Source organism: Chryseobacterium sp. sg2396 (assembly GCF_042610505.1).
GTDB lineage: Bacteria > Bacteroidota > Bacteroidia > Flavobacteriales > Weeksellaceae > Chryseobacterium.
The window spans coordinates 57,672-115,342 of the sequence record NZ_JBHGAQ010000012.1 but is presented as its reverse complement, the minus strand read 5'-3'; the positions used below and the strand labels follow the sequence as shown (position 1 = coordinate 115,342).

At 40.9% G+C, this 57,671-nt stretch carries 48 protein-coding genes (2 of these 48 cut by a window edge); 16 read left to right on the top strand and 32 right to left on the bottom strand.

Features of this window, described 5'->3' with window-relative positions; all coding sequences use genetic code 11:
- A protein-coding gene (gene clpP / locus ACED20_RS13590) for an ATP-dependent Clp endopeptidase proteolytic subunit ClpP (protein ID WP_146941303.1) crosses the window boundary here: on the top strand, window positions 1-67 show its end. The gene continues 617 nt to the left of window position 1, outside the view; only the last 67 of its 684 coding nucleotides appear in the window; its start codon lies beyond the left edge, outside the window; the stop codon is at window positions 65-67.
- Window positions 68-160: 93 nt separating this feature from the next.
- Here the strand turns inward: clpP and ACED20_RS13585 are convergent, their stop codons facing one another.
- From ACED20_RS13585 to ACED20_RS13545, 9 genes are all read right to left on the bottom strand, one after another.
- Window positions 161-1,570, bottom strand: a complete 1,410-nt coding sequence (locus ACED20_RS13585; RefSeq protein ID WP_378105170.1) for a hypothetical protein — start codon at window positions 1,568-1,570, stop codon at window positions 161-163.
- Window positions 1,571-1,579: 9 nt separating this feature from the next.
- Window positions 1,580-2,191, bottom strand: coding sequence for a hypothetical protein (locus ACED20_RS13580; RefSeq protein WP_294233751.1), 612 nt, complete (start codon window positions 2,189-2,191; stop codon window positions 1,580-1,582).
- Between the two features lie 125 nt (window positions 2,192-2,316).
- Window positions 2,317-2,676: a helix-turn-helix domain-containing protein gene (locus tag ACED20_RS13575; RefSeq protein WP_294198480.1), complete on the bottom strand. Its 360-nt coding sequence runs from the start codon at window positions 2,674-2,676 to the stop codon at window positions 2,317-2,319.
- Window positions 2,660-3,013, bottom strand: coding sequence for a hypothetical protein (locus ACED20_RS13570; protein ID WP_363315490.1), 354 nt, complete (start codon window positions 3,011-3,013; stop codon window positions 2,660-2,662). Before ACED20_RS13570 ends, ACED20_RS13575 begins: the two co-directional genes overlap by 17 nt.
- Before the next feature lie 142 nt (window positions 3,014-3,155).
- Window positions 3,156-3,332, bottom strand: a complete 177-nt coding sequence (locus ACED20_RS13565; RefSeq protein WP_294198476.1) for a hypothetical protein — start codon at window positions 3,330-3,332, stop codon at window positions 3,156-3,158.
- A gap of 700 nt (window positions 3,333-4,032) precedes the next feature.
- The gene (locus ACED20_RS13560) at window positions 4,033-4,566 is read right to left on the bottom strand and encodes a TlpA family protein disulfide reductase (RefSeq protein ID WP_378105166.1); all 534 of its coding nucleotides are present in this window, start codon (window positions 4,564-4,566) and stop codon (window positions 4,033-4,035) included.
- On the bottom strand, window positions 4,566-6,257 hold the full coding sequence (locus ACED20_RS13555) for a fibrinogen-like YCDxxxxGGGW domain-containing protein (protein ID WP_378105163.1): 1,692 nt from the start codon (window positions 6,255-6,257) through the stop codon (window positions 4,566-4,568). Before ACED20_RS13555 ends, ACED20_RS13560 begins: the two co-directional genes overlap by 1 nt.
- 32 nt (window positions 6,258-6,289) lie before the next feature.
- On the bottom strand, window positions 6,290-7,981 hold the full coding sequence (locus ACED20_RS13550) for a fibrinogen-like YCDxxxxGGGW domain-containing protein (protein WP_294319157.1): 1,692 nt from the start codon (window positions 7,979-7,981) through the stop codon (window positions 6,290-6,292).
- Between the two features lie 37 nt (window positions 7,982-8,018).
- Window positions 8,019-9,689 (bottom strand): fibrinogen-like YCDxxxxGGGW domain-containing protein, encoded by a 1,671-nt coding sequence (locus ACED20_RS13545; protein WP_378105161.1) that lies wholly within the window; start codon window positions 9,687-9,689, stop codon window positions 8,019-8,021.
- A 611-nt stretch (window positions 9,690-10,300) separates the two neighbouring features.
- Between ACED20_RS13545 and ACED20_RS13540 the strand changes: the two genes are divergently transcribed.
- Window positions 10,301-11,566: an esterase-like activity of phytase family protein gene (locus tag ACED20_RS13540; protein WP_294264861.1), complete on the top strand. Its 1,266-nt coding sequence runs from the start codon at window positions 10,301-10,303 to the stop codon at window positions 11,564-11,566.
- A gap of 262 nt (window positions 11,567-11,828) precedes the next feature.
- Here ACED20_RS13540 and tpiA read toward each other — a convergent pair whose 3' ends face one another.
- From tpiA to ACED20_RS13520, 4 genes are all read right to left on the bottom strand, one after another.
- A complete protein-coding gene (tpiA, locus tag ACED20_RS13535) occupies window positions 11,829-12,590 on the bottom strand; it encodes a triose-phosphate isomerase (protein ID WP_294226622.1) in 762 nt (253 codons plus the stop codon).
- Window positions 12,591-12,625: 35 nt separating this feature from the next.
- Entirely contained in the window at window positions 12,626-12,988 is a 363-nt protein-coding gene (locus ACED20_RS13530; protein WP_294198461.1) for a TerB family tellurite resistance protein, read from the bottom strand.
- Between the two features lie 244 nt (window positions 12,989-13,232).
- Window positions 13,233-14,345 carry a BT_3928 family protein gene (locus ACED20_RS13525; protein WP_378105157.1) on the bottom strand — a complete coding sequence of 371 codons (1,113 nt, stop codon included), beginning with the start codon at window positions 14,343-14,345 and terminating at the stop codon, window positions 13,233-13,235.
- Between the two features lie 14 nt (window positions 14,346-14,359).
- A complete protein-coding gene (locus ACED20_RS13520) occupies window positions 14,360-14,914 on the bottom strand; it encodes a DUF1599 domain-containing protein (RefSeq protein WP_378105154.1) in 555 nt (184 codons plus the stop codon).
- Between the two features lie 111 nt (window positions 14,915-15,025).
- Here ACED20_RS13520 and folP point away from each other — a divergent pair, with 111 nt between their 5' ends.
- The gene (gene folP, locus ACED20_RS13515; RefSeq protein ID WP_378105151.1) at window positions 15,026-15,880 is read left to right on the top strand and encodes a dihydropteroate synthase; all 855 of its coding nucleotides are present in this window, start codon (window positions 15,026-15,028) and stop codon (window positions 15,878-15,880) included.
- A 243-nt stretch (window positions 15,881-16,123) separates the two neighbouring features.
- On the opposite strand, the gene ACED20_RS13510 is transcribed toward folP, so the two are convergent.
- The 8 genes from ACED20_RS13510 to alaS form a co-directional block, all read right to left on the bottom strand.
- A complete protein-coding gene (locus ACED20_RS13510; RefSeq protein ID WP_294198454.1) occupies window positions 16,124-16,360 on the bottom strand; it encodes a hypothetical protein in 237 nt (78 codons plus the stop codon).
- 76 nt (window positions 16,361-16,436) lie between these two features.
- Window positions 16,437-18,641 carry a hypothetical protein gene (locus ACED20_RS13505; protein ID WP_294319165.1) on the bottom strand — a complete coding sequence of 735 codons (2,205 nt, stop codon included), beginning with the start codon at window positions 18,639-18,641 and terminating at the stop codon, window positions 16,437-16,439.
- A 309-nt stretch (window positions 18,642-18,950) separates the two neighbouring features.
- Window positions 18,951-20,762 (bottom strand): cytochrome-c peroxidase, encoded by a 1,812-nt coding sequence (locus ACED20_RS13500; RefSeq protein ID WP_378105148.1) that lies wholly within the window; start codon window positions 20,760-20,762, stop codon window positions 18,951-18,953.
- Window positions 20,763-20,824: 62 nt separating this feature from the next.
- A complete protein-coding gene (locus tag ACED20_RS13495) occupies window positions 20,825-22,303 on the bottom strand; it encodes a hypothetical protein (protein ID WP_378105145.1) in 1,479 nt (492 codons plus the stop codon).
- 562 nt (window positions 22,304-22,865) lie between these two features.
- Window positions 22,866-25,322: a DUF5686 family protein gene (locus ACED20_RS13490; RefSeq protein WP_295222342.1), complete on the bottom strand. Its 2,457-nt coding sequence runs from the start codon at window positions 25,320-25,322 to the stop codon at window positions 22,866-22,868.
- A gap of 225 nt (window positions 25,323-25,547) precedes the next feature.
- Entirely contained in the window at window positions 25,548-25,793 is a 246-nt protein-coding gene (locus tag ACED20_RS13485; protein ID WP_294222413.1) for a hypothetical protein, read from the bottom strand.
- A gap of 358 nt (window positions 25,794-26,151) precedes the next feature.
- On the bottom strand, window positions 26,152-27,189 hold the full coding sequence (locus ACED20_RS13480; protein WP_378105142.1) for a PQQ-binding-like beta-propeller repeat protein: 1,038 nt from the start codon (window positions 27,187-27,189) through the stop codon (window positions 26,152-26,154).
- Between the two features lie 107 nt (window positions 27,190-27,296).
- Window positions 27,297-29,900: an alanine--tRNA ligase gene (gene alaS / locus ACED20_RS13475; RefSeq protein ID WP_378105139.1), complete on the bottom strand. Its 2,604-nt coding sequence runs from the start codon at window positions 29,898-29,900 to the stop codon at window positions 27,297-27,299.
- Window positions 29,901-30,341: 441 nt separating this feature from the next.
- Here alaS and msrB point away from each other — a divergent pair, with 441 nt between their 5' ends.
- Window positions 30,342-31,457, top strand: a complete 1,116-nt coding sequence (gene msrB, locus ACED20_RS13470; protein WP_378105136.1) for a peptide-methionine (R)-S-oxide reductase MsrB — start codon at window positions 30,342-30,344, stop codon at window positions 31,455-31,457.
- A 107-nt stretch (window positions 31,458-31,564) separates the two neighbouring features.
- Here the strand turns inward: msrB and ACED20_RS13465 are convergent, their stop codons facing one another.
- From ACED20_RS13465 to ACED20_RS13455, 3 genes are all read right to left on the bottom strand, one after another.
- Window positions 31,565-32,092, bottom strand: a complete 528-nt coding sequence (locus ACED20_RS13465) for a hypothetical protein (protein ID WP_345767584.1) — start codon at window positions 32,090-32,092, stop codon at window positions 31,565-31,567.
- Between the two features lie 220 nt (window positions 32,093-32,312).
- On the bottom strand, window positions 32,313-33,158 hold the full coding sequence (locus ACED20_RS13460) for an ABC transporter permease (RefSeq protein ID WP_294228839.1): 846 nt from the start codon (window positions 33,156-33,158) through the stop codon (window positions 32,313-32,315).
- A gap of 2 nt (window positions 33,159-33,160) precedes the next feature.
- On the bottom strand, window positions 33,161-34,063 hold the full coding sequence (locus tag ACED20_RS13455) for an ATP-binding cassette domain-containing protein (protein WP_345767585.1): 903 nt from the start codon (window positions 34,061-34,063) through the stop codon (window positions 33,161-33,163).
- Window positions 34,064-34,180: 117 nt separating this feature from the next.
- On the opposite strand from ACED20_RS13455, the gene ACED20_RS13450 reads away from it, so the two are divergent.
- The 3 genes from ACED20_RS13450 to ACED20_RS13440 all read left to right on the top strand — a co-directional run bounded on the left by ACED20_RS13450 (window position 34,181) and on the right by ACED20_RS13440 (window position 37,976).
- Window positions 34,181-35,536 (top strand): AAA family ATPase, encoded by a 1,356-nt coding sequence (locus tag ACED20_RS13450; protein ID WP_294240890.1) that lies wholly within the window; start codon window positions 34,181-34,183, stop codon window positions 35,534-35,536.
- A gap of 534 nt (window positions 35,537-36,070) precedes the next feature.
- The gene (gene prfB / locus ACED20_RS13445; protein WP_294240888.1) at window positions 36,071-37,183 is read left to right on the top strand and encodes a peptide chain release factor 2; all 1,113 of its coding nucleotides are present in this window, start codon (window positions 36,071-36,073) and stop codon (window positions 37,181-37,183) included.
- 85 nt (window positions 37,184-37,268) lie between these two features.
- Window positions 37,269-37,976, top strand: a complete 708-nt coding sequence (locus ACED20_RS13440) for a DedA family protein (RefSeq protein ID WP_294221338.1) — start codon at window positions 37,269-37,271, stop codon at window positions 37,974-37,976.
- Between the two features lie 351 nt (window positions 37,977-38,327).
- On the opposite strand, the gene ACED20_RS13435 is transcribed toward ACED20_RS13440, so the two are convergent.
- Window positions 38,328-38,951, bottom strand: a complete 624-nt coding sequence (locus ACED20_RS13435) for a response regulator transcription factor (RefSeq protein ID WP_294240887.1) — start codon at window positions 38,949-38,951, stop codon at window positions 38,328-38,330.
- A complete protein-coding gene (locus ACED20_RS13430; RefSeq protein ID WP_345767588.1) occupies window positions 38,938-41,895 on the bottom strand; it encodes an ATP-binding protein in 2,958 nt (985 codons plus the stop codon). The genes ACED20_RS13435 and ACED20_RS13430 overlap by 14 nt, the downstream gene beginning before the upstream one ends.
- Before the next feature lie 673 nt (window positions 41,896-42,568).
- Here ACED20_RS13430 and ACED20_RS13425 point away from each other — a divergent pair.
- The 7 genes from ACED20_RS13425 to ACED20_RS13395 all read left to right on the top strand — a co-directional run bounded on the left by ACED20_RS13425 (window position 42,569) and on the right by ACED20_RS13395 (window position 48,598).
- Window positions 42,569-43,420 carry a hypothetical protein gene (locus tag ACED20_RS13425; RefSeq protein WP_294240882.1) on the top strand — a complete coding sequence of 284 codons (852 nt, stop codon included), beginning with the start codon at window positions 42,569-42,571 and terminating at the stop codon, window positions 43,418-43,420.
- 23 nt (window positions 43,421-43,443) lie between these two features.
- Window positions 43,444-44,931, top strand: a complete 1,488-nt coding sequence (locus tag ACED20_RS13420; protein WP_294240881.1) for a hypothetical protein — start codon at window positions 43,444-43,446, stop codon at window positions 44,929-44,931.
- A 273-nt stretch (window positions 44,932-45,204) separates the two neighbouring features.
- Window positions 45,205-46,284, top strand: a complete 1,080-nt coding sequence (locus tag ACED20_RS13415; protein ID WP_378105125.1) for a phage tail protein — start codon at window positions 45,205-45,207, stop codon at window positions 46,282-46,284.
- Window positions 46,285-46,382: 98 nt separating this feature from the next.
- A complete protein-coding gene (locus ACED20_RS13410; RefSeq protein WP_345767593.1) occupies window positions 46,383-47,462 on the top strand; it encodes a tail fiber protein in 1,080 nt (359 codons plus the stop codon).
- A gap of 75 nt (window positions 47,463-47,537) precedes the next feature.
- Window positions 47,538-47,960 carry a transposase gene (locus ACED20_RS13405; protein ID WP_294240877.1) on the top strand — a complete coding sequence of 141 codons (423 nt, stop codon included), beginning with the start codon at window positions 47,538-47,540 and terminating at the stop codon, window positions 47,958-47,960.
- A 22-nt stretch (window positions 47,961-47,982) separates the two neighbouring features.
- On the top strand, window positions 47,983-48,264 hold the full coding sequence (locus tag ACED20_RS13400) for a helix-turn-helix domain-containing protein (RefSeq protein ID WP_294240876.1): 282 nt from the start codon (window positions 47,983-47,985) through the stop codon (window positions 48,262-48,264).
- A gap of 22 nt (window positions 48,265-48,286) precedes the next feature.
- A complete protein-coding gene (locus ACED20_RS13395; RefSeq protein WP_294240874.1) occupies window positions 48,287-48,598 on the top strand; it encodes a hypothetical protein in 312 nt (103 codons plus the stop codon).
- Window positions 48,599-48,994: 396 nt separating this feature from the next.
- Here the strand turns inward: ACED20_RS13395 and ACED20_RS13390 are convergent, their stop codons facing one another.
- Window positions 48,995-49,867, bottom strand: coding sequence for an alpha/beta hydrolase (locus ACED20_RS13390; protein ID WP_378105121.1), 873 nt, complete (start codon window positions 49,865-49,867; stop codon window positions 48,995-48,997).
- Between the two features lie 492 nt (window positions 49,868-50,359).
- Here ACED20_RS13390 and ACED20_RS13385 point away from each other — a divergent pair, with 492 nt between their 5' ends.
- The gene (locus tag ACED20_RS13385; RefSeq protein ID WP_294199806.1) at window positions 50,360-51,262 is read left to right on the top strand and encodes a DUF808 domain-containing protein; all 903 of its coding nucleotides are present in this window, start codon (window positions 50,360-50,362) and stop codon (window positions 51,260-51,262) included.
- A gap of 64 nt (window positions 51,263-51,326) precedes the next feature.
- Window positions 51,327-52,247, top strand: a complete 921-nt coding sequence (locus tag ACED20_RS13380) for an acyltransferase family protein (protein ID WP_378105119.1) — start codon at window positions 51,327-51,329, stop codon at window positions 52,245-52,247.
- A gap of 159 nt (window positions 52,248-52,406) precedes the next feature.
- Here ACED20_RS13380 and ACED20_RS13375 read toward each other — a convergent pair whose 3' ends face one another.
- From ACED20_RS13375 to ACED20_RS13355, 5 genes are all read right to left on the bottom strand, one after another.
- A complete protein-coding gene (locus tag ACED20_RS13375) occupies window positions 52,407-52,757 on the bottom strand; it encodes a prevent-host-death protein (protein WP_294199809.1) in 351 nt (116 codons plus the stop codon).
- A gap of 124 nt (window positions 52,758-52,881) precedes the next feature.
- Window positions 52,882-53,997: a molecular chaperone DnaJ gene (gene dnaJ, locus ACED20_RS13370; protein ID WP_294199811.1), complete on the bottom strand. Its 1,116-nt coding sequence runs from the start codon at window positions 53,995-53,997 to the stop codon at window positions 52,882-52,884.
- A 77-nt stretch (window positions 53,998-54,074) separates the two neighbouring features.
- On the bottom strand, window positions 54,075-54,614 hold the full coding sequence (locus tag ACED20_RS13365; RefSeq protein ID WP_378105232.1) for a nucleotide exchange factor GrpE: 540 nt from the start codon (window positions 54,612-54,614) through the stop codon (window positions 54,075-54,077).
- A 332-nt stretch (window positions 54,615-54,946) separates the two neighbouring features.
- Window positions 54,947-56,287, bottom strand: coding sequence for an Nramp family divalent metal transporter (locus tag ACED20_RS13360; RefSeq protein ID WP_378105117.1), 1,341 nt, complete (start codon window positions 56,285-56,287; stop codon window positions 54,947-54,949).
- A 106-nt stretch (window positions 56,288-56,393) separates the two neighbouring features.
- On the bottom strand, window positions 56,394-57,671 hold the 3' portion of the coding sequence (locus ACED20_RS13355) for a DUF937 domain-containing protein (protein ID WP_378105114.1). It continues 48 nt past the right edge of the window; the window shows 1,278 of its 1,326 coding nt (coding positions 49-1,326); its start codon lies beyond the right edge, outside the window — the gene reads right to left on this strand; its stop codon occupies window positions 56,394-56,396.

The window sequence follows — 57,671 nt, the reverse complement described above, 5'->3', positions numbered from 1 at the left end:
GACTTCCGAAGAGGCAAAAGGCTACGGAATGGTTGATGAAGTTTTACAGAGAGCTAAAAAATCATAATCAGCTTTAGCTGTTATAAAGAAAGCGCACCATGACCGGTGCGCTTTTTATTTGTCTGAACATCATTTTAAAGGCTGGATGTAATAATATAAATTATTTCGAATACGCCGGCAGCATCGGGTTGCTGATGACCGAGCATTTCCTTACTTCAATGGCTGTAGCAGCCGTATTGTTGGTAAGATCGGTATCGGTAATCTGGCTGGAATATACGTCTGAAACCAATTTGAAATTACGGTTGTTTCCTATTCCTTTTTTATAGTATTTCCCTGTAACAGTTATAATACCCGAGGTTTTGGCATTTAATCCTACCGTACCGGTTATGGTATTGGAGGTAAATCCTGAAGTCGGCAGGTTGGAATTCGTAAACCCAACCGTAGAAAGGCTGGTGATTGAAAATTTACTCATATCCAGAACATTGTTGTTATCATCTACTATTTTTCCGTTATAGCTGATATTGTTCAGGGCTGCATTGGTATCGTTGCTTACTTCGACTTTAAAGGTAATGGTGCTGGTATTGTCATTGCAGGTAAAATAGCTGTCTGAACGGCTGTCTACCCTTAGATTACCCGGTGTCGTAAGGATAATATTCCTGATTTCCTGAAAATTGAATCCTCCTCCTGTGGATGCGGAAAATCCAAGCTTAAGATTTGCAGGGATCGGATAGGCAGAGGAACTCAACGTGTAGGAAAGTACCTGGGTAAAATCGTTTTGGTTTTCTTTTCTCCATTTAACAGTAACTACATAATCATTTCCTGGCTTCGTGATGATTACCTGGACTCTCCTGTAGAAAATATTATTTGCAGGTCTTGCCGCCGTAATGATATTGTAGTCGATCTCGTTACGCTGCCTGATATCATCAACTGTACCGCTGCGGTCACCAAGAGGTGTGCTTGCAAGATATATGTTTGAGTTGGTATAAATACTGCTGGTGGGACCTCTTAAGACAAAAGCATTGGGAAGCATTCCTGAATTCAGGGTATTGGCCGGTGCAGCTCCGTTCCTGTTTTCTCCATTGTTGGCATAGTTTCCATAAGCATCAAGGCCGACACCCAGATATCCTCCGGATAATCCTGTGGTTCCGGGAGGATTGCTGTAGGTGGCATATCCCAGAGAACCTCCGTAACCTCCTAATTTGAAATTCGCGTCGGTTACAGTAGCATCGAAAAGATAAACGGAAAATCCGTCGGCCCCAAAATAACTGTCATACACATTACGCCAGTCTTTATATTCAAAATCTGCAATTACGCCCAATGTGGTCGGAAAGCTCTGGAGTACGTACATATATCCTTTCTGGTTGGGTTGGGCTTCCGTAAGTCTAAGCCATCCCGCACCGTTAGGATCTACACCCGTTGTTGCGGTAAGATAAGCATTATCTCCTACCCGTATACCAGTCATATCCCTGGTGGTTAAAGGATTTGTAATCGTAAACTGGCCTGAAACCGAAAGCAGGAATAACGAAAATGCAGCCGTTAAAAGCTTCAATGTATACTTGTGAATATTCATACTTAAGTTTTATTTTACTACAAATACAATATTCATAAAGCTGGCATCCGTAGCATTGTTGGTTACGGTATAATTCATAAAGCCATTGGCATCAATAGATACATTGGTAAATACATTGGTATCGTAATAGGTAATATAGTATTCAAGATCATTTTTACCTAAAACCGGAATTTTTCCTGATGCCCCGGTACTGGATACCTGTGGAGTATTAAACTGGTCATAATACAGCTGATACAGGTCTTTGGTCTTTGCGCCCAAGGTAGTGGTATCAAATAAAATAGAAGGCATATAAAAGAATTTAGGCATTCTCAGCCCTACCCATTTTGAAATGGCATTATTGTAAAAATAAAAGCCAGGTGTTGTAATATTGGACGTTTTTGGAGTGGAACTACCGGGCACTGCCGTTACGTACACCACCGTGGAATTCTGATCAGCTCCGTACAGGTTATCGCGGGAAGCAAGTTCCGTTCCGCTCATCCGTACTGTAAGCAGTCCTTCTGCTGAAGTTGTAGCCGATTTATTAAGCTCAAGTGTAGATTTTGGGGCAGTTGTATTAATACCTACTTGCCCATACATTTGGAATACAGCCATTAATGTAAGAGTCGAAATTATTCTTTTCATGTTTTTTTTTGGCAAAAATATGAAAATTAGAGAAACAATACTATAAAATTATAGTACTTTATATGATCCTTATCATAAATTGATCAAAGAGCTATATATAATATGTTGTATTCTTATATAATGATTTAATAAAAAGGTTTGTCCAGGGCATTTTCATTTTCAGTCGAAAAAAATGCTTTCTTCCACTTAGCAACACTATTTCTGCTAAGTTTAAAATGTTTTGCCAGTTCGGTATTGTTAAGATTATATTTTTTCTGGTAGTCTAAAATTTGAAAAATCGTTTTCTTATCGTAAGATTTCAGTTTTTGGTTACTCCGGATTCTTTCCCTGTTCTCGTTCCCGGCAATAATTGTGCTCAGGCAGATTATATCCAGAGGTTCAATATTTTTTTTTGTTAAGATATGACGGCATAATTCTTCTTTTTCAGGATATTTCATCCGGATCATATCCCTATAGATTTTTCGGTAATCAGGTTTCATTCTCATCAGGGAATTCCGTGTTTTCTTTGCTGATCCATTTGTAAAGTGTTGTTTTCGGGATGCAGTATTCCTCTATGATTTCCGATTTTGTTTTTATACCGGTGTTTATAAGTTCAAGAATGAAATCTATAATTTCGCGGGTATAAATGTTTTTTCTGAATACCGGAAGCTCGGTCTTTTTAGCTTTTTCTTTTGGTTTTACCGGCGGAGAATACAGAATGAGATGCTGGGTATAGATTCTGAAAAAATCATAGTCCAGCAGTTTGCTCCATTTCAACAGTTTTTCTGTGTCAATTTCTCTGGAAGAGTAAGTTGTGTAAATTTCATCTTCGGAACATTTCATATACTTTGAGATGCGTGATATTTCTATACCATTCTCTGCAACCCTTTTTTTTATGAAATGTCCTATATGGATACTTTTGAAGTCCATGCTGTTATATCAGATGTGTCAGGAAATTAATTAAAATGAAACTATTGCTTAAATTCTAGGATAAATTCCCATACATGATCTGAAGAGTAAAATGAAAAAAACTTTTGCCGATATAAGAATTTTCAGAAGTCGTGTAGAGATTAGCTTTTGAAACATCCTTATTAATAGCTTTCTGGGAATAAGCAGCATCCGAAAAACAGAAAGCATGGGCAACAGATAAATTTTTTTTCATATTTAAATTTTACAAAAATTGAATTTTTCGAAAAAAAATCTTGTTTATCATTGTGTTTTGTAAGCTCTGAAAAAGAATTACGTTACAAATATAATAATTAAAATTTGCTGCACAAATAGATATATGTAAAATATTGTAAAGTAATAAACTGTAATAGTATATTAATGGTACGTCCTGAAAAAGATGGCTGAAAAAAAATGTTCAAGATGAGATCGCAATATAAAATGATACTTATATAATGTTCTTATGCATAGATTAATAAATCTAATGACTTTCAGCAGGATGCTACGTGTTTAAATGAAGATTATAACAGAGGGTTGCCATAATTTGCTGAATATTAATAATATATGAATGTGTATCGCTTTTACCATAAGCAGGTAAGCTTACCTTGATATTAAATTGTTGTGATAATTTTAGGTAAAAAAATAGTTGGTAGCGAACTGTTTTATATTTAGAAGTTTACGGCAATTTTTTAAACTAGGGGAAGAATAGGTAGAATATATGATGAACAAAATCACGATCAAGCATTATTATGTCCCACAAATTTTCCTCTCAATTTATAACACTTGTGGGAAGTTTATAAGACTACAGATGCGGGATATCAGGATCCCGCTTTCTGTAATTCTTATTGGATGAATACTCCGATGGAGTTGTAGATTTATCATAGTTTCAGTTATGGCTATGATACTGCAGTTATTGTTTAATTATACCCGAACATTTTTCTCAGTTCATCCTGATTTTTTGGCAGTTTCTGAAATTGATGTTTATCATCTAAAATGATCATAGAAGGGGTTGCATAAATATGGTATTGTATGGCAATATCACTGAAATACCCTTTATCGGCGTAGATATTCAGAAGATTGGGAGATGTATTCAAGGCTACAAACTCATGCTTTTCCCAGTTGCTTTTATCTTCATCTAGACATACTCCTATTACCTGAACCTTTGTACTGTCGTTTTTCTGTAAAATCAATCGGATTTCAGCAAGCAGCTTTTTACAGAACGGACAGTCCGTTTTCCAGAAAAAAACGAGCGTATGCTCAGATTTGAAATCATAAAGATGGACATTGCCAAAATTATAATTTTCCATCAGGTTTCCCGGACGGTACATCTGTGAAAATAAAGTTTTCCTGCTTTCCATTTCCTTTTGCAGAAAATCTGCCCCACAGTCTCCGGATTGTCCGGAAACTGAAGAGCAGAAAGCTATTAATATAATAAGAATTCTATACATCATTATCTTGCCCAAAGAATGGCTTTGTAAAAGCCCCTTAAATTTGCTCCTGTAACATTTGGACACCCAAATTGACCTTGGTACCCATCTGTGAAGCAATTACCTGATCCATAATTTATAATATTATTATTCAAGTGGCTGTTTATACCTATTCCTATAGAGGAGTCATATGACCCAAACAGTTCATTATTTTCATTATTATTAATTACACAGAATCTACAATTACCATAAGTGGATGACATATTTATACCGTTTCCTATGGCACCTCCTTCTCTGGCGTAGGCATCGCTAGGAGTATAATATGTACTTGGAACATTACTGCCGCAAGGCTGGTTCAGATACTGATTTGCAATATTGGAATTCACTGTTGAATTAGCCAACGCTTTCGGTGTTCCTGCTGTTGGAATGCTGAAAGGAGTAAGATCAGGTGTAGTAATAAAATCTACCCAGAATTCTTTTGCCGATAAATAATTATAAGGCTTATATAAAGCATTGGCTGTGCTGGTGTTGCTGATATCGAAATCGGAAGTATTAAATGTCGCTCCCGAAGCCCAGATTCCTGAATTGTACAGGAAGTCACCGTTGTTATTCATGGATTTCAGGATCAGGGTCCACCCGCCTCCGTTATCGGTCATGTTACAGTATACCTGTTCGGCACAGTACGCATTTCCGCTTCCGTCCGGATCGACCCAGTAGGTTCCGTTTCCGGTAGATAATCCAGAATCCAGGATCTCTTTACACGAAGATTTCAGGTTTACTACACTTACTCCTGAAGGAACTACGGTAATGGTTTTGGTAAAGGTCTTTGTTCCGCACGCAGCACTGGAAAGCGTTGCCGATACGGTGTAGGACCCTGTTGCTGCAGTTGAAGATGCCGTCAGGGTAGTGTTAGGCGTATTGGTACTGCTGAAAGTCATTCCCGTAGAAGGAGATATGGTCCAATTGGTTACAGAAGATCCTGTATATAATCCTAAAGACAAGGAGGTGCTTTCTCCCGGTGCGATGGCACATGGAGTAGCGGTGATCCCTGAACTTGCTCCGTCTACGGCCATATCTACCGTATTGCTGTAAGTGGCACCGCAATAATTTACTGCCGCTCTCCTGAATTTGGTCGGGAAGGTAAGTACCGGCGGATCGTAATTCTGCACATTGTTGGTTCCCGAAGCAGCGGTCCATGTAGCACCCCCATCGTTACTTTGCTGCCAGGTATAAACTACGGTCCCTCCGAGGCCGGGATCTGCTGCGGAGGAAGTGAATGCTCCCGGATCGTAACCTGAACAGCCGTAAGGCTGGTTATGGGAAATCGTTCCCGGTTTTAGGTTGGGATTACAGGCTGCGGAAGAAGTTCCTGAAATGGAATTAATGCTTCTCATCCTGACCACTCCGGCAGCATCCACGGTAAGCAGGGAATCTGTTTTCTGGGCATTAATGAGTCCGTTCAGCTTTAAAGGATTGGTGGTTGCCACTACGTGAACCTTGTTGGCCGGGGTGATGGTTCCGATACCTACATTGCCTGCAGAGGTAACAACAAAATCATTGCTCTGTTGCAAAGCGTTAGGAACACCGGTAGAAGGATTGTCTTTACCGGCATCTATATGAAAGGTCGTCTGCGGATTTTTTGTATTGATGCCTACCTGAGAATATATATTTATTCCTGAAAAGATCAGGGCGCAAATAACTAATTTATTGTTCATGAGTATAAATTATATGATTGTAAAAACGATGATTATCTTGCCCAGAGAAGTGCTTTGTAAAAGCCTAACCCGTTGATTCCGTTATAATATTCATTATTTATTGGATAGTAAGCGTTACCTGAACCGAAATTCCCAACGGTATTCCCGGTTTGAACCGCTTTATCGAATGCTCCGATACCAATGGACGAATCTGAAGTATTGAAAATTTCATTGGTTTCATTATTGGACAGCATCCCGAATCGTACCGAAGAGTATGCTGCTCCTAAATTAATACCGTTACCGACTCCTCCGGTCTGATAAGAATAAGCATTCGAAGGGGTAAAATACGTACTGTTCATTCCGGAACTCTGCAGCGGCTGATTTAAATACTGATTCGCAACATTCGCGTTTAATGTCGAATTGGCCAGTGCCTTAGGAGTTCCTGCTGTTGGAACGGTGAAGGGGGTGAGATCAGGTGTGGTTACAAAGTCTACCCAGAATTCTTTTGCCGATAAATAATTATAAGGCTTATATAAAGCATTGGCTGTGCTGGAATTGCTGATGTCGAAATCAGAAGTATTAAATGTCGCTCCTGAAGCCCAGATTCCTGAACTATACTGGAAATCACTGTTATTGTTCATGGATTTCAGGATTAAGGTCCATCCGCCGCCGTTATCGGTCATGTTACAGTATACCTGTTCGGCACAGTAATTATTTCCGCTTCCGTCCGGATCGATCCAGTAGGTTCCGTTTCCGGTGGATAATCCCGAATCCAGTATTTCTTTACACGAAGATTTCAGATTTACTACACTTACTCCTGAAGGAACTACCGTAATGGTTTTGGTAAAGGTCTTTGTTCCGCACGCAGCACTGGAAAGTGTTGCTGATACGGTGTAGGATCCTGTGGCGGCATTTGAAGAGGCAGTCAGGGTAGTGTTAGGCGTATTGGTACTGCTGAAAGTCATTCCCGTAGAAGGGGATATGGACCAGCTGGCTACAGAAGATCCTGTATATAATCCTAAAGACAGGGAGGTACTTTCTCCCGGTGCAATGGCACATGGAGTAGCGGTGATCCCTGAACTCGCTCCGTCTACGGCCATATCTACCGTATTGCTGTAAGTGGCACCGCAATAATTAGTGGCTGCTCTTCTGAATTTTGTAGGAAATGTAAGTACCGGCGGATCGTAATTCTGCACATTGTTGGTTCCGGAAGCAGCCGTCCATGTAGCACCTCCGTCCGTACTTTGCTGCCAGGTATAGGCAACGGCTCCGCCGATCCCGGGATCTGCTGCCGAAGAAGTAAATACTCCAGGGTCATAGCCTGAACAGCCGTAAGGCTGGTTATGGGAAATCGTTCCCGGTTTGATACCGGGGTTACATACGTTTGAAGAAGTTCCTGAAATGGAATTGGCGCTGATCATCCTTACTACACCGGTAGCAGCATCCACAGTAAGCAGCGAATCTGTTTTCTGTGCATTAGCAAGCCCGTTGAGCCGTAAAGGATTGGAGGTCGCAACGATATGCAGCTTATTTGCAGGTACTATGGTTGCAACTCCTACATTTCCTGCAGAAGTAACCACAAAATCGTTGCTTTGCTGCGAAGCATTGGGGATACCGGTGGAGGGATTGTCTTTAGCGGCATCAATATGCAGCGTAGCTTGCGGATTGGTAGTATTGATTCCTATCTGTGAATATATATTTACTCCTAGAAAGATAAGGAGGCAAATAACTAATTTTTTGTTCATGATTATGAATAATGAATTATTTGATGTTAAAAAGTGATTATCTGGCCCAGAGAAGCGCTTTGTAAAAGCCTAACCCGTTAGCTCCGTTAAAATATTCATTGCCAATAGGATTGTATGCGTTTCCGGAACCGGAATTACCAACGGTATTTTTTGCTCCGATACCTATGGACGAATCCGAACTATTGAAAATTTCATTGGTTTCATTATTCGACAGCATTCCAAATCGTACGGAAGCGTAGGTTGATCCTAAATTGATACCGTTACCCACCCCTCCGGTCTGATAAGAATAAGCATTGGAAGGCGTAAAATAGGTGCTGTTCATTCCTGAAGATTGAAGGGGCTGATTTAAGTATTGGTTGGCAACATTTGCATTCAATGTGGAATTGACCAGAGCTTTCGGTGTTCCAGCCGTTGGTACGGTGAAAGGAGTAAGATCGGGTGTCGTTACAAAGTCTACCCAGAATTCTTTTGCGGATAAATAATTGTAAGGTCTGTACAGCGCATTGCTTGTGCTTGCATTACTGATGTTCAAATCAGAGGTATTGAATGTTGCTCCCGAAGCCCAGATTGCTGAACTGTACTGGAAATCTCCGTTGTTGTTCATGGATTTCAGGATTAAGGTCCATCCGCCGCCGTTATCGGTCATGTTACAGTATACCTGTTCGGCACAATAAGCGTTTCCGCTTCCGTCCGGATCGATCCAGTAGGTTCCGTTTCCGGTAGAGGCTCCCGAATCCAGAATGTCTTTACAGGAGGTCTTCAGATTGCCGACATTTACTCCGGCAGGAACTACGGTAATGGTTTTGGTAAAGGTCTTTGTTCCGCACGAAGCACTGGAAAGCGTGGCCGATACGGTGTAGGATCCTGTTGCTGCATTTGAAGAGGCGGTCAGGGTAGTGTTAGGTGTATTGGTACTGCTGAAAGTCATTCCCGTAGAAGGGGATATGGACCAGCTGGTTACAGAAGATCCGGTATTCAATCCCAAAGACAGAGACGTACTTTCTCCAGGCGCAATGGCACATGGGATGGCGGTAATCCCCATACTGGCTCCGTCGATGGCAATATTTACCGTGTTACTGTAAGTTACACCACAAAAGTTAGCAGCTGCTCTTCTGAATTGGGTCGGAAGATTAAGCGCGGGCGGATCGTAATTCTGCACATTGTTGGTTCCGGAAGCAGCCGTCCATGTAGCACCTCCGTCGGTACTTTGCTGCCAGGTATAGGCAACTGTTCCTCCTAGACCGGGATCTGCGGCGGCGGAAGTGAATACCCCCGGATCGTAGCCTGCACAGCCGTATGGCTGATTATGAGAAATTGTTCCGGGTTTCAGATTAGGATTACAGGGAGCTGAGGAAGTTCCTGAAAAAGAATTGATGCTTCTCATCCTTACTACACCGGTAGCAGCATCCACAGTAAGCAGCGAATCTGTTTTCTGTGCATTAGCAAGCCCGTTGAGCCGTAAAGGATTGGACGCTGCAACTACATGCAGTTTATTGGTAGGTGCTATGGTAGCAATTCCTACATTCCCTTCAGAGGTGACTACAAAATCGTTGCTTTGCTGCGAGGCATTAGGGATACCGGTGGAGGGATTGTCTTTTCCGGCATCGACATGCAGCATAGCCTGCGGGTTGTTTGTATTGATTCCTACCTGGGAATACATGACTGCCGAGCAAGCTAGGGCAGCCGCAGTTAATAAGTTTTTTTTCATTGATTATAAAAAAATTATATAAATAGATTATGTTTTCCGAATCGGTTTATCTAAAAATAGGGAGGGAGTTATTGTTGTGAAAGTATTAAAAGCTACCTGAGCACGATTGCAATAAAGAAAGTACGGGACTAGACAATACATAAAAATTTTTTCATAGTTAAATTTCTCGAAAAAATTATTTTTATTATTGTGTTTCTAGGTTTTAGGGAAAAACCTATACCGCAAATATAATAATAAATTATTCATGATCAAATAGATATAGGGAAAATTATCATAATCCCAATAATATTAAATTATATTCATAAAAAATTTAGGAAGTACCGCTATAACATATGCTTAAGATGGGATAATATTTTTTATAATAAAATGATTTTAAATATCTATCTATAGATTTAAAAGTTGTTTATATAGAGATTCATTGTACAAATCATCTATTATATTTAATAAAAATCATATTTGTTTAATGTCGTAAAATTCAACAGGAATTTCAAGTGAGAGAATTTTATGAGCATTAAAATTAATGCGGCAAGGTATTTATTTAAAATACATGTAGTATTCCCTTAAACATCAGTTCATACATGATCATTACTTTCGCGTCACAATAAACAAACATGAAAAAAATACTGTTTTCCGCAATTGTACTTACCGCTTTGGTGGCCTGTAAAGATTTTGAAACGGCTGATAGCAGCCAGGATATCAATTATTCCAAGCTGCCTCAGGAATTTCCTTTCAGTACCCTAGCCACTATTAACGGAGTTGCCGTTATCAACGGAGGTTTCGGATCAGGTGCAGCGGCACATCCTACCAGAAAAGGGGAGTTTTACGTGATTACAGACCGCGGTCCGAATACGGATTATCTGAACGGAAAGAAATTTTTAACCCCTTCTTTCACCCCTACGATTATGCATTTCAAAATTAATGCAGAAGGAAATATCGAGGTTATTAAATATATTAAGCTTAAAAATCCCTCGGGGCAGCCGATCACTGGATTACCAAATCCTGCGGGAATGGGGAGTACAGGTGAGATCGCTTATGATGCCAACGGAAATCTGCTGGGAACAGACAATTACGGGCTGGACAGTGAAAGTGTTGTGGCTGCTGCAGACGGCACCTTCTGGGTATCGGATGAATACGGTCCTCACATCGTACACTATACTGCGGAAGGAGTGGAAATGGAAAGAATCAGCCCGATCGGGGTAAATACGGGCACACGAAAGCTGCCGGCAGTACTCGCTAAAAGAAGAGCCAACAGAGGAATGGAGGGGCTTTGTATCACGCCGGACGGAAGAACGCTGGTGGGGACGATGCAATCGATGATGTATGTACCCAGCAAGAGTTTAGCAACCAATAAAACCTTAACGAGGATCGTTACTTTCGATATTGCAACCGGGCAGACAAAGCAATTCCTGTATCAGCAGGACGGCGGTGCTTCTGATTCCGTATGCGACATTACGGCACTCAGCAACACGGAATTCCTAGTGATTGAAAGAGACGGAAACTTCGGTTCTCAGGGGGGAATCAAAAAAGTATACAGAATTAATATTTCCGGAGCTTCCGATGTAAACGGCTCCGACCTGAGTGCGGTCGATGGAATGAAAATCAACGGCAAAGCGCTTGAACAGTGCACCTGGGCTGAAATTTCCGCAGCAGGAATCCAGGCGGTTTCAAAAACCCTTGCGGTAGACCTTGTAGCGAAAATCGGTTATGAGCATGATAAGTTCGAAGGGATCGTTTACCTAGGTAATAATAAGCTGGCTGTCTTCAATGATGATGATTTCGGCATCGTAGACGACGGAAACGGAAATCCGAAAGCGAAAATCCTTCCCAAGACCGGGAAAGTAGATAAAGGAACGATGTATGTCGTCGATATTAAATAGTTTCAATATATGCAGAGTCTCCCGGTTTCGGGAGACTTTTTTTAGATTGGAAAAGCTGAGGAATAATCAGGAATTTTAAATAAAGCCCTTTCATAAAATATAAAAAGACTATCTGATATTAAAACTGTTGGAAATAGGTTGACAAAAGAAACTTCCGGCATTCAGGTTATTTTTCCAGCCTTCTGACCAGGCTTTGCTTAAAATTCAAATTAAAAAAAACCACCGTCTCCGGTGGCTCATGTGTATTTTATTTCACTTATTCTTATGAATTGAAAGCTTCGATGATTTTGGAGAAATCCTCTACTTTCAGGGCTGCACCGCCAATCAGTCCGCCATCGATATCCGGTTGGGAGAAAATTTCCTTTGCATTGTCCGGTTTTACGGAACCCCCGTAAAGGATAGAAACTTCATCCGCTACTTCTTGTCCGTATTTTGCAGCAATAATGCTTCTGATGTGGGCGTGGATTTCCTGTGCCTGTTCAGGTGTTGCCGTTTCTCCGGTACCAATTGCCCAAACCGGTTCATAAGCGATTACTACCTTTTTGATTTCTTCAGCAGAAAGGGTGAAAAGCGCAACTTCCGTCTGGTTTTTTACCACTTCGAAATGTTCTCCCGCTTTTCTCTGTTCCAGTGTTTCTCCATTACAGTAAACAGGGATCAGGCCTTTATCCAGAGCCAGTTTTATTTTCCTGTTGCAGTGGGAATCGGTTTCACCGTGATACTGTCTCCTTTCGGAATGGCCGATCAGAGAACCGGCAGCATCAATGGATTCCAGCATGCCGGCTGAGATTTCCCCGGTGTAGGCACCGCTTTCATGCTCGCTCATATCCTGTGCAAGAACACCGATCTCGTCTTTTTCAAAAATATCTTTCGCCATCATCAGGTATAAAGCCGGAGGAGCAATCCACACTTCGCAGTTCGTTGTATGGTTGTTTTTATAGCTTAATAACTGAACCATCAACTGTTGGGCGTCAATTACATTTTTGTTCATTTTCCAGTTTCCTGCAACTATTTTTCTTCTCATAGAATTTATTTTAGGTTTTAAACCGTATTATATTTTTAATGTTCTGATTTTTCGATATTCCAAAGATTCTTCAAAAGCGTGTAGAAGATATGCTCTTCATCCGTTACTTTATTGTCTGCTTTGATCAGGGTCTTGGCAAACTGGATAAAGCTGTCGCGCTCCTCCTTGGTAGAATCGTCGTAAAAGCAGCGCGCATGGAATTCAAAATGATCTTTCCATTCTTCAGGCTGCAGCAGGGCAATGGTTTCAAGCTCATTGTCAAGGTTCATTTTAAAAGGAAATTCATCCGCCAAATACTGCTGTACCAGCATTCCTTCTTCCGGAGCAAACTCTCCGTCCACAGAGGAAAGGATCATTAACAAGTGGTAACCGGCAATCGGTTTATTGGATTTTTGCATTTATTATATAGTTTTAAGTTTAAGGTTCAAGGTTGGTTTTGGATTTAACATTTTGGCGTTGTTTCCATGCCTGTCGTTTGGCAGTTAATAGTCAGTTTCTTCGAGTCAATGGTCAATTATTTTCGTTAAAAATTCACCTTTCACTTTTAAAATTGATTTTCCCAGCAATATTCACTTTCTTGGCGATGGCCAATCCATGTTTGTTAAAATTGACTTGCGAAGCAAAATTGACCATTCATCTCCCTCATTTCAAATAGTCTTCCGCCGGCTGCTTGTCGATAATTTTTCCGTTTTCCAGAACTAGGACAAACGGATTGCTTCGGGCAATGGTTTTAATCGCCGTACCGTCCATCATGGTGTTTTTAATGGTTTTAAAGGTGTTCGGAAGGGTTGAAACACCGTAGACTACGGTAGCGCCCTGGGCTTTAACTTTCGCTTCAAGCTGCTTTAAAAGTTCTGGGGAAACCGATTGCGGATGATAAGAGAAGATCAGTACCGCTTTCGGGGCATTGATGATCTGTTCTGTAAGGTCTGTCCCGTTGGGATCTTCGATCTTGAATTTTACGATCTCCGATTTGTAACCTTCCCTGATCAGGACGGATTCGTTTTTGCCCTCTTCGATTTTCCAGGGAGAGCCTTCCGCCCAATATTTTGTTTCTTTGATGTAATCATCCTGGTTTACTTTTACCGTTTCTCCGGTTTTGGTATTTTTCAGTGAGTAGAAGGTCTTGTATTCTGAAGGATTTTTACTGATCTTTGCTTTTTCCGCTTTCAGGTCGGTCCCGATTTTATAGTCGCGGAAATCGATGAGCGGTTCATGAACAATTCCGTGTGCACCTATAAGGATCATGGCTACTGTAAAAATGGCCAGCAGGATATATTTGAATTTGTTCCCGGTTTCTTTTTTCGGGCTGTAGCTGTAAGCGTCTTTCTTTTTGAAGTCTTTTCTGTACAGGATAAATACAATGATAAGACCAACCAGCAATACGACATCCTTGATAAAGCTCTGCCAAGGGGTGAACTTAATGGCATCGCCGAAGCATCCGCAGTCTGTTACCACATTGTAATATGCTGAATAGAAAGTTAAGAACCCGAAGAAAATACAAAGGGCAATAAGCACCGAAAGGGTAAATTTCAGCTTTAATTTGATCAGCAGCATAAAGCCCAGCAGAAGTTCCAGGACTACGACGAAAACCGAGAGCGGCAGGGCGAATTTTTCAAAAAACGGCATGTCGAAAACCGTGGGGGAGAAGTATTCTTCCATTTTAAAAGAAAACCCTACCAGATCTATCGCCTTTACAAAACCGGAGAGGATGAAAATGATGGCGATAACGAAACGTAATAAACCTTTAAGCATAACAGATATGTTTTTTATTCTATGTGGCTTGCTTTTTCAGAAAATTTAATCAGGCAGAAAACGGCATAATTCAGCATGTCGAAATAATTGGCATCCAGGCCTTCCGAAACAATGGTAACGCCTTGGTTGTCCTCGATTTGTTTCGTTCTCAATACTTTTTGATAAATCAGATCAGTGATCGAAGAGATCCGCATATCCCTCCATGCTTCCCCGTAATCATGGTTTTTCCGTTCCATCAGCTGTTGGGCTTCGGCTGCATATTTGTCGTACAGCTGCATGATTTCTTCCTTATTTTCGTTAAAATCGTTGGAAAACCCCTTTTCAAGTTGGATCAGTCCGATGATCGAGTAATTGACGATGGCCATGAACTCATCTTCTTCGCTCTCATCTACCATTTTTTTATCGGTCATCTGTAGGGTACGGATCCTGTTTACTTTGATGTAAATCTGGTCTGTAATCGAACTTGGTCTTAAAACCCTCCATGCTGATCCGTAATCCTGTAGTTTTTTGCTGAATAATTCGCGGCACTGACTGATAATTTTCCCGAACTGTACTGAAGTTTCTGACATAAATTTTCTTAATCTTCCAAATATACGAATTAGGTTTTAGGTAGCGGAAATCAGGGCCCAGTTTTTTACCCGGATGTTGGAGTTGGCAGCGGGAAGTCGTATTTTTGCCGGATGCAACATCATGGATCATCACCCGAATATCATACCCTAAACTGCAACGGAAAACTGGTGGATTTATCCGGTCCGAAAATTATGGGAATTCTGAACCTGACTCCAGATTCGTTTTCAGACGGCGGAAAATTCAATAATGAAAAAGCAGCCCTGGTGCAGGCGGAGAAAATGCTGAAAGAAGGGGCAGAAATTATCGACATAGGGCCGCAGTCGACACGGCCGAATGCTCAATTTCTGACCACCGGTGAAGAAATAAACAGGATCGGAAGGATGATTTCTTTAATTAAAAAAGAATTTCCGGAAGTTTTAATTTCCCTGGATACTTTCTATTCCAAAACGGTAAAATATGGCTTCAACGAAGGAATTGATCTGATCAACGATATTTCAGGCGGACAGTACGACTCTAAGATGTTTGATGTTGCTGCGGAAACGAAGCTGCCATACATTCTGATGCACGTCAACCCTTCGTATGAAACGATGCATGATAAAATAAAATTTGAAGACATTACCGTATCCATCAACAGGTATTTTTCTGAAAAAACGGCTGAACTGCTGTCAAAAGGCGTCCGGGATATTATTCTGGACCCGGGCTTCGGCTTTGGAAAAACAGTGGAAGACCAGATGAAAATGATCGATGAAATGCGGTATTTCGGTTTCGGTAAATGCCCCCTGTTGATAGGGATTTCCAGGAAGTCATTTATTTATAAGCCCCTTGGGAAATCTCCGGCAGACATTAACGAAGAAACACAGAAGCTTCATCTGAAAGTCCTGCGGCAAGGTGCCAAAATACTGAGGGTTCACGACGTTGCGGAAGCAAAGAAGACGGTTGATCTTTTTTTGAGTGGAAGAGTTTGAAAGTTATATAGTAAGAGAGCCTGAGAGTGGGAGGGTTTAGAGCAGGAGTGTAAGAGAGTAATTGGGAGAGTGTGTTTGTAAAAGATCTTATTAAAATATATTAAACCTTTGCGTTCCGGAATTTCTGGCTTTAAGAAAACAGGCCGATAGCTCATCAGTTTCTCTATTTTCAATGACACACTACAAGCTCCCACCCTCAAATTCTTAAACTTTCAAATCCTCATACGCTCCGACTCTAAAAACTCAATTCAGATTCGCCAGCTTATCTGCAAATTGTTTTGAAAATTCAGCGCGGTCTTCCTCCAGTTTTTCCGTTGTGGAAGGAAGGATGTAGTTGAAAAGTATTTTCTCCTCATGATCCAGAAAGATGATTTCTTTTTCATTTCCGTCGATCATCTGGGCGAATATTTCCCACATCGAAGTGTCTTTTAATTTTAATAATTCAAAAAACTGGTCTGCCTGTATCTCGATTTTCTGCATGGTTTCTATATTGTTTATTTAATTGATTTATTCTGAATGTTTAAAGAATTTGTTCCTATGTATTCATGAAAAGAGGTTAAAATTCCAATAGTTTTAATTTGAACTGGACGGCAAAGTTCTGCTTAAAGTGGTGTGTGGTGTAATAGCCTACCCGGTAAAACAGTCCCAGGTTGAAATAGGTGGATAGGAAATTGTTCCACTCCAGCCCGACTTCCTGGTACAGGTGGTTCAGCGGTCTGAATTTAAACTGATGGTATTCCGCATGTTCCATGTCTCCGATCGTTCCGCGCAGTACGAAATCGAAGCTGGAGATGTTCTGACCGAAACTTTTGAAGTACCATGGCAGCTTGTGGGTGAAATAATACGCCACAAACCGGTCGTTGTAATACTTTCCGCCTTCCAGGGTAGCAAATCCGAGGAATGAGGTGAGGTTAAAATTAAAATCCCGTCTTGGCGAAGCCAGCCCGTTCATGGTAAAGTTCTTCCAGATCGGTGCGCCACCGAACACCATGCCGCCGTACAGCCGGAATCCCGTGGTTCCCAGAACCGTCTTAAAATTGTGGACGAAAAGGGCATCGAATCGGATGTAATTGAAATCCCCACCGAAAATTTTATAGCTCTGCTCAAAATTGAAATACAGCTCCGGATATTTCTGGTCGATCAGCGATTTTCCCTGCGGCGTCATGATATTCGTGGAATTCGGGGAATATTTTAAGGTAAACAGGGTGTTGAAATTTTCAAATGAAGAACCTCTTCCGCGGAAGGAATAATCGAACATAGCTTCTTCGAGGTTTCTCCGTGCGGCAAAAACAAGCGTCAGCCCGTTGGTCACATCATTCAGATATGAGACGGAAGCTCCCCGGTAATGATAATACCGGTCGTTATTCAGGTTGTTTCCGTAATTCGCCATCCGCATTTTAAAGTTCCACAGCCTGCGGTAAAACTCACCGGAAGCGGTTACATCGTCGTAGTACTCTATACGGAAATAGGAATCTTTTTCAAGGGTGGTTTTGATGTCCAGTCCGAGCCTGTATTTCCATTTATCATCCTTAAAACCATAAGCGAAAGTATAATCCGGGGAAAAGTAAGGGCTGAAATTTTCATTAAGCTTGGCTTTCAGACCTACTCTGAAACCTTCATATAAATTGTAATTTACGATTTCATCTACGGCAAAGTCCACTGCGCCAACGCGGATCTGCCCGTTCAGCAGACCGCTTAAAATCTGAGCCTTATTGTCGATGTTGTATTTCCTGCCGAGGCTGTCGATGATTTTATAAGTATTCTTTTCACGTTCCGTCAGCGGATCGGTCCGGTATTGTTCCAGTGTATTTCCATGAATGTTTTTTACAGAAAACGTATATCCCTTGAAATCTTCCGGACTGTTTTCTGCGGGGCTTTTGTAATCAAAATAACGGGAGGTCAGCAAAGCGTAAGTTCCGAAAGTCTGTTTCTTTTTCGGATCCGTTTTTTCTACGGAATGCGGCTTGTTTTCTTCTTCCAGCTGCATATTGCTCATTTTCAGTTTCACGGTCTCATGGGCAAGAAACCATTTATTATGGAAGAAAATCCAGGTACTGGTCAGGATTCCGTCGTTCTTATTCTTGCTGAAATTTTCAATTTTTTTTACACCATAGGTCTCGGTATCTACGTAAATAGCTCCGTTATACTTCCTCTTTTTATCGGGATTTTTGTAATTGACTTCCCTGAATCGGATCACGAAGTTTTTCCGGCCATCCATTTCAATGGTGTCGGTGAGGAAAAACCGATAGAGGCCCCTGTTTTCCTGTTTCAGCTGATCGGGAACTTTGTCCCGGTTGCTTTGCTGAAGGGCGATCATTTCGTAAATCGGCTGTTTCAGCCCGGAGATCCGGTTATCAAGGATATTTATTTTTTCACCGTATTGCCTGGAATACAGAAATTCCTGTGCCCTTTCCCAAAGGAAAAGTTTGCTTTTCGAAAATATTTTCCGGGCGGAAATGTTATTTAAGGAATCTTTTTTACGCTTTTCCCGGAACATTCCGGTTTCTTCGAAAAACTTATTGTACTGGGCTACGCTGTCTTCGTCGATGTCGAGAGAAATTTTTTCATAGGATTTGTAAGAATAGGAATCCAGGGTCTTCGGTGAGTTTTCGCTGAACATCCGGTTTACTTTTTTCAGGATTTCCAATGCTCTCGGATCACTTTTGTCTTCGATGGTAATGCCTTCAATAGCGGTAACTTTCGATTGTGAGAAACCAAAAATCCAGAATGAAAGACCTAAAAACAATAAAATCCTTTTCATAAAAACCTTTCAAAATTAATAATATTTCTCCGCACAGGAAAGTTTTTAGTGCCTGGTTTTAACCTGTTAACAAAATTTTATTTAATTAAAATTGATTGAGGATTCGTAATCTGAGTTTGAACACAAAGTCCATTGAGATTTAAAGTATTAGTAACGATTTTTTTTGTTTCACAAAGCCGCAGGTGCTTATAGAAAATTTTTCGTTAAATGTAGTTAGCATCCATTGGTGTTGTAGAAATCATCATGAATTCTCAATAATTGCAAAATTTTCAAGTCACAAAAAATCCCGGGATTTTCCGGGACTGTTATTTAATGATCGCTTAATGCATTTAGAAAATCAATGATTTCCGACATTTCCTTTTCTGATAAATTCAGCGGAGCATCAGAGAGCGTCTGGTTTTCGGTTCTCAGTCCGAATCCTTTTCCGCCGCCTTTGTTGTAGAATTCCATGACTTCCTGCAGGGTTTTATAACCGCCGTTATGCATGTACGGACCGGTTTTGCCGATGTTTCTTAGTGTCGGGGTTTTAAAGGAGTGCTGTAAAAAAGCTACTGTTTCGTGGAATTTGCCTCGCCCCGGATCTTTGTCTGCCGTCCGGTTGGATGAATTTTCAGCGATTCCCAGGACTTCCTGTTCGGTTTTGGTGTAATTCGGCGGGACCGTCCCGTTGAAAAGCGGTAAAAAATGGCAGATGGCGCACTGCGCTTTCCCCATGAACAGGTTGAACCCTTTCTTTTGACTTTCCGTCAAGGCATTTTTGTTTCCTTTCATGTAATGATCAAAATCAGAGTTGAAAGAAGCTAACGAACGGATATAGCTGGCCAGGACATTCTGCAGTTGCCAGATTTCGGCATTCTTTCCTTTGTAAATCGTTGCAAATGCAGTACGATACTTTGGATCGGCATTGATTTTAGCGATAATTTTACTGAGGTCACCATGCATTTCCTCTTTATTGGTAATCACAGCGGAGCTTTGTCCTTCCAGGTCGTCCTTGCGCATATCCCAGAACTGTCCGTGCTGGAAGGCCGAGTAATTCAGGGAAGGTGTATTTCGCTGCAATGGTGAGTCGGTCAGGGACATGGATTTTTCCCGTCCGTCGGTGAATGCTTTTTCTGCTACATGGCAGGTGGCGCAGCTTCGGGAATTGTTGTCGGATAAAATATTATCGTTGAAGAGCTGTTTCCCGAGCTTCACTTTCTCCGGCGATATTTCAAATTGCTTTCCGGGAACAAAAGCATTCGGATTAAAGGCATTTTTCGAATAAAATGTGCGGACGTTCTTATTCAGTGCCGAAGTAACTTCTATAGCCGGAATGTCCTCCTGTTTTTGGAAATCGATCATCATGGAGGTAATCTTATTCAGATGTTCAGGAATAAAATTGATGTAATCAAATGTATTTTTATCCGTATTCTTTTTCATATACGTTATGGATGCTTCAATTTCCAGGATGATCCCTGCCAAAGCTTTGTCTTTTGATTTTTCCGTGGCAATCTGCTGAAGTGTTGTCTTCACTGAATTTAAAGCGTATGGGATTTCTCTTAAAAATGTTCCCGAAACCGGCGTATCGAAACCGGCAATCCCCAGGCTTGAAATTCTGAAAGTTTCCTGTCTCAAGGCATCGAATACCTGGTCTCTGGAAATGGTGATAGCCTGAAAGTTTACTTTAATCGTATTGCTTTTATTGGTCAGGTTTTTAAGCATGCGGACGACTTCATCCCTGTTTTCCGGATCGTAAGGGTACAGCATTTCTTCCAATACCTGCAGGCCTTCGGGCTCTATTTCCGTGTGCTCCTGCATTTCGATTTCAGGCAGGGCAGGACCGTTAATAAAACGTGCGGTCTGGGGAAGGAAATATTCTACCGCCCATTCCATCTTTTTATACGTTGTCCTAAGCTCTTCAAATTTTTTCTGAAGCTTCGCCTGATCGGGATTTGCGGAAACCATTTGCATCAGTTCGCTGGTCCGGTTCAGAAAATCGGCATTGTTCCTGAAAAGGTCTTTTTTTACCTCTGACAGATCATCCTGTAACGGCTGATGGTTCTGGGTACACTGCAATGTTCCGAAAATGGCAAAAACAATGAGCAGAAAAGCAACAAAAGGATATTTAAGAATGATTTTCATACGATATGAAAAAGTATCAGCAGAATTTCTCCTACTGATACCCTATTAATAATGATAGTAAATTATTTCTGAACGTTTCTGATGATGATGGTCTGTCCACCTTCTTTGTTGGTATTCACCCCTGCACCGTCTGCATTCGCAAACGCATCTTTCTGCCAGGTGTGGGAGTGGATGTTTACCGCAAATGTGTTAGGTACTCCGATGATATCTGAAATATCGATCATCGCCCCGAATTCCCATGATCCAAGCTTTGTAAGCTGTCCGGATTGGTTGTACGCTGCCTGCCATGCTGCATCGTTTCTGTTGTGCTTCATATTCAGCCACGGCTTGTACTGCTTGGTGCTGATGTTCAGTTGCCAGATGTAGGAATCGTGCGTAGCGGCAGGGTAGTAAGAATCACCGTCTTCCTGGATGTATACGTAGTTTTCCGTTACACAAAGGTTATCCGGGTTAATCAGGTTGCTTCCCGGATTGGAATCTCCTTCGGCCACCACTTCAAGCTTTCCGGTAAGCATGTTGCTTTCGTTTAAGACAAGCTTGTAGACTCTTCCCCACATGGTAAGTCCGGCTTTCGGATTTACCCCGTCTGAAGATTCTCCGGTAGCGGTAAAGTAGATTTCTCTTCCTTTTCCGGCTCCTTTCCGGTAATCTACGTCCTCAACTCTTGAGAAACGAATGGCGTTGTTATCGATATTCTTCTGGTTGATCTGGGCTCCGGTAAGGTTTTTGGCATTGGAGATTTCCACAAATTCCACATCATACTGGTTTCCTTTCGTCATATTGGTTTCCGTATAATTGTTGTTGGTTCTCTTCAAAGCGTACAATTTTCCGTTGTTTAGGTCGCCTTGAGTATCGGAAACGTACATGATCAGCTGTCCCGCCGATTGGTGCGAAGAGCTGAAAGACTGGTCTTCACCGATCATGATGTATGTTTTCCCGTTGGAAATATCTTTAGGTAGCGGAACGGCATTTTCCATCGATGCTTTACCCAAAGCAGGTTTTACCCTCGACTGGTCTGCAGCCTGTGCCACTGCAGCCAGTGGGTTGATGGCGTGTACCATACTTTCTTCTCCCGATTCCCCGGCTGTAAGAAAAGCACTGAAACCATGCTCTGCCACGGTAGCCAATGTTGCGGAACACAATCTGGTCATTCCCCCGATTCCGTTCAGGATGTATTCTCCTTTTACCGGCTTAAGGGTTTTATCCAGATAAACTCTTGAAACCGATTTTGTAATTTCGTGGTTAGTGATCATCAGGTATCCTTCTGAATTCGGATCTTTCATGATCCCCATTCCGTCCGGCTGCCCTGCGAAAACAAAGTTCGGGCTTCCGGCAAGCACATCGGAACTGGAAATCAGGGTGGTGATGTTCAGGTTTTCAAAACCGCTCATTCCGTAAGCGAAGGCCGGTTCTTTAGAGAAGTTCTCAATTTTGATGTTCTGATTTACCGGATTTTCATTGCTATCCGTCGTTTCATCATTACAGTTTTGTAAAAGCACCGCTGTTAAAAACAGGGCCCCTAATGTTTTGTAGATTTTCATAATTGTTTTATTTCGATATTGCAAAACTAGGGCTCCGTTGTTAACTGAATTTTAAGCACCGCGGTACAGAAATTAAGTTTTCCTTATTAAAAGCGGGGAAATGTTACGGGAGTTTCAATAATTAGAACGGATCAAAATAATAGCGGCAATCTGCAGAAATTTTATATGGTAAAGCGTTTAGCATATAAGAAATATGAGATCTGAGTTTCATACTTTGAAAATATTTTAGATCACAATCAAAAATAAAGATTAAAGATTTTTATTGTATCGGTGAATCATCAATTTGCTAATAAAGCTTTTATAGACAATGAAATCTGCGAATCTGTGCTCATCTGTGGTTTAATTAAAAAAATCTAAACATGACTCTTTCCAGGCGATTCGCTAATACTATGTTGAGATCCCTACGGGATGGACAAACGGGGTGTTATGGTGCGAAAGTGATTCCTGCAAAATCTGCGTTGTTATCTGTGAAAATCTGCAGAAATCCGGGGGAGAAAAAAAAGAGAGCGGACCGCAGCCCGCTCGTGTTGAAATAATAATTGGTCATCAATGAAAATATATTTTAATTCAGGAGATTAAGCTTAACCTTAATTCCGAAATTGTCTTTAAACTGAGGTGTCTGGTAATATCCCAAACGGTAGGAAAACCCGACGCTGTAACGGCTGCCCAGAAAACGGTTCCACATGATACCGGCTTCCTGGTAATAATGATCCAGTACCTGGAACTGAAACTGATGATCTTCCCGGTTTTTCATATTTCCGATAGCCGCCTGGTATTCAATTTCAATGTTGGAATACCTTTTTCCAAGGGTTTTGAAACGGAACGGCAGGTACTGCGATACTTTAAAGGCTGCAAATTTATCGGCGAAAAACATTCCGGCAGGCATAGTGGCAAATCCCAGATTGGAAGGGGTGCTGATAACAGAAGTCCATTTATCAGCAGTCAGGTCCCTTTGTCCGGCAATTTCAAAGTTTTTCCAGATCGGTGCGTCTCCTGAAGAGATTCCTCCGAAAAGCTTAATGTTCGTATAACCGAGTTTGGATCTGAACTGATGGATGATTAAAGCATCCAGCCTGTGGTAATCCAGTTCTCCGCCCAAGGTGCGGAATCCTTTTTCGTAGTTTACGAATACCTGCGGATAGCCTTTTTCATACGTGTATTTACCACTCGGCGTCATGATGTTCTTGTCATTGGGAGAAAATTTCAGGGATAATGTTGCGCTCGTATTGTCGAAAGCATTTCCCAGATCTTTGTACCGGTAATCGAAAAGGGCCTGTTGTTTTTCTTTATTTAAAGCAACTTTTACACTTACCGAATTAGACAGATCATACAGGAACGAAGCACCCCATTTTTGATTTTTATAGAAGGTACTGTTGTGGAGATCAAGGTTCATATCAGGAATTTTCATCATCACATCCCACATGGCATTGCTGAATCTTCCTGCGGCAAAGACATCATCCATATATTCAATCCTGAATACGGAAGTTCTTTTATCCGATAATTTTACATCCAGCCCCAAGCCGTATTTCCAGCGGTGATCCTTGAATCCGTACCCGAAATACCCGTCCGGTGAAAAGGTTTTATTAAATTTTTCATTTAGTTTAATTCCTGCACCCAGGCGTACTCCCTGATATTGGTCATAGCTGAAAAACTTCATGAGATCGAAATCGATGATTTTATACCGGAGGTTTCCGCGTACCAGTTGGGTAAGGGTATTCAGCTTTTTCTCAAAATCATATTTCTGTACGAAGCTGTCGATCTTGGTGTAGGTAGCATTTTCTCTTGCAGTAAGGCTGTCGGTTCTGTACTGATCCAGAAGGCTGCCGTCGGAATTCTTCACTTCCAGCGAATACCCTTTGAAGTCGGATGCTTTTTGTTCTTTATTCAGCTCAAAACCGAAAAAGCGGTTTTTAACATACAGGTAATTGCCGAAGGTTTTCTGGTTGTATTTTTCTTTTTGGCCCGGTTTCAGGCTGTCTTTTTTAGAAGTGTCAAAACTCTGGTCTCCCATCTTCACCCTCATATCTTCGTAATCCAGGAACCACTTTCCGCCGATGGGCTTCCAGACGGAAACGATTTCTCCTTCGTTTCTCTTCTTACTGGCACTTTCAAACTTTTTCAAAGCGTAAGTTTCGGAATCCACATAGATCTTTCCGTTGAATTTCCTGGGATTCTGTTTCTTTTTGTCGGTGATTTCCTTGAATTTGATCACATAAGTCTTTCTTCCGTCGATCTGTAAGGTATCGGACAGGTAAAAATTGAAAAGCTTTCTGTTTTCAGGCCTAAGCTGTCTCGGGATACGGTCGAGGTTGGAAATGTTGATGGCCAGGGCTTCGTAGATCGGGTTTTTGAACCCCGACATCCTGTTGTCGATAATGTTTGTTTTTTCACCGTAGCTTTTGGAATATTTGTATTCGGCCGCCTTTTCCCAAAGGAACATCTGGCCTTCAGCCGAAGCCTGGATAAAATCCTCGGCTGTAAGAGAATCTTTTTTATCTTTTTTGGTCTGCTTTACATCCTTCTTGTCGACTTTTGACAGAGAATCTTTTCTTACCGCCAGAAAATTTTTGTAGATATCCACAGAATCCTTATCAACATCAATGGAAAATTTAGTGTAGGATTTAAAGGTGTAAGAATCAAGTGATTTCGGTGAATTTTCTTTGGCTCTTTTATTAAGCTCATCCAAAATCCTCAACGCTCTCGGATCACTTTTATCCTGAATGATGATCTTATCGATATTGCCCATCTTTTCCGATAGCGGCTGCATGGAAACTTCCATGGATTTTTTCACGTCCGCCGTAACATCCTGGAAATTGTCGGCCAGTATTTCCACCTTCTTACATTTTGTTTTAAAGGAAAGGCTACCGCCGAGATCCGTTTTTCCAAGAAGCTCATCTTCGCAGTATACCGCCGCATTGTGAATGGGTTTTCTGTCGGTTTTGCTTAAAACTTTCAGTTGGCTTTGTCCGAAAAATAATACGGTAAAAAATAAAAATGGTAAGACTAAAAATTTTGTCATTAGTTTTTTTAATAGATAGACAAAACTATTGATAAGAAGGTTACAATACCATAGCAGAAAATATAATCTTTTGTTAAAAATAAATAAAAATATCCTAAAAAATCTATGGTGAATAACATATTCAGCAAAATGAAAAGCTGTCCAACTTTTAGGACAGCCTTTTAAATCGTTATTTTCACAGATGTATTCCTGATAAACCGGAAGAAATTAAGATTTGCAGGTCAATTAAGCTCTGCTTCCGTTTCCTCTAGCAGCCAAAGCGACGATCAGGATTAAAATTAATGCGCCTGCTGCCCATACAATAGGATTGGACATCCAGTCTGCTGAAGAACCTCCGCCTCCTTTATTGACATCGACATCTACTTTTAAGTCTGCTGCTTTCTCCTGTGCATAAGCGTATACCGCTGCAAAGTTGGTCATTAAAATAAGTACGGCAAGCTGGATTTTTGAAAGAAAATGTGTTGGTTTCATAATGTTAATTTTTTGTGGTTGTATTAATATGTGTAAGTGTAATGTTTGTAATAAAAAACGGGTTTTTATATCATGTTATTTATATATTTGTGATATTGATTATATTATGGTTTTATATCCTGCAATACATTGCATTTAGTATAAACCGTAAACTGTTCTTTTTTTCATTAATCATGAATCGTTCCAAAGTGGAGTTATAATTAAAATTCCTGAAAATTTTTCAGGAATTTTAAAAATTTATAAGACTTAAGAAGGTGAAATTCTCAGAGCCTTTGAATCATCATTGCTGAAATGTCTCTTTATTTTTAGCTTATTTATAATAGTTTTTCCGTCCAGATTTTAACCAGAGTTCGGATAGTTAATAAATTAAATTTATTTTATCCTTAATTTTATAGACGCCCAGCATTCCTTTATGACCTTTATCAAAAATTTCCTTTTTAAAAGTATGTAAATCGATTTTTAGAATATTGTACTGAATATCCTGCAAAAACAGAAAATGGTCCTGTCTGTATATTTGGTTCCCTCCGAAGTCATTTGATTTTCCAAATGTAAACAGGGTACGTTCTGTTTTGTTTTCAACATCAAGTTCCTGCAACCGATAATCATACGTATGGTAATATATCTTATTTCCATATGGAACAGGATCTGTAAAAATATCAAATAATGCAAACTGCCTGTAGAGTAATTTCCCTGTATGCGCTTCTAGAAGCATAATTTCTCCGGAGAGGTTATCATTATTATGCAGATTATATCCCAGGAAAATATATTTTCCTGCAACGGTAAAATTATATAGCGCAGATGCAGATTCTGTTTTGCTCCAGATTTTTTTGCCGGAAGAGATTTCATAAGCAGAAATTAATGAACAATTGAAATTTGCCACATAAAAATAAGTTTCATCAAACCCGATAGGACGCGGCGCAAAATCTACCTGGCAGTTTTTATCCGAATGCAGTGGCAATTCATAAAGAATCTTCCCGGTATGGGCATGGATAGCCATTATCCCATACAAATCGATACTTGCAATAATAATATGATTATTTACGATTTGAAATTCTCTTATTCGTCCTGGGGTTGGAAGCTTCCAGGAAATTTTGCCTGTTTTATAATCAACACCGGTAAATAAGTGATCGGATTCGGGAAAATACAATTTGCCATTTTGAGTCCGGGGTTCCGTAAAACAATTATTACTGATTTTTTTTGAATAAATCGTTTTATAGGTTCGTAAATCTTCCAGTTTTATTTCGTAATTACTGCCTTTCGTATAAGAATAGGCGAGCAGGCTATCTTTTGAATTGATAGTTGCAACGGTTGCATAACGGTTTTTGCCGTCATGGTATTCTGCTTTTTTGCATGAGAACAGAAGCAGGAAAAATAATGGAATCAAAATTCTGGACATGCTTTTAATTCTGATAAATGCCAAGATAAAGAAAATATCCCATTAAAATGAAAAGCAGCTGCTTAAAAAACAACTGCTTTATTATATTTTGAATTTAATTTGAAAAATTAAAGATTCAATGCTTTCTGATAGGCATTTTCCAGCCCGTCAAGGTTTTTGCCACCGGCTGTTGCAAAGCCCGGGTTTCCGCCGCCGCCGCCCTGGATTTCTCTGGCTAATTCTTTTATCAGGGCTCCAGCCTGATAAATTCCTGCCAAATCATCTGAAACACCAACGGTAATCATAGGCTTTCCGTCTGCATCGGACAGGATAACCGTGATGGAGGTCGGGATTTCTTTCTTCAACTGGAAGACGATATCTTTTACCGAAGCGGCATCCAGAGATGTTCTTTTTACCAAAAGTAATTTATCACCTTTTTGCTCGTAAGCTGCTTTCCAGTCGCCGATTTCGCCTTTGGCCCTTTCTTTTTTGAATGCTTCCACCTCCGATTTTAAAGAAGCATTTTCCTCCATTAATTTTTCAATCGAACGGATAATATCTTTAGATTTCAACAGTTGGGAAAGTTCCGTCATCTGTTGTTCAAGGTTTTTGAAATACTTTTCAGATTCGTCTCCCGAGATGGCCTCAATTCTTCGGATTCCGGCTGCTGCAGAGCTTTCGGAAACGATTTTGAAATGACCGATTTCGCTGGTGTTTTTCACATGCGTTCCTCCGCAAAGTTCCTTAGAGCTTCCGAACTGGATCATTCGCACGCTGTCGCCGTATTTCTCGCCGAATAAAGCCATTGCACCTTTGTCCAGTGCTTCCTGAATCGGTATGCTTCTGAATTCCTGCAGCGCAATGCTTTCTTTGATTTTTGCATTTACTTTATTTTCTACCAGGGCCAGTTCTTCTTCCGTCATTTTATTGAAATGGGAGAAGTCGAAACGAAGGTAATCCGGACCTACGTAAGAGCCTTTCTGCTCGACATGGGTTCCCAATACCTCTCTTAAAGCTTCATGCAGCAAGTGGGTCACGGAGTGATTGGCCTGGGAGTTTTTTCTATCCGAATTATTTACCTTCGCATAGAGAAGAGCCCCGGCATCTTTCGGAAGACCGCTGATCAAAGAAACGATCAGTCCGTTTTCCTTTTTCGTTTCCAATACTTCAAAACTTTCCGCAGCATTTTCCAGGATTCCTTTATCTCCCACCTGGCCACCGCCTTCAGGGTAAAAAGGCGATTCGCTGAGAACAACCTGATAAAATTCCCCGTCTTTGTTTTCTACCTTCCTGTATCTGGTAATGTAGGTTTCAGATTCAAATTTGTCGTAACCTACGAAGTTTTCAGGTTTTTCTTCAAGGGTTACCCAATCATATACTTTTTGGGCAGAATCTGCTTTGGAACGTTGTTTCTGTTTATCTAATGCCTGCTCAAAACCTTTTTCGTCAATGGTTAAACCCTTTTCTTCAGCAATAATGCGCGTCAAATCATCCGGGAAACCATAGGTGTCATATAATTCAAAGACCTCTTCTGTAGGCAATACCTTTTGATTATCAGTAATGGTCTGCTGAATGAGCTTTTCAACCCTGATCAGTCCGTTTTCTATAGTCCTTAAGAATGATTCTTCTTCACTTTTGATCACTTCAGTCACCAACGTTCCCTGTTTCTGAAGTTCCGGGAAGAATGTTCCCATCTGTTCCTGAAGAACGGCCACCAACTTGTAAAGGAAAGGTTCTTTCATGCCTAAGAACCGGTAAGAATAGGAAATTCCCCTTCTTAAAATTCTCCGGATCACATAACCTGCTCCTCCGTTGGAAGGCAGCTGTCCGTCGGCAATTGCAAAAGAAACGGCCCTGATGTGGTCCACCACCACACGGATGGCAATATCTTTTTCGTCTGCTAAAACTGCGGTATATTTTTTTCCTGAAAGTTCTTCCACTTTAGCGATCAGTGGCGTGAAAACATCGGTGTCGTAGTTGGAAGATTTCCCCTGAAGTGCCATGCAGAGACGCTCGAAGCCCATTCCGGTATCGATGTGCTTGGCAGGAAGATTTTCCAGGGAACCGTCTGCTTTTCTGTTGTACTGCATGAATACCAGATTCCAGATTTCCACTACCTGCGGATGATCGTTGTTTACCAGATCCAGTCCTGAAACTTTTGCTTTCTCTTCTTCGCTTCTCAAATCAACGTGGATTTCGGAGCACGGTCCGCACGGTCCGCTGGCTCCCATTTCCCAGAAGTTGTCTTTTTTGTTTCCGTTAATGATCCGGTCCTCGGAAATAAGGGATTTCCAGAAATCATAGGCATCATGGTCCCTTTCAAGGTTTTCGGAAGCATCGCCCTCAAAAATCGTAACGTACAGGTTTTCTTTCGGAATTCCATATACTTCCGTCAGCAGTTCCCAGGCAAAAGCAATAGCCTCTTTTTTGAAATAGTCGCCGAAAGACCAGTTTCCCAACATTTCAAACATGGTGTGGTGATAGGTATCCCTGCCCACATCATCCAGGTCATTATGTTTCCCGGAAACCCGGAGACACTTTTGGGTATCGGCAATTCTGGAAGCTTTAGGCTCTTTGTATCCTAAAAAATAATCCTTGAACTGCGTCATACCGGAATTGGAAAACATAAGGGTAGGGTCGTCTTTCAGCACGATGGGTGCCGAAGGAACGATCAGGTGGTCTTTGCTTTTAAAGTAATCTAAAAATTTCTGACGGATCTCTTGTGATGTCATGATCTATATGCTTTGCTTTTTTACAAATTTTGATAAGATGCAAATCTACTGTTTTTTACTGAAAACCGTAAGCGGGAAGCCGTAAATTTAAGGTGAACCCGGAGTGGCATTAAAAGGCTGGAAGAGAGATGCTGGATGCCGGGAGTTTTTTTGTACAATTAGTGGCCAATTGACAAAATATTTATTTCCAATTATAAAATGCCAGGTCCGCATTTTGAAAATCAGATAAACTTATTCCGGATGAAGAGGTAAATCTTGCTATTGTCAAATCCATTTCCCTATATTTTTCGTAAATGATAGTGTAAGGTAATCCTTAAGACATGCTATCATTGAGATAGAGATTATCTTTGAAATAGTTTGAAAATAAGTCCGAAATTTGTTATCTGAAACGGGCGGTTTTAATGAAGAAAAGTAAGATTTGAAATGGATATAAAATTAAAAATGAAGAACATATTAATATTGCTCAGCGTTGTTCTGGGTATTGCAGTTTTTGCGACGAGCTGTGGAGATAACAAGCCGAAATCCACGGAGACAAAGAAAGAAAATGAGACCATTATGGACAATAAAAATGTAAAAGAAATCTATTTTGCCGGCGGATGTTTCTGGGGAACCGAGCATTTTTTCCAGCAGATCAGAGGCGTTGTAGGTACGGAGGTAGGATATGCCAACGGAAACAAAAAAAATCCGACGTATGAAGAAGTGGTAAGCCATACCACAGGTTTTGCAGAAACAGTAAAAGTAAAATATGATCCTGAGATAGTTGATTTGAAACTTTTGATCGATCTGTATTTTAAAACCATTGATCCGACCAGCATCGACCAACAGGGAAATGACAGAGGAAACCAGTACAGAACGGGAATTTATACCACCGATAAAGAGACGGAAGCCGCAGTAAAAGCCGAAGTGGCAAAACTGGCTAAAAATTACAGCAAGCCGGTAGTCGTAGAAACGATTCCTCTGAAAAATTTCTACCGTGCCGAAGATTATCACCAGGATTACCTGGACAAAAATCCGGGAGGCTACTGCCACATTGAACCGGGATTGTTTGAAATGGCAAGAAACGCCAACCCGCCGAAAAAAGAAACAAAGGAATCTAAAGAAACCAAATACCAGAAGCAGGACAAAAAAGTCTTAAAGGAAAAACTGACTGCCGAACAGTACAACGTAACCCAGGAAAACGGGACGGAAATGGCTTTTAAAAATGAATATTGGGACGAAACCAGAGAAGGGATTTATGTAGACATTACTACCGGAGAGCCGTTGTTTATTTCTACCGATAAATTTGAATCCGGATGCGGATGGCCAAGCTTCTCCAAGCCGATTACCAAAAAACTGGTAGAAGAAAAACTTGACCGTTCCCACGGAATGACCAGGGTAGAAGTAAGAAGTAAAACCGGGGATGCGCATTTGGGACATGTCTTCAACGACGGACCTGCCGATAAAGGAGGACTTCGTTACTGCATCAACAGTGCCTCGCTGAAATTTATTCCGAAAGCGGAAATGAAAGCAAAAGGCTACGGAGAATATATAGCCTTGCTGGATAAAGATAAAAAATAAGTGTTTTAAAGTGAAGAAGTGATTGTAAGGGGGCTGCCGAAAGGCAGTCCTTTTTTGTTGTATATTTTGCCGGTTATTAGTTTAAACCTTCAAGGTTTGATAAACAGTTATACTATATTTTTCTTCATCTGAAGATTTTCTTTGATGCTGAACATCGAGATGTTCAGAAATAATAAAAATCCGAAGACGATATAATAAGCAGGCTTTGGAAGATTCAGTAAAATTTGTTTTGATATTTCGTAGAGGTTAGGGCTGTACTCTCCATATGAAAGTGATCCGTGATCAATAGGAATTATAACGGTATCATCACCAAAAAAATTGGCCTGTTCGTCCGTATCAATATAATTGGTCACAGCAAACAAATGTCCTGTCTTTTCCAGATCTAAAGCATATGCTTCCTGTTTTGCAGTGGCCATATCATTCAATAAAGAAACAAAATCGCCGTACGTATTATTTTCATCCAGAATAAACTCAATTCCGGTTTCTTTTTGGTTTCTTTTCTTAAGTGATTTTAATTCAGAAACATAGAGCGTGGAGTTTTCTTTAGCAGTTAAAGGATCAACTTTTATTTTCTTATAGTTCCAATTTCTTAAGGGTTCAAAAGTGTAGTCGTAATTGCTTTTATCCTTTGCCAACTATATTATAAACCGTTCGATTGTTATAGGACTTTACGCAATACCAGAATAAAACCGGTATCAACAAAGCACTGATCATTCCCGGTACATAAAAGATTTTCTCATGGCTGTAATTTTGGTGTAATTTAATAAAAATTTAAATTGGAAAAACAAAAAAAGTGACCCAAAATGAGTCACTAAAAAATAATCTGAATATATTGTGTTGAATGTTTCTAATCAATTACCAGTCTCTCTTTCTGAGAATCCAGTAAGATCCGAAGATGAAAATGGCACACCACACCAGACAGGCCACTAAGCTTTCCGTAGGGTAGTGGAATTCGTATTTCATGCCCATCATTTTGGCCATATTCAGCCTCATCATCGGATTTGGGATCAGGCTCGACATGCTCTCCAGCGGCAGAAGATGCGTCACGAAAAAGTCATTCTGCAGGATCTGGTTTCTCTGCTCGCCTTGTAATCCTTTTACCTTCATGAAAACTTCTACGGCTGATAAAATACCTTCGCCTATCCAGAATACAAAAAGTGCCAGGAAAACGAAGACCGATTTTCTTAGTAATACCGAAAGAAACATCAGGAAGCAGAAGAATGTAAACAGTTTTACAAAGTAATTGCCGATGAAGAAAATTTCTTTGAAAACTTTTGCTGATTCTGTAGTATTTGAATACCGGTAACCCAGGAACATCGTAATACCAAAAACAATAATGGTGGAAAAGATCGTGAAAACGCTTATCGTTAAAAGTTTTGAGGTGATGAATTCTTTTCTGCTCAATCCGTCAATCGTGTTCTGCTTGAACATCCGGTTGCTAAATTCCTGTGAGATGGAAAATACAATGATCAGTCCGAGAAAAATTTTCAGCAGGGCTACGATCCAGGTCGTAAAGTTCCAGATTTCCGGAAAGTTGTAGATTCCCTGTTCCTTCAGATTGACCTTTCCGCCGAATAGATCAAAATCCACCAGTCCGATGAAAAGCAGTGCAATAAGAATCGCGAAATATAAGATCGTGAAAACCTTGAACGGCCGATAGTTCAGGTTTTTGTAGTATTCCAGTTTTAGTAGTTTGATCATGATTATTTTGTGTTTTTTACAAGTTCAAGGAATTGGGACTCAAGCGACAATTTTTTCTTGGTAAGATGCGAAAGGAAAATTCCTTTTTCAGATAGCTTCTGATTCAGTGCTGAAGCGGAAACCGAGGCATCATCCCGGATCTGAGCTTTCAGCAGGTCGCCGTCATGGTTAATGGCCGTAAACCACTGAAGTTCATTCAGTGCATTCAGAAGCAATGTATTGTTGTCTGCCTTTAGCTCAAAATACCCGTTGTTGACAGTCATTTCATCCACCCTTCCGCAGTACAGCGAAGTTCCTTCTTTCAGAACAATCACGTGGCTGCATATCTTTTCGATTTCATCCAGCAAATGGCTTGCGATAATAATCGTAATGCCCTGTTTTGCAATATTGCTGATGATCTCACGGATCTGGATGATTCCTTCAGGATCAAGCCCGTTTGTCGGCTCGTCCAGGATCATCACTTCGGGATTGTTCAGCATGGCAGAGGCAATCGCCAGACGTTGTTTCATGCCCAGGGAATATGTTCGGAACAAGTCTTTCTTCCTTTCCAGGAGGTTAACGGTTTTCAAAACCTCATCAATTCTCGAATAAGGTGTTCCCTTGATCTCTGCTACGATTTTCAGGTTGGTTTCCGCATTCAGGTACGGATAAAAATTTGGCTGTTCGATAATGGCCCCGATTTTCTTCAATGTATCGGGATCGGTACCCTTCTTCCCAAACCAGTACCATTCGCCGCTGGTAGGGTTGATCGTTGAAAGCAGCATCCCGAAGGTTGTGGATTTCCCGCTTCCGTTCGGTCCAAGCAGTCCGTAAACATTTCCTCTTTCCACATCGAAGGAAATATTGTTCACTACCGTTCTTTTGAATTTTTTCGTCAGATTCTTTACGGATAAAATTTTTTCCATGTAATTTGTTTTACATAGTAGTAGTCTATATAATTTAATTTTTGTTACAAATAATAGTGAAGATCAGTGAAATTTAATTTTTAAAAATCTTAAATTTGGTAGAATTAATCGGGAATTATGAAGTTAATCGAACTGGCCAAGGAACTTAATGTTTCCGCCGAAGCTATAAAGCAGTTCATTCAGGATTTTGATCTTGAACTTACGGATTGTATCCGTACGAATTTTGAAGTAAAAAAGGATTTTGAAAAATTTGCCCGCGAAAATGCTGAATTTTTGAGGATTTATGAAAAAGACCTTGATAAAACCAAAACCCTTGAGCAGATCGCTGAAACTATCAGACAGCCGAAAGATAAAGTAGAAAGAGCAATTAAAGAAAAAGATCCTAATATCTTCGATAACGGTTTCTTTAAGTCTTCCGTTTCCAGTTATGGCATCGATAACCGGTTAGGCGGCAACTACAAATTCGTTTACGATTATTTCGGACATAAAACCAGTCTTCAGAAAAGGGATTTCATCGGTTACCGGGACCTGTTTTTTTACATTTCAGGTATTCTGGAACCCTTTTTAAATCCGCAGCAAATTAAAGACTGGGGCATCAACAAGCCGGCCGGGATTATCCTGTACGGTCCTCCGGGAAGCGGCAAGATCTTCTGGGCGAATAAAATTGCGGAAATTATCGGCTATGCGTTTAAAGAAGTGAAAAAGCATTACCTCGGAACCTCTTATGTCGACGGCAACCGCACCAATTTCAACGATTTTCTGGTAACGATGATGAAAGAAGACAGGGTATTGTTGTTTATGGATGATTTCGATGAGATCATGATGGCAAGAAAGGCTGAAAACAACGTTGCTGCCTGCAATCTTGAAACCCAGGAAATCATTCTTCATCATATCTCAAGATTTGAGCAGGAAGAGCTTCTGATGATAGGTTCGGCAAAATCCGTTTCGGATATCGATGAAGAAATTACCGCACCGGGAAGATTTGATGTGATGGTTCCCGTTTTCCCTCCCAATGCGGCGGAGCGGGCGGAAATTATCCTGTATGCCATGACTAAAAATCTGGAAAAAGACTCGCTTTTGTTTAAAATCCTCAAAAACAATAAAGCCGATAAAATTCCTTTCTGGAGTAGCGTTTCAGCAAAAATGAAAGTCTTCAGCAACACCATGCTGATCGATTTTACCCAAAGCCTGAAAAAGAGGATCAAGAACCTTTACCAGAAAACCCGTAACGAAGACCTGAAAATAGACCAGAACCTTCTGAACGGAGCTTTGCGGGATGCTGCCGGAAAGCTGACCGGAGAATACCTTGACCAGATTGCCGTTTTTTTAAAGGACGTTACCATCAACAATTTCGACCAGTTTCAATCCCGCATCAAAGAACTGAAGAAGGAGCTGGATTCGTACCGCGCAGTAGAAGAACCTCGCCGGATTATCGGTTTCCATCACAATGAAGAGGAAGGAAGCCAGGGGTGAATGGTGAATGGTGAATTTTGCTCCGCAAATGAATGGTGAAAATTTTATAAATTAAATCTGATTATAAAGGAGAAATTGAAAAACTCCAAAATGTAAATCTTTTACAGTAAAGAATGGTTTAAGCCGCAAGGACTTTATTTTTGATAAGATAGTGGATTTTCTAAAACACGTTAACCGCAATTCCCCTCCTCTGGAGGGGTGGCGAAAATTCAAAGAATTTTTGACGGGGTGGTTTGAGAATTAATTTGCTCTGTAAATAAATTGTCAGTTTTTATGATGACTTGTTGGGAAATACCCAGGTAGAAAAAGTTTTTAGTATTTTATATAATTGGTTATCAATTAGTTATATTTAATAAAATTAAATAGCCCTTATCAATTTGAAATTTCAACAACAATATTCTCAGTGGTATGAAAATTTGACGCTGTCAAATTCTTTGAGCCATTCTGTACTGCCATCATCAGATTTCTTGCGCCTTTGTACAATCCAACCATAACGGAATAAAAATTTCTTATTTTTGCAATAAATAAAAAATCGTGATCAACAACGACCAGATAAAAGAAATCCAATCAAGGATTGACGACCTCCATAAATATCTTCAGATCGACAAGAAGAAGATTGAAATTGCCAATGACGACGAAAAAACGGCTGCGCCGGAATTCTGGGACAATCCCAAAACAGCGGAAGCCTTCCTGAAGCAGCTCCGGTCCAAGAAAAAATGGGTGGAAGCCTACGACGAGATCAATACCCAGTTTGAAGATCTGCAGGTGCTGGTGGAGTTTGCCAAGGAAGATCCGGACTCTGAAAAGGAACTGGATGCTACTTTTCCGCAGCTCGTGGAAAAAATCGAAGACCTGGAATTCAAAAATATGCTTTCCAATGAAGGGGATGAGCTTTCGGCGGTGCTTCAGATCACAGCCGGAGCCGGTGGAACGGAGAGCTGCGACTGGGCTTCGATGCTGATGAGAATGTACACCATGTGGGCCGAAAAGCAGGGCTACAAGATCCGTGAACTGAACTTCCAGGAGGGTGATGTGGCCGGTGTGAAAACCGTAACCCTGGAAATCGAGGGCGAATTTGCTTTCGGCTACCTGAGAGGGGAGAACGGAGTTCACCGGTTGGTAAGGATTTCCCCTTTTGATTCCAATGCCAAGCGTCATACCAGCTTTGTATCGGTATATGTATACCCTTTGGTGGACGATACTATTGAAATCAACATCAATCCGGCCGATATTTCATTCGAGACGATGAGGTCTTCGGGAGCGGGAGGGCAGAACGTAAACAAGGTGGAAACGGCAGTCCGTCTCCGTCATGCGCCGACAGGAATCATCATTGAAAACTCCGAGTCGCGCTCCCAGCTTCAGAACAAGGAAAAAGCCATGCAGTTGCTTCGTTCCAGGTTATACGAAATGGAACTGGAAGAAAGGCTGAAAGCCCGTAACGAGATCGAAGCCAATAAGATGAAAATCGAGTGGGGAAGCCAGATCAGAAATTACGTCATGCATCCGTATAAGCTGGTGAAAGATGTACGTTCCGGCTTCGAGACTTCGGATGTGGATTCCGTAATGAACGGAAACCTCACGGCATTCCTGAAAGCCTTCCTGATGGCGGATGGGACGGCCGTTTCGGACGATGACATGGACTTGTAAAGATCATGTTTAAATTTCGTTAAAATCTTATAATATATTTCCTTTTGACGTTTATTAATCCTATTTTTGTTGCTTATCAAAAGGTATGGAAGATTACAACAACTGGAGAGATTTATTAAATCCCGAGTTCTACATCAAACTGGGTGGGTTCTGGCTGATTCTGTTTATTATTTTTGCCGAGACCGGTCTTTTCGTAGGATTTTTTTTACCGGGAGACTCGTTGCTTTTCGTTTCGGGAATTTATTCGATCGATATCATCCAGGCGACTTTCGGATCTACGGGAAGCGATTTTCTTGATACTTTCATCCTGGCTTCATCCGTAGCCTTAGCAGCCATTGTGGGTAATGAAGTAGGCTATTACTTCGGAAGAAAAGCAGGTTCTACGTTGTACAAGAAACCGGACAACTGGTTGTTTAAAAAGAAATACCTGTATCAGGCGCATGACTTTTTTGAAAAGAACGGCGCACTGGCGATTATCATGGCGAGATTTTTACCGGTGGTAAGGACATTCACCCCGATTGTGGCCGGGATCGTGAAGATGGATAAAAAAGACTTTCTGAGAGATAATGTGATCGGTGCCGTACTGTGGTCGTTTTTACTGATTTTTGCCGGGCATTATCTGGATAAACTGTTCATCGACCAGTTCGGAATCGACCTTAAGAAAAAGCTGGAACTGATCATCATCGTAATCGTCCTGATCACCACTGTTCCGATTATCATTAAATTTTTATTCGGTAAAAAACAGGATTTCTCAAAATATGAGAACCATAATTTTGACGAGGAGGAGAAATAAGAATTTTCTTTAAAATATTTTACAGCCCGCTTTTTGAGCGGGTTTTTTAATAAAGCAACAGAATATTTCTTCTGTATTTTAGAGAAAATTACACTGACCTTTTTTAACATTAAGAAATCAAGATACTTTGGCTTGAAAATATCAAGGTATCGTTTGTCCGGTGGTAATCATCTAATCAATTAATCATTGTTTTAAAGTGAAAAATAAAGAAAGTTTATTTAATTCAGAAAATGAAGTGAAATAAAGGAAATCCTGCCGAATCAAAATTTAGACAGGATCTTAATTAAAAAAAATTATGGAAAGAGATTGTCATTTAATGGTTTCCGGTCATTTGTCAAAGCAAATCAGCCATTACCGGTCCTGATAGCTTTGATAAATATTCAATAGCTCCACAATGTTGCTGATTCCCAGTTTTTTGAAGATTCTTCTTTTATAGGTGCTTACGGTAGGTACTTCCAGCTTTAGCAGATTGGAGATTTCGAGAATCCCGTTTCCTTCAGCCAGTGACATAAAAACCTGGAATTCCCTTTCGGAAAGCTTATCAATGGGTATTCCTTTCTCGCTAAAATGCGGTGCTCTTTTTATAGAAGGATAATACAGGCCTTTATTGAAAAGGGTTTCCACGGCCTGTACCAGGGTCTGTTCATCGGCCAGTTTGTTTACAAAACCTTCTGCGCCTTCCCGGATGTAGTCGGGAGCATAGATTTCTTTCATCGATGAGAAAATCATAACGATAAGATCATTCTGAATGGTTTTCAGCTCGCTTACCATAAACTTGAAAGTACTGTCCGGCATTCCCACGTCAAGCAGGATCATATCGAATCTTTCATTCCTGATCTTCAGTTTTGACTGTGCGTAGCTTTCTGCGTAGTCTACGCTGATGTTTTCCAGATGTTCTTCCAATATCATTCCCGTACCTACGCGTACCACACAATGGTCGTCGGTAATCAGTATTTTTCTCTCAGTGTTTTTCATGTAAATCAATTTTTATTAAGGTACCGTACGGCGAATTATTTTCAAAACGGATAACGGCTTTGATCTTTTTGATCAGCTGAATGACCATGTGTAGCCCCAATCCGTAATTTCTCAGCATCATATCGTTATCGCAGTCACTTTTTGCCAGTTTGCTGTAATAGAGGATCTGGTCTTCCGCCATTCCTTTTCCGGTATCTGAAACGGTGATGGTTATTTTATTTCCCGAATTTTCCGCTGTGATGTTTATTGTTCCGTTCACGGTATATTTCACGGCGTTATCAATGAGGTTGTGAAGGACGATTCCAAGCATGCTCCTGTTGATGCAGGTTTCTATAGCCGAAGGGCAGTCTGTGAAAAGGTGTACGCCCCGCATCAGTGCAATCTCCTGAAAGAGTGTTTTTTTCTCTTCGATCAGTTCCGTAAGCGCATATTTTTCACCGTAAATCATTTCTTCCGCATAGAGTTCGGAATACTTTTTCAGGCCCTGGGTGAATTTATAAAGCTGTTCGGAGCTTTTATAAATGCTGTCAAAATATTTTTTCTGGAGCTTCTGATCATCGGTTTTTGCGATTTTTTCGGAAAGGAGGGTGATGAACTTTACGGGAGTGGTAATGTCGTGGCTGATGCTCTGTACCAGCTGCTGCTTATAGTCGGATTCGGTTTTTAGCCTGTTTTTTGTCGTTTCGAGATCGGCACTGGTTAATTTCAGCTCATGGTCCCTGTGGCTGAGGTCTTCTTCCAGCTTCCGGTTTGTATTCCGGAGAAAACGGGTCCTCAGATGGATCAGCCATGCGATGATCAGGATCATGAAAGCAATCACCAAAGCCTTAAAAAGCAGGGTCTGGTAGAAGAGAGGCGTTATCATAACGGGAATCTTTTTATAGGCAAAAGTTCCCCGGGCGGAAGTAAGGTACCTGAAGACCAGGGTATAGTTTCCGGGCGCGATATCGCTCAGGGTATACATGCGGTTATCCGGTAAAGTTTTCCACTGCTCATCGTCACTGTTTTCCAGTTTTGCCTGGAGGGCAATATTTTCCGTAGAATAATAGTACGGAATATCCACATAAATTTCAACGGGCTTAAAATTACCGTTCAGAAGGATTTTTCCGGGGATGGGACTGTTTTTATGGCCGGTCTTCATCCGCTCTATAAAAAGCTGGTCTTTTCGGGGGTAATACGAGCGGATGCTCTCCGGGATGAAGAAAACGAAACCTTCCATTGAAGGAAATACCATTTCTCCGTTTTTCAGAAGGTTGACACTCGGGTTTGAGCTTCCGTTAAACTCATTATTGTACAGCCCGTACACTTTGGTATACCGGTAATAGGGGATAAAAGAACGTTTCCGGTCCAGATAATCCAGTACGGCTTTTTCAGGAACCTTAAACAATCCGTTGTTGGAAGAAATCCAGAAATTGGATTGTGCATCTTCTGCCAGGGTATGGGCGCTGGCAATCATCCCTTTTGAATCGTCCGGCAGTCGGATAACCCGGCTGCCGTTCAGGGAATACCAGCCTTTATTATGGGTCGTAAACCAAAAGCGGCCGTCTTTTGTACGGATGATCTGCTTGACGGGAATATCCCTGGCAAAATGCCGGATGATTTTTCTTTCCGGAAGAGAAACAAGATGGAGGCCGTCGTTTGTTCCTACATACAGATGGTTTTTATCGTAGTGAATAACCGAATTGATATTCTGGTTAAAGACAAAACGGTAACCGGTTTTGCTGAAATCATCATTTTTGAAAATATATAAATGGCATTTAAGATCTTCATCCACCATATTGGCCATATAAAGATTCCTGCTTTTAAAAATAGCATCTATTCTTTTACCTGGAAAAACAGTTGAATCTTTTGTAGCATAATTTGTCTTTTTAAGTCTCCTTATAATACTGCTGTTCGTTTTATATATCAGGTTTCCGGAATTGTCGTATAATAGATTTCTCTTATCATAATTTAAGGATAGCGGGAAAATGTTTTCGGCTTTACTTTTTGTATAAAGTATCCCTTCTTGTGTAATAACGGCATTTTTACCGAATGGAAGAGCGGCGTAAGAGACTTCATTTGCAAACGGGATCTTCTTCTGTGAAGTATAAAATCCTGACAAGGTGACAATATTAAGGCCTCTGGTAAGGCTTCCGAAGTACATTTTATGATAGTCACGGTCATAGAAAAGCGAACAGAAGAACTGGCTTCCAATATTAGGATAACTCAATAAATAGCGTAATATGGGTTTACCTTTATTAAATTCACTTAAGTAGATTTTATCGTGATGAATAACAAAGATCTGGCCGGTAGTCTGATGCCAGTAAATCCGGGAGGTCGGATCATTATACAAATTCGGTTTATTATCATAAGAAATCTTACCGTTTGATAAGATAATAGTTTTTCTTTTTACCGGATCAGCAATAAATATCTGGTCTCCATGTACGAAGATATTTTTAAGCTGGTTAAAACCGATAGGTAATCCCATATTCTTTTTAGGAGAATAAATATCTTTAGAAAAATCTAAGGTATGGTTATTAAAATAATAAATTCCGGTATTGGTCTTTATATAATAATAGTCAACATCAGGATAAAAAATACCCGTAAGACTGTTTTTATAGAATTTTCTATACGTTTTATTCTTATCCGGAAGCTGGAAATATTTTTTATCCAGTAAAGTATCCTGTATCTTCCTACCTGTAATCTTAATGGCATTATTATAATAGTTAAAAGTAAGAATACTGTCTTTTTCAATACTACCCAGAAAATCACTCAGAAAAAGATTATCACTTTTGAAACGATTATCCCGAATGAAATTGCTCCCATCATATCGAAGAATTCCTGATTCGGTAGCCAGCCAGATAAAGCCATATTTATCCTTGATGATATCTTTTACGGTATTCTGCGGAAGCCCGTTGTCCGTACTGTACCAATTAGAAGTACTTACTTGGGCAATTATGCTCATGAAGGGAAAAATAAGAAGAAGAGCAGAATAAAAAAATTTCATCTGTGTTAAAATCTAGGTACATGGCAAATGTAGTACATATATGTTTAAATTTTGTAGTTAAATTATGACAATCTTGTAAACATTTTATTACAAATAATTTTACAGCCAAATAGGAGAATCCCTATATCTTTGAAACAGTAAAACAGATCAGAAAAGATGATTTAATTTTGATACCGTATGATGATGAAAAATATATAAAGGATCCAAAAGATCCGGCCCGGAAATCATCCTCATGATGATCTGCCAAATAAAGATTCTAAAAACACAATGAATTATTGTCATGTTGTATTTAATGCAGCCCCCGTTTCAATGTATTAAATCATCTTTCATCTTTCTGTTTTGCCAAACCGGGTTTATTTATAATGGGGAAGGTATTTTAGATGCATTCATAAATAAACAGGTAATAAATTATCTTCAAATAATACAATTGATAAAAAAAACAAATTATGATCAAAAATGTTTCCATCTTATTTATATTCTCACCAATATTTTTATTCTCACAGGTAGGAATTAACACAAACAATCCGCAGGCCACCTTTGATAGCAAAGAATTATATTCCCTGGCAGCAGAAGTATTTTAAAATTCACACGAAGACCACTCTTGATTATAATAAATTAAAAATTTCAATACATGAAAAAAATTACCCTTTTAACTTTACTGCCTTTAAGTGCAGTATTGTATTCACAGGTTGGGATCAATAACAATCTTCCCAAAGCCACCCTCGACATTACGGCAAAAACCACCGACGGTAGCAAACCGGAGGGAATCATCGCCCCGCGTCTTACCGGCGACCAGATCAAATCAGCGGATGCGCAATACGGTTCCGATCAGAAAGGTGCTATTGTTTATGCCTTGGCCGCAGTTTCTGCGGCAAGTACCAAAACAGCCAATATTACGGCAGAAGGCTATTATTTCTTCGACGGAAACCTCTGGAAAGCCGTAGGATCGGGAATTGGCGATAATCTGGGCAACCATTCGGCAACACAGGATCTTGCCATGAACAATTTTGCCATACAATTGGGTGCAGCAGGCGGAAATAGTAATAAAATTGTTTACAATGCAACCATAGACGGTCCTGTGATTACCGGTAATGCCGGAGGTGTACTGGGTACCCAAAGCGGGGGTGTTGCCAAAAACGTCTTAACCTGGAACAGTGCAGGCAGCGTGGAGGTAAACGGAAACTCTACCAATGCTGTTTCCTACAATGCAGGAACAGGAGTAAATATAGATTATGTATCTAGTAATCTCGCTTATACTACAGCAAATGCCGGAAATACATTTAATCTTACAGGCATTAAAGACGGCGGAACGTACAGCCTTGCCGTAAAAGGTACGGTAAGCGGTACAGCCTCCTTTACTGCGCCTAGCGGCTTTACTGTAAAATATGCCAACAGCCGTCCTTCAACATCAGGAAAAGAAACAGTCTACACCTTTGTGGTCATCGGATCAACAGTCTATGTCTATATGTCTGCAGGATTTTAATTTTTAAAACCTAACAAAGAGAGATGTCAAAAATAAAAAACAGGTTCAGAGCCTTTTATGCAGGAATGGTGTTGCTCGGTGCAGTGCAATACACAACAGCACAGGCAGTGGGAACTCCATATATAATATCTACACAGGATATCCCTTTCAGTTTTCTTTCCGGAGGCACTGGTATAGAATCACCTGCGGTAGTAGAACAAACTGCTGATGGAGGGTATATTACAATGGCAGGAACTAACTCATCTGCAACCGGTGATGTTACAATGACCAGCCGTGGACAAACAGATATGTGGGTGGTAAAATATGACCAATATGGCAAAATAGAATGGCAGAGACTTTATGGAGGGGCTAATTTTGAATATAGCGGTGATCTGAAACAAACAACAGATGGAGGGTATATCATGGTGGCACAAACAAATTCCTCAGGAACGGGTGATGTCATGACTGCTCCGGCAAATCATGGCGGCAATGGTGATGTCTGGGTGGTGAAATTATCTGCGACAGGAGCTATTACTTGGCAAAAGATATTGGGAGGCACCGGCAGTGAGCAGGTAAAAGCAGTGCTGCAGACGGATGATGGCGGATATCTGATAGGTGCAAGCACAAACTCCTCAGCCACAGGAGAAGTTACAAGTACTAGATCGAATTCAGGTGATTACGATTTTTGGGTTGTGAAGCTAACTTCTACGGGAACTCTGACCTGGCAACAGACCTATGATAATCCCGGACCAAAAGATGCGTCAGTAGGCTCAGATTATTTATATGATATTGCCCCGGCCAGCGATGGGACCGGATATATTCTTACGGGTTACGGATCATCATATTATCAGACAACAAATGCTGGAAGTTCTTTTGACTATTTTGTAGTAAAAATAAATCTTACAGGGACTGCGCAATGGAGCAAGCTGTATGGGAGTCCTGGTAGTGAATCATCTTATTCTGTAACCCCGACTTCCGACGGTGGCTGTGTGGTTGTAGGGTATTCAGCAGGTTCTGCTGCCGGTGATGTTACCGGTACCAACCATGGGGGGAATGACATGTGGATACTCCGATTGAACCCGTCAGGCGATATTGTATGGCAAAAACTCTATGGGGGCAGTGGCGACGAACGTGCTTATTCTGTTATAACAGCAGCAGATGGTGGATATATGATAGCAGGCAATTCTACATCCTCTGCCAGCGGTGATGTTACAGCAATCAATCATGGTGGTAATGATGTCTGTGTATTCAAATTAACATCAGCAGGTGTTATTCAAAGGCAGGCGTTATATGGCGGTACCTCCGCTGATGGTAATGTAAGTTCCACTGTTATAAATATAAGACCCATAGCCATAAGACAGACGGCTGATGGCGGCTATGTTGTTGTAAGTACTTCGGGATCAAATAACAGCGGAGATGTTACTGATGCAAATAACGGAGCTGGCGGAGTTACAAATTTTGATCAGTGGATATTTAAAATGGATACCACCGGCAATATTGTCTGGGTTCCGCATACAGGACAAAAAAATTAAGGATTATAATGAAATAATGAGTACCGCCGTACAGGAGGTAATTTGGAATTGTTTACCCGAATAAATTAAAAGCGGTCCGGATTATTTTTGGTAAAATGCAGAAAGTGATGCAAATAAAACAAAGAGTTCGGACCTTTCTGCCGGAAGCCGGCAGGTTATAAAAAAGGCTCATATCAAAAATTAAAAAATCACAGGAAGCAGGATTTATCTATTTTCTGTTTGCCATTCGATAAACGGGAGAGACAATATATTATACTATAAAAATTTCAATACATGAAAAAAAATGCTCTTTTAACTTTACTGCCTTTAAGTGCAGTATTGTATTCACAGGTTGGGATCAATAACAATCTTCCCAAAGTCACCCTCGACATTACGGCAAAAACCACCGACGGCAGCAAGCCTGAAGGAATCATCGCGCCCCGCCTTACCGGAGACCAGATCAAATCAGCGGATGCACAATACGGTTCCGATCAGAAAGGCGCCATTGTTTATGCACTGGCCGCAGTTTCTACGGCAAGTACCAAAACAGCCAATATTGCCGGAGAAGGCTATTATTTCTTCGGTGGAAACATCTGGCAGAGAATCGGTTTTGGTTCCGACACCAGCATTTACAACGGCAGCGGAAGCCTTTCCGGAAATACCATAGTGGCGCAGAATGCCAATACCCTTTCTTTCACGGGAACCGCAGTAAATGCTTTTTCGGTAGACGGCAATACGCTTTCGGTAGATGCTGCCAACCACAGGATCGGAATCGGAACAGCAGCTCCGTCGGTTGCACTGGAAATCAACAACGGAACCACTGCAGGAGCTATTAAGATTACAGACGGCACCCAGGCACTGAACAAAGTGCTTACTTCAAACGGTAGCGGGACTGCCAACTGGCAGTATTCGGCCATGCCGGCCGGGGCAGTTATCTATACGGCATCGGGTACCATTCTCAACGGTTTCCTGGAATGCAACGGGGCCGCCGTGAGCCGTACCACCTATTCCGTGCTTTTTTCTCTCATCGGGACCACCTACGGTTCAGGAGACGGCAGTACGACTTTTAACCTTCCCGACCTCAGGGGAGAATTCGTAAGAAGCTGGGACCATGGCAGGGGAGTGGATAGCGGAAGAAACCTGGGAAGCCTGCAGAACCATATGTTACAAAACCATGAACACGATATTCCTACCCCTACCGGAGGTACCGGGAGCGGAAGGGCTGCCCATTCCGACGATAACGGGACAAATCAGGGAGGAAATAATGTTTTGGTTGCAGGCCAGTATTATACCTATAGTACGGGACCTTCAGGAAATTATGGTCCTGAGACCCGTCCGCGTAATGTCGGATTAACTGCCATGATCAGATATTAAATTCGATAAAGATCAGTTGCAGCAATCCGCATATTTTATAATAAAATTATTGCAGACTTCGCTCAATAATACATATACAATAAATAAAACTTAAGGATATGAAAAAATTAGTTTTCTTTGCAGTATTGCCTCTATCGGCATTATTGTATTCCCAGGTCGGGATTAATAACAATGCACCCAAGGCAACGCTGGATATTACGGCAAAAACCACCGACGGCAGCAAGCCCGAAGGAATCATCGCCCCGCGCCTTACCGGCGACCAGATCAAATCAGCGGATGCGCAATACGGTTCAGATCAGAAAGGAGCCATTGTTTATGCCTTGGCCGCAGTTTCTACGGCAAGTACCAAAACAGCCAATATTACGGCGGAAGGCTATTATTTCTTCGACGGAAATCTCTGGCAGAAAGTAGGCCTGGGTGTGGATACGAGCGTCTACAAAGGCAGCGGAAGCCTTTCCGGAAATACGGTAGTTACCCAGAATGCCAATACCCTTGCTTTTACGGGAACGGCTGTAAATGCTTTTTCCGTAGACGATACCACCTTTTCGGTAGACGCTTCCAACAACAGGGTGGGAATCGGAACGGCAACGCCGTCGGTAAGGCTTGAAATCAATAACGGAAGCACCGCAGGAGCCATTAAAATTACAGACGGTACCCAGGCAGTGAATAAAGTTCTTACTTCAGATGCCAACGGGGTAGGGAGCTGGCAGTATGCCATCATGCCTCCCGGAGCCATTATCTATATGGCAACGAGCACCGTGCCCAGCGGTTATCTTGAATGCAACGGGGCTGCGGTAAGCCGAACCACTTATCCGGAACTTTTCAACCTTATCGGAACTACTTACGGATCGGGAGACGGCAGTACCACCTTCAACCTGCCTGATCTCAGGGGAGAATTTGTAAGAGGCTGGGACCATGGCAGGGGGTTGGATAGCGGAAGAAGCCTGGGAAGCTTGCAGAATCATATGTTACAATTCCATGAACATGATATTCCTACCCCTACCGGAGGTACCGGCAGCGGAAGAGCGATGATTACGGATGATAACGGCGTCAATCAGGGAGGAAACAATACTTTGGTTGCAGGAAGATACTATACCTACAATACCGGACCTTCAGGAAATTATGGCCCTGAGACCCGTCCGCGTAACGTGGCACTGATGCCTGTGATCCGGTATTGATTGTCTCACCGGCAGGCCGGACGTATCTTAAAAACAAACCAATTATTTTTACACAAATGTCAATTATATAAAGTTATGGACTTCAAAAAAATCCATATAGGAAGTCTCATTAAAAAAAAAGTTGCGGAGAGCGGGGTTGAAATGTCCCGCATCTGCAATTTTATGAAATATTCCGAGGATAAAATTTACGGCACCTATCTGTCTGAAGATATAGGAACAAGGGAACTTCTGAAATGGAGCAAGCTGCTGGATTATGATTTTTTCAGGATCTATACCCAGCACATAATCCTGTATTCTCCTCCTTCCGCCCAAAAGGCAAACCAACAGAAAAAGACCGGACTTCCTTTATTCCGGAAGAACATCTATACCCGGGAAATCATCGATTTTATTCTTGAACTTATTAATAACGGAGCCAAAACCAAAGCTGAAGTCATGGAAGAATACCGTATTCCGAAAACAACCCTTTACAAATGGATTAGCAAACATGATAATACCTGATTACCACAAAATATACCGCGACATGATCCGCATAAAGTATCCCGAAAAGGCCGGTTTATGCCAGAAAATTCTAAACAAAAAGACGCTGGAGCTGATGGACATCATCCGTCTGAATGCCATTATCGCCGGAAGCGGCTGTGCGGAAAACGTCAGCTACAACCAGAAGCTGAAATCATACGATAAAAGAGCGATCCTTCAGATCTTAGACCATCAGAAAAAGCACAGATTAAATAACAGCCAACTATCTCGGCATTTTAAGCTCAGCAGAAATACGGTTGCCAAATGGAAAAAGCTTTTTCTCTAATCTAATCACGTATTAAGAAAGTATGTTTTTAGTATTCCTATGGAAAATGATGAAGTTTCTGTTTAGTGACAGTTTACAGAGAATTAATTGGGAACATCATCCTAAACTAAGGAAATATTATATTCATGAAGTAGTCAGAAACATGCATCTGCTGGGCAAAAGCAAGTCTGAAATAGAATCGCTTTTCGGAATTGATGAATCCGGAAAGCATCTCACCTGCAGTTGGAGTTATTATATAGAAACGCGTAAGAAAATGAAATATTACCTCATTTTTGATTTCAAAGACGATCAGGTAATAAAAGTCCGTTATAAATTTAAAAAAAAATATCATTAAGATATATATTATCATCGAAATGGTTTTATACAATATCGAGTTTAAAGGAAATTTATCTTCTTTGCGTAAGTACGGAGAAAGTGGATCAAGTCCGCTCTTTCTGTTTTTTTAATACATTTAAATGATATGATTAATCTGAATACTTATAACCTGTATCATTCCTCTTTATTTTAAAAGGTTAAAGTAAAATAGCAATAAGAGAAGATGGATAAATCAAATTTGGAATTGTTAAACTAAGATAAGTGCGGTCAATTTCTCTAAAAAATTAAAAATAGCGTATTGAATTTCAAATTTGTCAAAGTTTTCAAGATCTATTTTAAACTAATGATACCTCAAATTTAATTGGGATTTTTCCTAAAAATTCCCTCATCCAGCTTCTCTATTCCAGCTTAAAAACTATTCCCGGATCCATTCCAGGATATTCGGATAGATGATGCTGTCTCTTTTCAGCTTATTGAAGAACCTTGGGGCATGGCCGGTTCTGTCCATGTAAATAAATTTGTGGGCAACATTTTGCGCCGTCAGTGCCGAATCAAGGGCCAATCCCTGTTTCTGATTGACCAGAAAATCCCGGTTTCCCTGAAAGAGAAGGGTAGGGACGTTAGAAACATTGGCGATCGGGCTTGCCTTTTTAAATTCTTCGGATAAATTTTTACGGTCGAATTTCGTACCTACCACTTTCTGAATCGTCGGTGAAGAATATTTGGAGTAAAAAGAATTCAGATATTGGGGGGAATAAAAATCAGTCGGCCCGCTGAGGGAGATAATTTTCTTAACCCGTTCGGGATGTCCGTAACCATACAATAGAGCCAGATGCCCACCCGCACTTTCACCCAGAAGAATATAGTTATCCGGCTGCAGTTCGGCATTTTCAGCCAGTGTATTGAACTTCAGCAATGCAGCATTGATATCTTCCAGCTGTTCGCGGTACGTGATTTTTTTAGATCCGGAAACCAGCCTGTAATTCATATTGATGCTGGGGATATTATGCTGAAAAAGCATTTTCTGGATCTGGATCATGTGTTCCTTCTTTCCCATGGTCCAGCCCCCGCCGTGGATCAGCAAAACCACCGGGCTGTTTACGGCATAACCTGAAGGAAGAAAAACATCCATCTTCTGCCTTTCGTGCTCGCCGTATTTCAGATTGTAAATTTTCTGCTCGTTACCCGTTCCCACCCAGACTTTGAATTTTCTCGTATTGCATGAACTGAATACAAAGCCGATTAATACTAAAACAAAGAGATGATAATAAAAAACCGGCTTTTTCATAAATTAAAGATACGGAAAATTAAATGAAGATTCTCTTTTAGCAGAAGCTTTCCCTACTGCTTGTTTAGAATGATTTCTTATCTGTATTTTTTGTTGTTTTACTGCGTGCATAAAATCCTTCGAGATCCTCAGGATGACCTAACACTAATGCTAACTTGAAATATGTTTCCTTGACTGAACAGAACAACCATTTTAATTCAATCAAAAATGCATATGCGCACTGTCGGGCTGAAGCTCCCGAAGCCTTTACTGACGATATATGAAAATCCTTCGAGAGCCTCAGGATGACCTAACGCTAATTCTAATCTAATTATAAGTTGTCAGGATGAGAATATCCAAGCCTTTCCAAACCACTCTTAATAACTTGGCCTATTTCATATTGGTGCATTCTTTGTTAAGTTTTATGCCGGAATTTGTATCTGGCATTACGGAAAACCGAATTAAATAATTAATTTTGCGTTTTAACAATTATTAAAAAAATATTAAAATACTATGGCATCTGGTTTTTTTGCGATTTTGGACGATATCGGAGCATTGATGGATGATGTGGCGGTTACGAGTAAAGTGGCCACTCAGAAGACAGCAGGCATCCTGGGAGATGACCTTGCAGTGAATGCAGAAAAAGCAACGGGATTCCTGTCGTCAAGAGAGCTGCCGGTTTTATGGGCCATTACCAAAGGTTCCTTTATCAATAAGCTTATTATCCTTCCTGTGGTATTTCTGCTCAACTGGCTGTATGCGCCTGCCATTAATTATGTATTGATTCTGGGTGGGCTGTATCTCTCTTTCGAAGGGGTCGAAAAAATCATAGAATTTCTTTTTCACCGGAATAAGAAAGGGCATGAAGTGGAAGAGCAGATCGAGGAAACAAAAGAACAGAGCCCGGAAGAAGTGGAAAAGTCAAAAATAAAGTCGGCTGTCACCACCGATTTTATCTTATCCATAGAAATTGTAATTATCGCATTGGGTACAGTGCTCGAAGAAAGCCACCCATTTATTACGCAGATCCTGGTAACCACGCTTGTCGCCTTTATTGCTACCGTCGGAGTATATGGAATTGTAGCCCTGATTGTAAGAATGGACGATGCCGGATTTAAGCTGATTAAAAAAAGCAATGATAAAGGATTTTTCGGAAAACTCGGACATTTGCTTGTAAAGGCACTGCCGATCGTAATCAAAGCATTAGGCGTTATCGGAACCATTGCCCTGATTATGGTAGCCGGAGGGATCTTTGCCCACCGAATCGATTATTTTCACCATCTATTACCGGAGTGGTCATCCAGTGAAATCCTGACCAAGCTAAAAGAAATCCTGCTTGGACTTGCCGGAGGTATTTTAGGGGTTATCCTGTTTACCCTGGGAAAAGGAGCTGTTTCTTTAGTAAAAAGTAAATAATTTAATTCTTATCTTTGAAACATATAAAGCTTATGAGTACATCGTAAGCTTTTTTTGATCATTCATGCGAAGCTTATCAATAGATATTTTAAAAATTGTGATGGCGGCTTTCGTCGTCTGTCTGCATCTTCATGTATTGAAAGATTCTTATCCTTCCCTAAGCTATGTACTTGTCAATGGGCTTTTCAGGATGGGTGTTCCGGTATTTCTGATCATTTCGGGGTATTTCTTTTTCTATGTGAACGATCTTGCAAGACTGAAAAAATGGTCTTTCCGGATCTTTCTGCTGTATGCTGTCTGGTCGGTTGTTTATATTCCTTTCTGGAAAGATGATCAATACATCATGAATATTCTTTTCGGTTATCATCATTTATGGTATCTGATCGGGACTTTTTTTGCCGGGCTATTGTTATACGTTTTGAGAAATATTCCTGCTAAAACGTTGCTCTTTATTTTACTGATTTGCTTTTCAACCGGTTATACCATTCAGTATCTCGGGAATTCGCATTACTTTAGCGGCGGAACGGATGTTTTTTTCAACCTGTTTCCCGCCTACCGGAACTTCCTGTTTGTTTGCTTTCCGTTTCTGGGAATAGGATTTTTAATAAAGAAACGGGGTATTGATATCAGGCGGAAACCTTCGCTGTGGATGGTGGTTTTATTTGCAGCATTGGTAGTTGCGGAAGCTTTCGTAAATGACAGACTGCTGCATCTTCAGAAAAAAGAAAGCATTGATCTTCTCTTTTCGCTTCTGATAGCCTGCCCGCTGTTATTTCTGTACGGTAAGAGTATTACGATGAAAACGAATTCCAGAGTACTCGCAAGCATTTCAACAGCGATCTACCTTATTCATCCTTTGGTTATGGAATTCGTTTATAAATCCGGCTACTTCAGGTCTTTCCAGGATGTTGTTTTTCTGGTTATGTTAACGGCTGCCGGCTTTATCCTTGTATTTCTGAACCGCAAGTTGAAATACCTGCTGTAACCAAATGGCAAAGAATAATTCCGCAAAACAAAAAATTAGGAGCAGGATCCGCATAAAAACTTCCGGGATTCACCGCCTATGTTCCAGCCTGCCAACCATTACTTTAAAATAAAAGAGGCTACCCGGAAATTTCGGACAGCCTGTTTTATAAGTGAATGATTAATGTAAATCATAATTCATAATAACCAGTCTCAGAATAAAGTGAACCAGATCCTGCTCTGCTTCATTTCGGTTGATCAGGTGATTACGGTACTCATATGATCCTAATACTTTTACCAGTCTCATGTACGTATCGAGATCAGCATTTTTAATTTTTACCCTGGTATTCCCGTCTTTCCTTTGTACAAGTACATCATCAAGGGTTCTTATTTTAAATAAAACCTCACATGATTTCGGAACACGTCCGAAATATCGCTCTACGATATTTACTTTAAACGCATCGAAAAAAATGGTGTTAAAAACAAGGTTTGGGGTAGAATCTGGTGTGCGGAGTTGAAGCTTGTAATTCATGTGAAATTTGCATTAGCGTCTAAAACGCATGTCTTTTTAATTAAATGATTGGAGTCTATTGTAAGTCAGCAGTTAATGTGAAAAAAGAGACTTACAAAAAATGAGCCTCTTTTCAAATATTTTTTTAATTGAATAAATCTTTTACTTTATCGAAAAACGTTTTTTCTTTCCCGGACGGTTCTGCAACCATTTCCCCGCTGCTCATCTGCTTTTCAAAGAAATCTTTCTGTTCCTTTGTAAGCCGTTGGGGTGTCCATACGTTAATGTGGATAAACATATCACCTTTCCCGTAGCTGTCAATACTTGGAAGCCCTTTTCCGGCTAACCTCAGTATTTTTCCGGATTGCGTTCCCGCATCAATCGTTATTTTCACCTTTCCGCCAACAGTAGAAACTTCTTTCTTTGTTCCCAGCGCTGCTTCAGCAAAGGAGATGTATAATTCCTGATGAAGATTATCACCTTCTCTTTTAATTACTTTGTCAATTTCCTCTTCTATAATGACGAGCAAATCTCCGGGAATACCGCCGAAAGGAGCATCGTTTCCTTTTCCTCTCACGTTTAGCTGGATGCCGTCTCTGGCGCCTGCCGGGATATTAATGGTTACTTCCTCTTCATCTTTTATAAGCCCCTGCGCATTGGCACCAGCCGGAATTTTATCCGCTACTTTACCGATTCCCTGGCATGTTCCGCAGGTAGTCTGCGTCTGCATCTGTCCGAACATGGTATTCATTACCTTGAGCTGAACACCGGAACCGTTACACGTAGGACACGTTTTGGAAGTGGCACCTTCCGCCAGCTTCATTTTTTTTACTTTAATGGTCTTCTGGGTACCGTTCACCATTTCGTCGAGGTTCAGCTTGATCCTGATTCTCAGATTGGACCCTTTTACCTGCTGACGGCCGCCACCGCCACCTCCGAATCCTCCGAAACCGCCACCGAAAATATCGCCGAACTGGCTGAAAATATCTTCCATGTTCATACCGCCGCCGAAACCACCGCCGAAACCACCGTTTCCGCCCATTCCTGCGTGGCCGAACTGGTCGTATCTTGCACGTTTCTGTTCGTCGCTCAGCACCTCGTAGGCTTCTGCAGCTTCTTTAAATTTATCCTCGGCATCCTTATCACCCGGGTTCTTATCCGGGTGATATTTGATCGCCATTTTACGGTATGCTTTTTTTATCTCGTCGGCTGAGGCAGATTTACTGATCTCCAGCACCTCGTAATAATCTCTTTTTGACATCTTTATATATGAGTAATTCGTAATGAATAATGAGTAATACCGATATTGCTTATTACCCGTTACTTATTGCTTATGTTTTAATTTCCGGTTACTACTTTCGCAAAACGGATCACTTTATCTCCCAAAGTATAACCCGTTTCAATCACATCTACAATCTTCCCTTTAAGATCCTCGGACGGCGCAGGAATCTGGGTAATGGCTTCGTGGAAATCCACATTGAAGCTGTCTCCGGCTCTTACTTCCATTGCTTTAAGGCCCTTTTCTGTAAGTTTGTTTTTGAATTTGTTATAAATTAATTCAACCCCCTGCAGATCTGCTGCATTTCCGTTTTTCGCAATCTCTTTAATCGCTCTTTCAAAATCGTCCAGAACCCCCAGCATGGAGATCATCATATCCTGATTGGCATATTGGAAGAACTCCATTTTTTCTTTGGAGGTTCTCTTTTTATAGTTTTCGAATTCAGCGTATAATCTGATGTAACGGTCTTTTTCTTCTGCCAAAAGTTCCTCTGCCGTCGGTTTTGCTGTCACATTTTCCTCAGTTGCCGCTTCATTCTGAATATTCGTATCTTCCTGATTGTTGATGCTTTCTTCGTTTATATCCTGGTTTTCCATAATTCAATCTTTATTTTCCTTTTTATTCACAAACATTCTGCCAAAGAAGAAAGCATGACATTTCGTCAGATTATGGGTATATGGGAATGGTGAGAGGTCAAATGTGAATGGTGAATTTTGCTTTGCAAGTAAATGGTTAATCGTAAATTTATACGGTAAGTATTGTTGAAAAAATACAAAGCAGCAAGAATTTTTTAATGCTTCATGTGAAAAAGGGTAAGGATTTCATCTTTAATAAAATTGGATGCCTCCAGAAATCATAAACAGAATACAAACCTTTATCGTATTACGAACCATTAATTACTTATAACTCATCACTCATAACTTCTCCCTTTTCAAACCCCTTCTCCAAAAAACGTCTGGTATAAAAGGTAAAGATTTAACATAATAATAATAAATGAAATAATCCAGACACAAACTTTTAAGAACGGCTTGTTTATAAATTCACCCATTTTAGCTTTATCACTGGTAAACATCACCAGGGGAACTACGGCAAAGCTCAATTGCATGGAGAGAATAACCTGGCTTAAAACCAGAAGTTCTGTCGTACCCTGTTCACCATACAGGATGGAAACAATTAAAGCAGGAATTACAGCAATCAGTCTTGTGATCAGACGTCTCAGCCAGGGTTTTAATTTAATATTTAAAAATCCTTCCATGACGATCTGTCCTGCAAGCGTTCCGGTAAGTGTGGAATTCTGTCCGGAAGCAAGTAACGCAACGGCAAATACAATACTTGCCATTGAAGCCCCTAATATAGGAGTCAGCATCTTATAGGCATCATGGATGTCGGCTACGTCTTTATTTCCTGAGATATGAAATGTGGCGGCAGCCAGAATTAAAATGGCTCCGTTAATGAAAAAAGCCAGCATCAGCGAAACCGTGCTGTCTAAAGTGGCAAATTTAATGGCCTCTTTTTTTCCTTCCGTATCGCGCGAATAATCCCTGGTCTGCACGATGCTGCTGTGAAGGTATAAATTATGAGGCATCACGGTAGCCCCGAGAATTCCGATGGCAATATACAGCATAGCCGGATTGTAGATAATTTCCTTTTGTGGAACAAGGCCTCCTAACAATTCATTAATTGCCGGTTTTGAAATGACCAGCTCATAAATGAAACAGGCAAGGATAATGAAGATCAGGCCGCCTACAATACTTTCTATCCAGCGAAAGCCTTTTGACTGTAACAGCAGGATGAACAGAACATCCACTGTAGTAATCACAATTCCCCAGGTCAGCGGAATATGAAAAAGAAGGTTCAGGGCAATAGCAGAACCGATCACTTCTGCCAGGTCACAGGCGGCAATGGCAATCTCACAGAATATCCAGAGGATGAAATTGGTTGTCGGGCTGAAATGGTCCCGACAGGCCTGTGCCAGATCCCTTTCTGCAACCACACCCAGTTTTACGGAAAGATGTTGCAGCACCATTGCAAAAATATTGGAAATCAGAATAACCGAGAGTAGGGCATAGCCAAACTGTGCACCCCCCGCAATATCCGTTGCCCAGTTTCCGGGATCCATATAGCCTACGGCTACCATAAGCCCGGGGCCTGCAAATGCAAGGTATTTTTTCCAGAAACTTCCGTTTTTGGGAATTTTTACCGAAGAATATACTTCGGATAAGGAATGGGATGTTTTATCCTTTCGCCAGGCAGGTTTTAAATTCAGACTCATAAAATGTTAGAAATGACTAACAAATATAATTAAATTAATGAAAATTACAAAGAACAAAAGAAAATCCCGAACTATTTCCGGGATTTTGTATTATATTGAAAGAAAATTATTTAGAGAACCTTACTGCCATTTTCCGGTCGACCGCTCTTTCTGCATCTGAAGCCTTGGCATCCACTGTGGCAAATTGGCTTCCGTATCCGTCCGCTGATAATATCTGTGGCCCTACGCCTTGTTTTTCAAGCCACGACTTGATAAAATTCGCGCGGTCGGCAGATAATTTTAAGTTGCTGGCTTCATTACCGGTTTTATCGGTATATCCACCAATTTTTATTTTGGCTTCCGGATAAGCTTTCAGAATAGCTACCAAATTCTCCAGCTGCGCTTCGGAACCGGCTTCTAATTGGTTAGCGCTTCCTAATTTGAAATTTACATGGTCGAAATTATACCATTTATCTTTCAGGGCATTGTCATCTGCTGCATTCTGATAGCCTCCGGATTTAAGGAAAGCAATCATCTGATCCTCCATTCCGCCTTTATAGCCTTTTAATGCAGTACCATTCAGATCAATATCCTCATCAACTTTAGAGGTGGCAGTCATTCCCGCCGTATTTGTTGCTACTGCTGTAGTTGAGGTTGTAGTATCAGTTACAACATTTCCGGAATCGTTTACCGTTGTTGTTGTAGTGGTTTCTTTTTTATCGCACTGTTTCCACACGAAAAACCCTGCAGCCAGTAAAAGGAGAAGGGGCAGCAGCCACTTCCAGATAGAGCCATCCTGATTATTTACAGATCTTTCAGGAAAGGTACCTTCCGGTGCTGTACTTCTTGTTACTTCAATCTTGGGTTCCGCAGGTATAGGTTCTTCCTGAGCAGGCATTTTGATAGCATCTTTATCGTTGTCAAATTTATACTTGGCATCCCAGTCGCCGCTTTCATTTAATGCGGCAAGAGAAAGTCCTGCTGGTAATAAGGTAGAAACAATTCCTTTCTGTTCGTTCAGCATACTGGAGATTCCGGCCTGATCCATATTGTTATCTGCGGCATATTTGCCCAGAGAACCGACGGCAGCACCTGTAATCATATTCAAGAGGGAACTGGAAGAAGAGTTGCTGATACCGGCATAGCCCGAAATGGTTTCGATCAGCCCGTTTAACCGGTCTCCGAAAAGAACGGATAACAAACGGGAAATAGCCGAATCGTTGGATGATCCGCCAACGAGATTGCCCAGAATGCCGCTTGATGAAGCGTTTGAAATCGTATCCAATACTTCAGGATTATCGGCATTGTTGGCCAGTCCGCCCACCACTGCAGGCAATAAGCCGTCAATGGCTTTGGAAACGGAGCTTTCACTTTCCCCGAGCTGTGAGGCTGCCCGGGATTCCAG

What these genes read in the sequence shown, in the direction of transcription:
- ACED20_RS13440 (WP_294221338.1), top strand. Translation starts at nt 37,269, where the DNA reads ATGGAAGATTACAACAACTGGAGAGATTTATTAAATCCCGAGTTCTAC.
- ACED20_RS13425 (WP_294240882.1), top strand. Translation starts at nt 42,569, where the DNA reads ATGAAAAAAATTACCCTTTTAACTTTACTGCCTTTAAGTGCAGTATTG.
- ACED20_RS13500 (WP_378105148.1), bottom strand. Translation starts at nt 20,762, where the DNA reads ATGAAAATCATTCTTAAATATCCTTTTGTTGCTTTTCTGCTCATTGTT.
- folP (WP_378105151.1), top strand. Translation starts at nt 15,026, where the DNA reads ATGCAACATCATGGATCATCACCCGAATATCATACCCTAAACTGCAAC.
- ACED20_RS13560 (WP_378105166.1), bottom strand. Translation starts at nt 4,566, where the DNA reads ATGATGTATAGAATTCTTATTATATTAATAGCTTTCTGCTCTTCAGTT.
- msrB (WP_378105136.1), top strand. Translation starts at nt 30,342, where the DNA reads ATGAAGAACATATTAATATTGCTCAGCGTTGTTCTGGGTATTGCAGTT.
- ACED20_RS13455 (WP_345767585.1), bottom strand. Translation starts at nt 34,063, where the DNA reads ATGGAAAAAATTTTATCCGTAAAGAATCTGACGAAAAAATTCAAAAGA.
- ACED20_RS13505 (WP_294319165.1), bottom strand. Translation starts at nt 18,641, where the DNA reads ATGAAAAGGATTTTATTGTTTTTAGGTCTTTCATTCTGGATTTTTGGT.
- ACED20_RS13545 (WP_378105161.1), bottom strand. Translation starts at nt 9,689, where the DNA reads ATGAAAAAAAACTTATTAACTGCGGCTGCCCTAGCTTGCTCGGCAGTC.
- ACED20_RS13400 (WP_294240876.1), top strand. Translation starts at nt 47,983, where the DNA reads ATGATCCGCATAAAGTATCCCGAAAAGGCCGGTTTATGCCAGAAAATT.
- ACED20_RS13360 (WP_378105117.1), bottom strand. Translation starts at nt 56,287, where the DNA reads ATGAGTCTGAATTTAAAACCTGCCTGGCGAAAGGATAAAACATCCCAT.
- ACED20_RS13460 (WP_294228839.1), bottom strand. Translation starts at nt 33,158, where the DNA reads ATGATCAAACTACTAAAACTGGAATACTACAAAAACCTGAACTATCGG.
- ACED20_RS13430 (WP_345767588.1), bottom strand. Translation starts at nt 41,895, where the DNA reads ATGAGCATAATTGCCCAAGTAAGTACTTCTAATTGGTACAGTACGGAC.
- ACED20_RS13490 (WP_295222342.1), bottom strand. Translation starts at nt 25,322, where the DNA reads ATGACAAAATTTTTAGTCTTACCATTTTTATTTTTTACCGTATTATTT.
- ACED20_RS13390 (WP_378105121.1), bottom strand. Translation starts at nt 49,867, where the DNA reads ATGAAAAAGCCGGTTTTTTATTATCATCTCTTTGTTTTAGTATTAATC.
- ACED20_RS13450 (WP_294240890.1), top strand. Translation starts at nt 34,181, where the DNA reads ATGAAGTTAATCGAACTGGCCAAGGAACTTAATGTTTCCGCCGAAGCT.
- dnaJ (WP_294199811.1), bottom strand. Translation starts at nt 53,997, where the DNA reads ATGTCAAAAAGAGATTATTACGAGGTGCTGGAGATCAGTAAATCTGCC.
- ACED20_RS13550 (WP_294319157.1), bottom strand. Translation starts at nt 7,981, where the DNA reads ATGAACAAAAAATTAGTTATTTGCCTCCTTATCTTTCTAGGAGTAAAT.
- ACED20_RS13385 (WP_294199806.1), top strand. Translation starts at nt 50,360, where the DNA reads ATGGCATCTGGTTTTTTTGCGATTTTGGACGATATCGGAGCATTGATG.
- ACED20_RS13510 (WP_294198454.1), bottom strand. Translation starts at nt 16,360, where the DNA reads ATGCAGAAAATCGAGATACAGGCAGACCAGTTTTTTGAATTATTAAAA.
- ACED20_RS13375 (WP_294199809.1), bottom strand. Translation starts at nt 52,757, where the DNA reads ATGAATTACAAGCTTCAACTCCGCACACCAGATTCTACCCCAAACCTT.
- ACED20_RS13575 (WP_294198480.1), bottom strand. Translation starts at nt 2,676, where the DNA reads ATGAGAATGAAACCTGATTACCGAAAAATCTATAGGGATATGATCCGG.
- ACED20_RS13520 (WP_378105154.1), bottom strand. Translation starts at nt 14,914, where the DNA reads ATGTCAGAAACTTCAGTACAGTTCGGGAAAATTATCAGTCAGTGCCGC.
- ACED20_RS13580 (WP_294233751.1), bottom strand. Translation starts at nt 2,191, where the DNA reads ATGAAAAGAATAATTTCGACTCTTACATTAATGGCTGTATTCCAAATG.
- ACED20_RS13540 (WP_294264861.1), top strand. Translation starts at nt 10,301, where the DNA reads ATGAAAAAAATACTGTTTTCCGCAATTGTACTTACCGCTTTGGTGGCC.
- ACED20_RS13485 (WP_294222413.1), bottom strand. Translation starts at nt 25,793, where the DNA reads ATGAAACCAACACATTTTCTTTCAAAAATCCAGCTTGCCGTACTTATT.
- ACED20_RS13435 (WP_294240887.1), bottom strand. Translation starts at nt 38,951, where the DNA reads ATGAAAAACACTGAGAGAAAAATACTGATTACCGACGACCATTGTGTG.
- ACED20_RS13530 (WP_294198461.1), bottom strand. Translation starts at nt 12,988, where the DNA reads ATGCAAAAATCCAATAAACCGATTGCCGGTTACCACTTGTTAATGATC.
- alaS (WP_378105139.1), bottom strand. Translation starts at nt 29,900, where the DNA reads ATGACATCACAAGAGATCCGTCAGAAATTTTTAGATTACTTTAAAAGC.
- ACED20_RS13380 (WP_378105119.1), top strand. Translation starts at nt 51,327, where the DNA reads ATGCGAAGCTTATCAATAGATATTTTAAAAATTGTGATGGCGGCTTTC.
- ACED20_RS13495 (WP_378105145.1), bottom strand. Translation starts at nt 22,303, where the DNA reads ATGAAAATCTACAAAACATTAGGGGCCCTGTTTTTAACAGCGGTGCTT.
- ACED20_RS13565 (WP_294198476.1), bottom strand. Translation starts at nt 3,332, where the DNA reads ATGAAAAAAAATTTATCTGTTGCCCATGCTTTCTGTTTTTCGGATGCT.
- ACED20_RS13525 (WP_378105157.1), bottom strand. Translation starts at nt 14,345, where the DNA reads ATGCTTAAAGGTTTATTACGTTTCGTTATCGCCATCATTTTCATCCTC.
- ACED20_RS13395 (WP_294240874.1), top strand. Translation starts at nt 48,287, where the DNA reads ATGTTTTTAGTATTCCTATGGAAAATGATGAAGTTTCTGTTTAGTGAC.
- ACED20_RS13480 (WP_378105142.1), bottom strand. Translation starts at nt 27,189, where the DNA reads ATGTCCAGAATTTTGATTCCATTATTTTTCCTGCTTCTGTTCTCATGC.
- ACED20_RS13405 (WP_294240877.1), top strand. Translation starts at nt 47,538, where the DNA reads ATGGACTTCAAAAAAATCCATATAGGAAGTCTCATTAAAAAAAAAGTT.
- ACED20_RS13585 (WP_378105170.1), bottom strand. Translation starts at nt 1,570, where the DNA reads ATGAATATTCACAAGTATACATTGAAGCTTTTAACGGCTGCATTTTCG.
- ACED20_RS13410 (WP_345767593.1), top strand. Translation starts at nt 46,383, where the DNA reads ATGAAAAAATTAGTTTTCTTTGCAGTATTGCCTCTATCGGCATTATTG.
- ACED20_RS13415 (WP_378105125.1), top strand. Translation starts at nt 45,205, where the DNA reads ATGAAAAAAAATGCTCTTTTAACTTTACTGCCTTTAAGTGCAGTATTG.
- ACED20_RS13555 (WP_378105163.1), bottom strand. Translation starts at nt 6,257, where the DNA reads ATGAACAATAAATTAGTTATTTGCGCCCTGATCTTTTCAGGAATAAAT.
- ACED20_RS13570 (WP_363315490.1), bottom strand. Translation starts at nt 3,013, where the DNA reads ATGAAATGTTCCGAAGATGAAATTTACACAACTTACTCTTCCAGAGAA.
- ACED20_RS13420 (WP_294240881.1), top strand. Translation starts at nt 43,444, where the DNA reads ATGTCAAAAATAAAAAACAGGTTCAGAGCCTTTTATGCAGGAATGGTG.
- tpiA (WP_294226622.1), bottom strand. Translation starts at nt 12,590, where the DNA reads ATGAGAAGAAAAATAGTTGCAGGAAACTGGAAAATGAACAAAAATGTA.